Origin of the sequence: Arthrobacter humicola, assembly GCF_022803015.1 — a bacterium.
In the GTDB taxonomy this organism is placed as follows: Bacteria; Actinomycetota; Actinomycetes; order Actinomycetales; family Micrococcaceae; genus Arthrobacter; species Arthrobacter humicola_A.
In genome coordinates this window covers 115,344-171,503 of the sequence record NZ_JAFKON010000001.1, presented here as the reverse complement: position 1 = coordinate 171,503, position 56,160 = coordinate 115,344, and the positions used below count along the sequence as shown (strand labels likewise).

57 protein-coding genes, 2 tRNA genes and 1 other RNA gene (1 of these 60 cut by a window edge) are annotated in these 56,160 nt (G+C 67.3%); 24 read left to right on the top strand and 36 right to left on the bottom strand.

Translation table 11 applies throughout. The features are described 5' to 3' along the window. The first annotated feature begins 20 nt into the window (after nt 1-20). Nucleotides 21-536, top strand: a complete 516-nt coding sequence (locus ARTB_RS00750) for a LapA family protein (RefSeq protein WP_243177207.1) — start codon at nt 21-23, stop codon at nt 534-536. 31 nt (nt 537-567) lie between these two features. After that, complete coding sequence (locus tag ARTB_RS00745; protein WP_243177206.1) at nt 568-1,245, top strand: GNAT family N-acetyltransferase; 678 nt, start codon at nt 568-570, stop codon at nt 1,243-1,245. Here the strand turns inward: ARTB_RS00745 and map are convergent. After that, nucleotides 1,242-2,009, bottom strand: a complete 768-nt coding sequence (map, locus tag ARTB_RS00740; RefSeq protein ID WP_243177205.1) for a type I methionyl aminopeptidase — start codon at nt 2,007-2,009, stop codon at nt 1,242-1,244. The two genes, ARTB_RS00745 and map, sit on opposite strands and share 4 nt — an antisense overlap. A gap of 78 nt (nt 2,010-2,087) precedes the next feature. Between map and ARTB_RS00735 the strand changes: the two genes are divergently transcribed. Further along, nucleotides 2,088-2,771 (top strand): DNA alkylation repair protein, encoded by a 684-nt coding sequence (locus tag ARTB_RS00735; protein ID WP_243177204.1) that lies wholly within the window; start codon nt 2,088-2,090, stop codon nt 2,769-2,771. 12 nt (nt 2,772-2,783) lie between these two features. On the opposite strand, the gene mptB is transcribed toward ARTB_RS00735, so the two are convergent. Then, nucleotides 2,784-4,409, bottom strand: coding sequence for a polyprenol phosphomannose-dependent alpha 1,6 mannosyltransferase MptB (gene mptB, locus ARTB_RS00730; RefSeq protein ID WP_243177203.1), 1,626 nt, complete (start codon nt 4,407-4,409; stop codon nt 2,784-2,786). 168 nt (nt 4,410-4,577) lie between these two features. On the opposite strand from mptB, the gene orn reads away from it, so the two are divergent. The 4 genes from orn (at nt 4,578) to def (ending at nt 7,345) form a co-directional block, all read left to right on the top strand. After that, on the top strand, nt 4,578-5,210 hold the full coding sequence (gene orn, locus ARTB_RS00725) for an oligoribonuclease (protein WP_308197202.1): 633 nt from the start codon (nt 4,578-4,580) through the stop codon (nt 5,208-5,210). A gap of 201 nt (nt 5,211-5,411) precedes the next feature. Next, nucleotides 5,412-5,484 (top strand) — tRNA-His (locus tag ARTB_RS00720). A gap of 93 nt (nt 5,485-5,577) precedes the next feature. Beyond that, the gene (locus ARTB_RS00715; RefSeq protein WP_243177202.1) at nt 5,578-6,732 is read left to right on the top strand and encodes an acyl-CoA dehydrogenase family protein; all 1,155 of its coding nucleotides are present in this window, start codon (nt 5,578-5,580) and stop codon (nt 6,730-6,732) included. A 40-nt stretch (nt 6,733-6,772) separates the two neighbouring features. Continuing rightward, entirely contained in the window at nt 6,773-7,345 is a 573-nt protein-coding gene (gene def, locus ARTB_RS00710) for a peptide deformylase (RefSeq protein ID WP_243177201.1), read from the top strand. Nucleotides 7,346-7,507: 162 nt separating this feature from the next. On the opposite strand, the gene ARTB_RS00705 is transcribed toward def, so the two are convergent. From ARTB_RS00705 to ARTB_RS21705, 7 genes are all read right to left on the bottom strand, one after another. Next, on the bottom strand, nt 7,508-8,209 hold the full coding sequence (locus ARTB_RS00705; protein WP_243177200.1) for an alpha/beta fold hydrolase: 702 nt from the start codon (nt 8,207-8,209) through the stop codon (nt 7,508-7,510). A gap of 9 nt (nt 8,210-8,218) precedes the next feature. After that, on the bottom strand, nt 8,219-8,677 hold the full coding sequence (locus tag ARTB_RS00700; RefSeq protein ID WP_243177199.1) for a DUF1579 family protein: 459 nt from the start codon (nt 8,675-8,677) through the stop codon (nt 8,219-8,221). 30 nt (nt 8,678-8,707) lie between these two features. Continuing rightward, nucleotides 8,708-9,580, bottom strand: coding sequence for a polyphosphate kinase 2 (gene ppk2 / locus ARTB_RS00695; RefSeq protein ID WP_243177198.1), 873 nt, complete (start codon nt 9,578-9,580; stop codon nt 8,708-8,710). A 109-nt stretch (nt 9,581-9,689) separates the two neighbouring features. Next, nucleotides 9,690-10,487, bottom strand: a complete 798-nt coding sequence (locus ARTB_RS00690; protein WP_243177197.1) for an HNH endonuclease family protein — start codon at nt 10,485-10,487, stop codon at nt 9,690-9,692. 109 nt (nt 10,488-10,596) lie between these two features. Next, complete coding sequence (locus ARTB_RS00685; protein WP_018773403.1) at nt 10,597-10,806, bottom strand: hypothetical protein; 210 nt, start codon at nt 10,804-10,806, stop codon at nt 10,597-10,599. Nucleotides 10,807-10,894: 88 nt separating this feature from the next. Then, nucleotides 10,895-12,385, bottom strand: a complete 1,491-nt coding sequence (locus ARTB_RS00680) for a glyceraldehyde-3-phosphate dehydrogenase (protein ID WP_308197201.1) — start codon at nt 12,383-12,385, stop codon at nt 10,895-10,897. 229 nt (nt 12,386-12,614) lie between these two features. Next, a complete protein-coding gene (locus tag ARTB_RS21705; RefSeq protein WP_243177195.1) occupies nt 12,615-14,282 on the bottom strand; it encodes a GMC family oxidoreductase in 1,668 nt (555 codons plus the stop codon). Between the two features lie 357 nt (nt 14,283-14,639). On the opposite strand from ARTB_RS21705, the gene ARTB_RS00670 reads away from it, so the two are divergent. After that, a complete protein-coding gene (locus ARTB_RS00670) occupies nt 14,640-15,644 on the top strand; it encodes a hypothetical protein (RefSeq protein WP_243177194.1) in 1,005 nt (334 codons plus the stop codon). Nucleotides 15,645-15,690: 46 nt separating this feature from the next. Here ARTB_RS00670 and rnpB read toward each other — a convergent pair. Next, nucleotides 15,691-16,084, bottom strand: an RNA gene (gene rnpB, locus ARTB_RS00665) — RNase P RNA component class A. Between the two features lie 112 nt (nt 16,085-16,196). On the opposite strand from rnpB, the gene ARTB_RS00660 reads away from it, so the two are divergent. The 3 genes from ARTB_RS00660 to ARTB_RS00650 all read left to right on the top strand — a co-directional run bounded on the left by ARTB_RS00660 (nt 16,197) and on the right by ARTB_RS00650 (nt 18,798). Then, complete coding sequence (locus ARTB_RS00660; RefSeq protein WP_243177193.1) at nt 16,197-17,042, top strand: slipin family protein; 846 nt, start codon at nt 16,197-16,199, stop codon at nt 17,040-17,042. Nucleotides 17,043-17,068: 26 nt separating this feature from the next. Further along, entirely contained in the window at nt 17,069-17,971 is a 903-nt protein-coding gene (locus tag ARTB_RS00655; protein ID WP_243177192.1) for an alpha/beta hydrolase, read from the top strand. 62 nt (nt 17,972-18,033) lie between these two features. Next, entirely contained in the window at nt 18,034-18,798 is a 765-nt protein-coding gene (locus tag ARTB_RS00650) for a YaaA family protein (RefSeq protein ID WP_243177191.1), read from the top strand. Nucleotides 18,799-18,813: 15 nt separating this feature from the next. On the opposite strand, the gene ARTB_RS00645 is transcribed toward ARTB_RS00650, so the two are convergent. Both ARTB_RS00645 and ARTB_RS00640 read right to left on the bottom strand, forming a co-directional pair. Further along, nucleotides 18,814-19,551: a zinc ribbon domain-containing protein gene (locus tag ARTB_RS00645; RefSeq protein ID WP_243177190.1), complete on the bottom strand. Its 738-nt coding sequence runs from the start codon at nt 19,549-19,551 to the stop codon at nt 18,814-18,816. A gap of 123 nt (nt 19,552-19,674) precedes the next feature. Further along, nucleotides 19,675-20,598 (bottom strand): Nif3-like dinuclear metal center hexameric protein, encoded by a 924-nt coding sequence (locus ARTB_RS00640; RefSeq protein ID WP_243177189.1) that lies wholly within the window; start codon nt 20,596-20,598, stop codon nt 19,675-19,677. Between the two features lie 99 nt (nt 20,599-20,697). Here ARTB_RS00640 and msrA point away from each other — a divergent pair, with 99 nt between their 5' ends. The 3 genes from msrA (at nt 20,698) to epsC (ending at nt 22,842) form a co-directional block, all read left to right on the top strand. Next, complete coding sequence (gene msrA, locus ARTB_RS00635) at nt 20,698-21,222, top strand: peptide-methionine (S)-S-oxide reductase MsrA (protein ID WP_243177188.1); 525 nt, start codon at nt 20,698-20,700, stop codon at nt 21,220-21,222. Nucleotides 21,223-21,287: 65 nt separating this feature from the next. Then, nucleotides 21,288-22,223, top strand: coding sequence for a cysteine synthase A (cysK, locus tag ARTB_RS00630; protein ID WP_243177187.1), 936 nt, complete (start codon nt 21,288-21,290; stop codon nt 22,221-22,223). A gap of 34 nt (nt 22,224-22,257) precedes the next feature. Further along, nucleotides 22,258-22,842, top strand: coding sequence for a serine O-acetyltransferase EpsC (gene epsC, locus ARTB_RS00625; RefSeq protein WP_018773413.1), 585 nt, complete (start codon nt 22,258-22,260; stop codon nt 22,840-22,842). Between the two features lie 37 nt (nt 22,843-22,879). Here the strand turns inward: epsC and ARTB_RS00620 are convergent, their stop codons facing one another. Together ARTB_RS00620 and gndA are read right to left on the bottom strand one after the other, a co-directional pair. Then, nucleotides 22,880-23,722 (bottom strand): oxidoreductase, encoded by an 843-nt coding sequence (locus tag ARTB_RS00620; protein WP_243177186.1) that lies wholly within the window; start codon nt 23,720-23,722, stop codon nt 22,880-22,882. Between the two features lie 115 nt (nt 23,723-23,837). Then, complete coding sequence (gene gndA / locus ARTB_RS00615) at nt 23,838-25,274, bottom strand: NADP-dependent phosphogluconate dehydrogenase (protein WP_018773415.1); 1,437 nt, start codon at nt 25,272-25,274, stop codon at nt 23,838-23,840. A 276-nt stretch (nt 25,275-25,550) separates the two neighbouring features. On the opposite strand from gndA, the gene ARTB_RS00610 reads away from it, so the two are divergent. After that, on the top strand, nt 25,551-26,279 hold the full coding sequence (locus ARTB_RS00610) for a FadR/GntR family transcriptional regulator (RefSeq protein WP_028277812.1): 729 nt from the start codon (nt 25,551-25,553) through the stop codon (nt 26,277-26,279). A 38-nt stretch (nt 26,280-26,317) separates the two neighbouring features. Here the strand turns inward: ARTB_RS00610 and ARTB_RS00605 are convergent, their stop codons facing one another. From ARTB_RS00605 to ARTB_RS00595, 3 genes are read right to left on the bottom strand one after another with little or no spacing between them, the layout of a single operon-like run. Further along, nucleotides 26,318-27,382, bottom strand: a complete 1,065-nt coding sequence (locus ARTB_RS00605) for an L-idonate 5-dehydrogenase (RefSeq protein WP_243177185.1) — start codon at nt 27,380-27,382, stop codon at nt 26,318-26,320. Further along, nucleotides 27,382-28,152, bottom strand: a complete 771-nt coding sequence (locus ARTB_RS00600; protein ID WP_079554757.1) for an SDR family oxidoreductase — start codon at nt 28,150-28,152, stop codon at nt 27,382-27,384. Before ARTB_RS00600 ends, ARTB_RS00605 begins: the two co-directional genes overlap by 1 nt. A gap of 13 nt (nt 28,153-28,165) precedes the next feature. Next, nucleotides 28,166-29,119, bottom strand: a complete 954-nt coding sequence (locus tag ARTB_RS00595; protein ID WP_243177184.1) for an NAD(P)-dependent oxidoreductase — start codon at nt 29,117-29,119, stop codon at nt 28,166-28,168. Between the two features lie 65 nt (nt 29,120-29,184). Between ARTB_RS00595 and ARTB_RS00590 the strand changes: the two genes are divergently transcribed. Further along, nucleotides 29,185-30,249 (top strand): D-2-hydroxyacid dehydrogenase, encoded by a 1,065-nt coding sequence (locus tag ARTB_RS00590; RefSeq protein ID WP_308197200.1) that lies wholly within the window; start codon nt 29,185-29,187, stop codon nt 30,247-30,249. 203 nt (nt 30,250-30,452) lie between these two features. Here ARTB_RS00590 and ARTB_RS00585 read toward each other — a convergent pair whose 3' ends face one another. The 8 genes from ARTB_RS00585 to ARTB_RS00550 all read right to left on the bottom strand — a co-directional run bounded on the left by ARTB_RS00585 (nt 30,453) and on the right by ARTB_RS00550 (nt 36,448). After that, nucleotides 30,453-31,802 (bottom strand): MFS transporter, encoded by a 1,350-nt coding sequence (locus tag ARTB_RS00585; protein ID WP_155855730.1) that lies wholly within the window; start codon nt 31,800-31,802, stop codon nt 30,453-30,455. Nucleotides 31,803-31,965: 163 nt separating this feature from the next. Next, on the bottom strand, nt 31,966-32,763 hold the full coding sequence (locus tag ARTB_RS00580; protein WP_028277808.1) for an IclR family transcriptional regulator: 798 nt from the start codon (nt 32,761-32,763) through the stop codon (nt 31,966-31,968). A gap of 167 nt (nt 32,764-32,930) precedes the next feature. Beyond that, on the bottom strand, nt 32,931-33,761 hold the full coding sequence (locus tag ARTB_RS00575; protein ID WP_243177182.1) for a fumarylacetoacetate hydrolase family protein: 831 nt from the start codon (nt 33,759-33,761) through the stop codon (nt 32,931-32,933). Between the two features lie 247 nt (nt 33,762-34,008). Further along, nucleotides 34,009-34,287 carry a hypothetical protein gene (locus tag ARTB_RS00570; RefSeq protein ID WP_243177181.1) on the bottom strand — a complete coding sequence of 93 codons (279 nt, stop codon included), beginning with the start codon at nt 34,285-34,287 and terminating at the stop codon, nt 34,009-34,011. A 126-nt stretch (nt 34,288-34,413) separates the two neighbouring features. Then, nucleotides 34,414-34,489 (bottom strand) — tRNA-Val (locus ARTB_RS00565). A 90-nt stretch (nt 34,490-34,579) separates the two neighbouring features. Next, entirely contained in the window at nt 34,580-35,512 is a 933-nt protein-coding gene (locus ARTB_RS00560; protein ID WP_243177180.1) for an NAD-dependent protein deacetylase, read from the bottom strand. Between the two features lie 4 nt (nt 35,513-35,516). Beyond that, nucleotides 35,517-36,032 (bottom strand): peroxiredoxin, encoded by a 516-nt coding sequence (locus ARTB_RS00555; RefSeq protein ID WP_439954070.1) that lies wholly within the window; start codon nt 36,030-36,032, stop codon nt 35,517-35,519. Next, nucleotides 36,029-36,448 (bottom strand): DUF3052 domain-containing protein, encoded by a 420-nt coding sequence (locus ARTB_RS00550; RefSeq protein ID WP_018773429.1) that lies wholly within the window; start codon nt 36,446-36,448, stop codon nt 36,029-36,031. The genes ARTB_RS00555 and ARTB_RS00550 overlap by 4 nt, the downstream gene beginning before the upstream one ends. 438 nt (nt 36,449-36,886) lie before the next feature. Here ARTB_RS00550 and aceE point away from each other — a divergent pair, with 438 nt between their 5' ends. From aceE to fabF, 6 genes are all read left to right on the top strand, one after another. After that, nucleotides 36,887-39,655: a pyruvate dehydrogenase (acetyl-transferring), homodimeric type gene (aceE, locus tag ARTB_RS00545; RefSeq protein WP_243177179.1), complete on the top strand. Its 2,769-nt coding sequence runs from the start codon at nt 36,887-36,889 to the stop codon at nt 39,653-39,655. Nucleotides 39,656-39,858: 203 nt separating this feature from the next. Further along, nucleotides 39,859-41,103, top strand: a complete 1,245-nt coding sequence (locus tag ARTB_RS00540; protein WP_279293836.1) for a PucR family transcriptional regulator — start codon at nt 39,859-39,861, stop codon at nt 41,101-41,103. An 87-nt stretch (nt 41,104-41,190) separates the two neighbouring features. After that, complete coding sequence (locus tag ARTB_RS00535) at nt 41,191-42,120, top strand: ACP S-malonyltransferase (protein ID WP_028275209.1); 930 nt, start codon at nt 41,191-41,193, stop codon at nt 42,118-42,120. Beyond that, on the top strand, nt 42,117-43,178 hold the full coding sequence (locus tag ARTB_RS00530; RefSeq protein WP_243177178.1) for a beta-ketoacyl-ACP synthase III: 1,062 nt from the start codon (nt 42,117-42,119) through the stop codon (nt 43,176-43,178). The genes ARTB_RS00535 and ARTB_RS00530 overlap by 4 nt, the downstream gene beginning before the upstream one ends. Before the next feature lie 202 nt (nt 43,179-43,380). Next, entirely contained in the window at nt 43,381-43,626 is a 246-nt protein-coding gene (locus ARTB_RS00525; protein ID WP_243177177.1) for an acyl carrier protein, read from the top strand. Between the two features lie 175 nt (nt 43,627-43,801). Continuing rightward, nucleotides 43,802-45,037, top strand: a complete 1,236-nt coding sequence (gene fabF, locus ARTB_RS00520; protein ID WP_028275211.1) for a beta-ketoacyl-ACP synthase II — start codon at nt 43,802-43,804, stop codon at nt 45,035-45,037. Between the two features lie 132 nt (nt 45,038-45,169). On the opposite strand, the gene ARTB_RS00515 is transcribed toward fabF, so the two are convergent. The 5 genes from ARTB_RS00515 to ARTB_RS00495 all read right to left on the bottom strand — a co-directional run bounded on the left by ARTB_RS00515 (nt 45,170) and on the right by ARTB_RS00495 (nt 50,220). Next, a complete protein-coding gene (locus ARTB_RS00515; protein WP_026266435.1) occupies nt 45,170-45,673 on the bottom strand; it encodes a DUF3145 domain-containing protein in 504 nt (167 codons plus the stop codon). A gap of 380 nt (nt 45,674-46,053) precedes the next feature. Beyond that, a complete protein-coding gene (locus ARTB_RS00510; protein WP_439954069.1) occupies nt 46,054-47,004 on the bottom strand; it encodes a tyrosine recombinase XerC in 951 nt (316 codons plus the stop codon). A gap of 78 nt (nt 47,005-47,082) precedes the next feature. After that, nucleotides 47,083-48,270 carry a DNA-processing protein DprA gene (dprA, locus tag ARTB_RS00505; RefSeq protein WP_243177176.1) on the bottom strand — a complete coding sequence of 396 codons (1,188 nt, stop codon included), beginning with the start codon at nt 48,268-48,270 and terminating at the stop codon, nt 47,083-47,085. 45 nt (nt 48,271-48,315) lie between these two features. Further along, entirely contained in the window at nt 48,316-49,863 is a 1,548-nt protein-coding gene (locus tag ARTB_RS00500) for a YifB family Mg chelatase-like AAA ATPase (RefSeq protein ID WP_243177175.1), read from the bottom strand. Next, nucleotides 49,864-50,220 carry a YraN family protein gene (locus tag ARTB_RS00495; protein ID WP_028275215.1) on the bottom strand — a complete coding sequence of 119 codons (357 nt, stop codon included), beginning with the start codon at nt 50,218-50,220 and terminating at the stop codon, nt 49,864-49,866. A gap of 171 nt (nt 50,221-50,391) precedes the next feature. Here ARTB_RS00495 and ARTB_RS00490 point away from each other — a divergent pair, with 171 nt between their 5' ends. Both ARTB_RS00490 and ARTB_RS00485 read left to right on the top strand, forming a co-directional pair. Continuing rightward, complete coding sequence (locus ARTB_RS00490; RefSeq protein WP_243177174.1) at nt 50,392-50,814, top strand: HAD domain-containing protein; 423 nt, start codon at nt 50,392-50,394, stop codon at nt 50,812-50,814. A gap of 496 nt (nt 50,815-51,310) precedes the next feature. Continuing rightward, a complete protein-coding gene (locus tag ARTB_RS00485) occupies nt 51,311-52,162 on the top strand; it encodes a transglycosylase domain-containing protein (RefSeq protein WP_243177173.1) in 852 nt (283 codons plus the stop codon). A gap of 26 nt (nt 52,163-52,188) precedes the next feature. On the opposite strand, the gene ARTB_RS00480 is transcribed toward ARTB_RS00485, so the two are convergent. The 6 genes from ARTB_RS00480 to trmD form a co-directional block, all read right to left on the bottom strand. Beyond that, nucleotides 52,189-52,515, bottom strand: a complete 327-nt coding sequence (locus ARTB_RS00480) for a DUF2469 domain-containing protein (protein ID WP_018773443.1) — start codon at nt 52,513-52,515, stop codon at nt 52,189-52,191. A gap of 68 nt (nt 52,516-52,583) precedes the next feature. Beyond that, nucleotides 52,584-53,249, bottom strand: a complete 666-nt coding sequence (locus ARTB_RS00475) for a ribonuclease HII (protein ID WP_243177172.1) — start codon at nt 53,247-53,249, stop codon at nt 52,584-52,586. 10 nt (nt 53,250-53,259) lie between these two features. Then, entirely contained in the window at nt 53,260-54,297 is a 1,038-nt protein-coding gene (lepB, locus tag ARTB_RS00470) for a signal peptidase I (RefSeq protein ID WP_243177171.1), read from the bottom strand. Continuing rightward, the gene (lepB, locus tag ARTB_RS00465) at nt 54,298-54,978 is read right to left on the bottom strand and encodes a signal peptidase I (RefSeq protein ID WP_028276855.1); all 681 of its coding nucleotides are present in this window, start codon (nt 54,976-54,978) and stop codon (nt 54,298-54,300) included. It abuts the gene before it with no gap. A 130-nt stretch (nt 54,979-55,108) separates the two neighbouring features. Further along, the gene (gene rplS, locus ARTB_RS00460) at nt 55,109-55,468 is read right to left on the bottom strand and encodes a 50S ribosomal protein L19 (protein WP_018773447.1); all 360 of its coding nucleotides are present in this window, start codon (nt 55,466-55,468) and stop codon (nt 55,109-55,111) included. 235 nt (nt 55,469-55,703) lie between these two features. Further along, nucleotides 55,704-56,160, bottom strand: partial view of a tRNA (guanosine(37)-N1)-methyltransferase TrmD gene (gene trmD, locus ARTB_RS00455; RefSeq protein ID WP_243177170.1) — the 3' portion only. Its footprint extends 389 nt past the window's final position; only the last 457 of its 846 coding nucleotides appear in the window; the start codon falls outside the window, past its right edge — the gene reads right to left on this strand; it ends in the stop codon at nt 55,704-55,706.

The window sequence follows — 56,160 nt, the reverse complement described above, 5'->3', positions numbered from 1 at the left end:
AATCGAAAGGTACGGCCGCCATGACCGAGACACCCCGCAGATTCGACCCCACCAATCCAGACGACGCCCCCACCTCCCCGTACGCGGGGTCCGGTGACGCCACACCCGCGCCCGCGTCCGCGCCCGCCGAGCAGAGCCCCGGCATGGATGTGGCCGCGACCAGCACGGATGTGGCCGCCACGACGGCGGGGCGCGCCGAAACCACCCAGCCCGAGGAACCCACGGCTCAGGCTCCCGCGCCGGCGCCCGCTCCGGACACGCGCCAGGTCACCCGTGCGGGAATGGTCTGGGCCGCGGTTGCCTGCGCGCTCGTGGTGCTGATCCTGCTGATCGCTTTCATCCTGCAGAACCAGGAATACGTGCAGGTGAAGTTCTTTGGCCTCGAAGGCTCGGTCCCGCTCGGCATCGCCTTGTTCATCGCGGCCGTCGGAGGCGGCGTCCTGGTCGCCATCGCCGGAGCCGCCCGCATCATCCAGCTCCGGCTCGCCGCGCACCGCGTCCGCCGCCAGGCCAGCCCGGGCACGCGCACGCGCTGACGCTGAAGCCGCCAGGCGCTACCCTCTTTCCATGCGCGACGCAGAACCCCGGGCCCAGGCAGCCATCACCACCGCCGCGGCGGACTGGCCCGACGTCGAGCGTCTCTTTGGCGTGCGCGGCGAACCCTCACGATGCTGGTGCCGGTTCTTTGCCTGGACCGGCCCGCAGTGGTCCGCGTCCACCCCGGAGGAGCGGAAGAACCAGTTGCGGGACAAGTTCGACGGCGGCCAGCCGGCGCCCGGGGTCCTGGCCTTCCGCGACGGGAATCCGGTGGGCTGGTGCGCCGTCGAGCCCCGCGGGTGCTACCCAAGGATCCTGCGCTCGAACGTGCTGGCGTCGGCCCCTGACGCCGCCCGGGATCCCGGCGTGGACCAAGTGTGGTCCGTCAGTTGCTTTGTAGTCTCCCCTGACCACCGACGCACCGGCGTGGCGGGGGCGTTGCTTGCCGCCGCCGTCGAACACGCCTCCGCCCACGGCGCAACGGTGGTAGAGGGTTATCCGGTCGACCCCGCGCAACGGCCCAAGGCCGGCCCGGCAGACCTCTACCACGGCACGCTGGGACTCTTTTTGGCGGCCGGCTTCACGGCGGCCGGCTTCACGGCGGCCGGCTTCACGGTGGTCAGCGGCACAGTGGTCAGCGGCGCAGTGCCGGGACGCGCCGTCGTCCGCCTGACGGTGCCCCGGGCCGGCAGGGACCGAGGGCGCTAGGGCAGGGTCAGGATCACCGGCCCGTCGGCGGTGATGGCCACGGTGTGTTCGCTGTGCGCGGCGCGGCGGCCGTTCGCTGAGCGGAGGGTCCATTCGTCGTCGTCATGGTAGTAGTCGTCCTTGCGGCCGAGAATCAGCATTGGCTCGATGGCGATGACCAGGCCCTCGGTCAATTTGATGCCGCGACCGGGACGCCCGTCGTTGGGCACGTGCGGCTCGGCGTGCATGGTCCGGCCGATCCCGTGGCCGCCGTGGTCGGCGAGCAGCCCGTAGCCTGCCCGGCGCGCTGCCCCGCCGATCGCGTAGGCGAGATCCCCCATCTTGTTCCCGATCCTTGCCGCTTCGATCCCCCTCGCCAGGGCGGCGTCCGTGGCGTCGATGAGGGCCTGGTCCACCGGGTCCACGGTCCCCACGATGAAACTGACGGCCGCATCGCCGCACCACCCGGCCAGGAAGGCGCCGCAATCCACGCTCAGGAGGTCCCCGTCCTGGAGCCGGTACTCGTTGGGGATGCCGTGCACGACGGCGTCGTTGACGGACGTGCAGATGACCCCCGGGAACGGCACGGACGCCCACCGCGGCCGGTAGTTCAGGAACGCCGGGGTGGCTCCCGCGTCGGCGATTGATGCCGCGGCGACATCGTCCAGTTCCTTGAGCGAAACGCCGACGGCGGCCGCCTCCCGGACCCGGGCGAGGGCGGTGGCGACCACCCGGCCGGCCTCGCGCATCAGTGCGATCTCTTCGGGACTCTTGATCATGGACATGGCTTTCCCTTCCGACGCGGAGCCGCGGCTTGCTGGCTTCAACTCTAAAGCCCGCCGCGGCGTGTCTACAGTGGCCTCATGACCACCACGGAACTGATTGACGCGATCCGCGGCAGCCTCCAGGCTGCTGCCGATCCTGGCCGCGCCGCGGGGGCCCAGGCCTACATGAAATCGCAGATGCCATCCCTGGGCGTGCGGGTTCCCGAGGTTCGCAGCATTGTCCGGGCCGCGGCCGCGGACCACCCGCCGGGCACCCTGGCGGAGCTGCAGTCCGCCGTGCTTGTGCTGTGGCGCAACGCCGGCCACCGTGAGGAACGCTATGCTGCGATCGAGCTCACGGGGCTCAAGCCGGCAGCCGGGGAACTGGGCATGCTGGCCCTCTATGAGGAAATCATCCGCACCGGAGCGTGGTGGGACCTGGTGGACGGGGTGGCCCACCGGCTGGGCGCCCTGTTGCAGGCCCACCGGGCAGAACTGACGCCGGTGCTCGAACGCTGGAGCCGGGACGAGGACTTCTGGGTCCGGCGGGCCGCGATCACCGCACAGCTGGGGGCGAAGGACGCCACGGACACGGAGCTCCTGGCCGCTGTGATCGAGGCCAACCTCGAGGACCGGGAGTTCTTCATCCGCAAGGCGATCGGGTGGGCGCTGCGCCAGTACGGCAGGACGGATCCGGCCTGGGTGAAAGCGTTTGTGCGGCGGCATGCGGACCGGCTCAGTCCGCTCTCGCGCAAGGAAGCGCTCAGGAACTTGGCGGCCTAGCCAGAACCAGCCCTAGATGATCGGCCGCGTGGTGACCGGCTCGTCCGACTTGGTGAACAGCAGCTTCGTCTTCGGGTCAAGGAAGATCAGGTACAGCGCAAACAGCAACGCAATGATCGCCGCGGCGTTGCGGGCCAGCGCCAGGGCCAGGCCCAGATCCGCGGTCTGCAGGTACGGGAAGACGTCGAGCTGGTCCGAGATCGCGTACACCATGAAGAAGGACACGATGAAGTAGAGCGCCTTGACCTGCCAGTCGTCGCGGATGCCCGTGACGGCGAAGAGCGGGATGAGCCAGACGATGTACCAGGACTGGATCATCGGGGACAGCAGCACGACGGCGGCGAACGCCAGGGTGAGCCGGCGCATCAGCCGGTCGTAGTCGCCGCGGAAGATCTGCCAGGCGACGATGCCGACGGCGAGCAGCTTGCCGGCGTCGAACGCCCACTTGGCCAGTCCCCAGCCGTCGAGCCCGAAGGCGTTGGAGATGGAGGCCACGATCAGGCCCACCAGGCCAACAGGCGCGTACCAGATCCAGATGCTGCCCGGGGCGGACAGCCCGTTGATCCAGCCGAAGCCGAAGCCATTGACCCGGCTCATGAGATACAGCAAGGCCACGCTGATGCCGGCCGTGAGGGCCCAGAAGACGAACTTGCGCGGCCAGCTGGCGCCCTTGCCCGCCCAGAGCAGGCCGATGAACGGCAGGAAGACCACCGTGATGGGCTTGACCGAGATGGAGAGCGTGACCAGCACGATTCCGAGGATGACCCGGCGCGTGGCGCAGTAATAAAGGCCCGCCAGGGCCAGGCCGATCATGAGGGCATCGTTGTGGACGCTGGCGATGAAGTTGGTGAGGAACAGCGGGTTGGCCGCCGTCAGCCACAGGGCCCGGTTCGGGTTCACTCCGTGCAGTTCGGCCAGTTTCGGCACGTAGATCACGCAGAGGACCACGCCCACCAGGGCCGCGATCCGGAACAGCATGATGCTGCCTTCAGGGTGCACGTTGGTGGCCCAGACCACGAACTGTTCGATCCACAGGAACAGCTGCCCGTAGGGGACGGGAGCTTCGGTCCACATTCTGTCGGCGCCCAGCTGGAAGTAGTTGGACAGCGCCGAAATGCCGTTTTCGTAGGGGTTGAAGCCCTCCACCATGAGCCGGCCCTGGCCGATGTACGCGTAGACGTCGCGGCTGAACAGCGGCACAGAGAACATCAGCGGCAGCCCCCACGCCACCGTCGCCTGGAGCGTGGCCTTGCGGGCCCCGGCCCCCCAGACCCGGACGCGCTGGCCGAGCCGCAGCCAGGCGCGGACAAGCAGCATGCCGCCGAAGGCCAGCAGGACAATGCAGAGGGCGACGCCGAGGGCCTCGGTGCGCATCCAGATGAACAGCGGGACTCGGCGAAGTTCGGATGCGGGGGCAAGCCAGCCGACGCCGATCGAACCGATAGTCATGAACAGCGAGCCCAGGAACCCGGCAAGGATCGGGGACCGCGGGGTATCGACGTCGCCGACGGCCCCTTCCCCCTCAGGGGAGGCCGCAGCCGGGGTGAGCGCGGTCCGGCCGGCCGCAGAAGGGCGGGACGTGGACGGGCGGGACGTACCGGCAGCCGTTTCCCCCGCCGCAGGCACAGGCGCCGTCATGTCAGGATCGTCCAATCTGTTGTGGGCCACAATTCCGCCCACAGCCGGCCGCAGTGTCCGGCCCGGGGCGCCGCGTCGAAGAAATAAGTGCCGAAATAATTCGGCGGCCGCGTATTCGAAATCCTAGCACCGGACGGCTCTGTGGCGTCGGAACGGTAGGCTGGGCGGGTGCCTATTACTAACGAACGCATCGTCTGGATCGACTGCGAAATGACCGGCCTGGACACCAAGAATGACGCCCTTATCGAGGTGGCCGCCCTGGTGACCGATTCGGAGCTCAACATCCTGGGGGACGGCGTCGACGTCGTGATCAAGCCCGACGACGCCGCGCTGGCCCAGATGAACGACTTTGTCCGCGACATGCACACACGGTCCGGCCTGCTGGCGGAGCTTCCGCACGGCAAGACGATGGCCGAAGCGCAGGCAGCCGTGCTCGCCTACATCAAGAAATGGGTGCCGGATCCCCGGAAGGCCCCGCTCGGCGGCAACTCGGTGGGCACCGACCGCGTGTTCCTTGTCCGCGACATGCCCGACGTGGTGGAGCACCTGCACTACCGGGTCATCGATGTGAGCACCATCAAGGAACTCTCCCGCCGCTGGTTTGCCCGGGCCTACTTCCAGTCCCCGGCCAAGCTGGGCGGCCACCGGGCGCTCGGCGACATCAAGGACTCCATCGACGAACTCCGGTATTACCGCGAGGCCGTATTTGTCCCCGCGCCGGGCCCGGACAGTGCCACGGCGCAGCGGATCGCCAAGCGCGTCATGGGCGGCGAAGCAGCCGAGCCCACCCCGGCGGAGTAGCGCCCGCACACCTCCCCTCCGCGCAGCAGAGCCTATGAAACGTCGCCGGGGACGTGGCGCGGAAAAGTAATCTGCGCCACGTTTCGCGGAAATTTCGGCGAAAATCGCAAAAGTGGCAAAACCACCCCCAAACAGCAGGTAAGCTATTTGTCGTTGCCTTTCCAGTCAGCCGGTTCGCCGGAGGGCGTGATATGGCACATGGTGGGCGTAGCTCAGTTGGCAGAGCGCCTGGTTGTGGTCCAGGAGGTCGCGGGTTCAACCCCCGTCGCTCACCCTCATGAAGGACGGCAGTGATTGTCCGACCTTTTCCAAAGGCCGCACCGGTTATCCGGTGCGGCCTTTGTTGTCTGTATTGGAAGGAATCGCAGTGAAGCGCAAGCTGTTTGAAGAAGACCACGAGATGTTCCGTGAGATGGCCGCCGAGTTCAACGCGCGTGCGGTCGCTCCCCACTACACCCAGTGGGACGAGGACCACATGATGCCCCGGGAACTGTGGTCCGCTGCCGGCGAGCAGGGCCTGCTGGGCCTGGCCGTGCCGGAAGAGTTCGGCGGCATGGGGATGTCCGACTACCGATTCCGGACAGTGCTGGACGAAGAATTCGCCAAGAGCAACCACCTCGCGGTCGGCCTGGCGTTCCACCTGCACGATGACATGGTCCTCCCCCACCTGCTGGCCTACGGCTCCGATGACCTCAAGGCCTGCTGGCTCCCGGGCATGGTCTCGGGCGAAAAGATCACCTCGGTCGCCTGGACCGAACCGGGGGCCGGCTCCGACCTGCGCGGCATCCGCACCAAGGCAGTCCGCGACGGCGACGACTGGCTGATCACTGGCCAGAAAACGTTTATCGGCAACGGCATCTCCGGCGACGCCTCCCTCGTCCTGGCCCGCACTGACGGCGGCACCGGACGCGGAAACCGCGACTCGTTCTCGCTCTTCATGGTCCAGAAGGGTGAGGGCTACAACACCGGCAAGCAACTGGACAAGATGGGCCTCAAGGCCTCCGACACGGCCGAGCTGTTCTTCGACAACGTCCGCGTCCCGCACGCGGACCTCGTCGGCGAGGAAGGCAAGGGCCTGCAGTACGCGGCCGAACAGCTCCCCCAGGGCCGGCTGGCGATCGCTGTGGCAAGCTCCGCCGTCGTGCGCGCCACCTACGAGGCGACTGTCCGCTACACGAAGGACCGCAACGCGTTCGGCGAGCGAATCATCGATTTCCAGAACAGCCGCTTCGAACTCGCCGACCTCCTCACGGAGGTCGAGGTCACCGAAGCGTACGTGGACCAGGCCATCCTGGCGTTCAACGCCGGAGAGCTCGACGCCGCAGGCGCTGCCCGTGCCAAACTGTGGGCGTCCGAGCGCGCCAAGTCCGTCACGGACCGTTGCCTGCAGCTGCACGGCGGGTACGGCTACATCATGGAATACCCGGTGGCCCAGGCCTACCTCGCCGCCCGGCTGCTGACGATCTTCGGCGGCACCAACGAAATCATGCGCGACGTCGTCGGCCGCACCATCGCCGGCTGAGACGCCGCGACTCCACCTGCATCCGAGGAACTTTCCTGATATGACCGTCCTGCCCATCACGATCTGGGGCGAGCCCGTGCTGCACCGCCGGGCCGCGGAAGTCGAAGTCTTCGACGACGAGCTCCGCACCCTGATCACCGACATGTTCGAGACCAACGACGCCGCCAACGGCGTCGGGCTGGCGGCCCCCCAGGTGGGGGTCGGCAAGCGGCTCTTCGTGTACAAGTACGACAACGACGACGGCGCCCCGGCCACCGGCGTCGTGGTCAATCCTGTCCTGACACTTTCGAAGATTTCCGGCGCGCTGCCGGACCCCGACGAGGAAGAGGAAGGCTGCCTGTCCTTCCCCGGCGGACAGTATCCGCTCAAGCGGGCCGAATGGGCGAGGGTCCAGGGCTTCGACGGTGACGGGAAGCCGGTGGAATTCGAGGCGACCGGCTGGTTCGCCCGGGTCATCCAGCACGAGTACGACCACCTCGACGGCAAGCTCTACGTCAACCGGCTCATTGACCGCTATGCCCGCCGGGCCATGAAGCAGGCCAAGCGCAGCGGCTGGGGCGTTCCCGGCCTGACCTGGATGCCGGGAGTAGACCCGGACCCGTTCGGCCACTGACGGCGGCAGTTAGGCGCTGCTGCACGCGGACTTTCCCCACGTTTGACGCCGACGCGCAGGAAATCGCCGGCGGTTTGGCGGGACGAGCCGGCGGCGGGTCCCAAAGGTGGGGAATTTCGGCGGGATTTCCCGGGTCAGCAGTGACCCGGCCGGCCAGTTCTTTTAGGTCCGGTCGACGGCGGCCAGGATCGCGGCTCCGAGCTCTGCCGGCCTGGTGAACTGCGGCCAGTGTCCTGTAGGCAGGTCCACGTAGTCGACCTGGCGGATCCGTCCGAGCTCCGCCACATACGGGTGGCCGCCGGCAACCATTTCCGTCAGCATCGAGGACGGGAATTCGCAGGCGATGACGGTGACCGGAACCTCGAAGCGGCGTTCATCCGAGAGCTGCTGCCGGTCCTGGGCCACGCCGCGGGGCTGCGGGATGGCACGGGCACGGAACATGGCGCGCAGCTCGTCGGTCAGGTCGGTGAGGTCCGCGTCCTCGAAAAGCTCCCACGGCGGCAGCGGCACCTCGTCGCCGTCGGCCGGGAGTTCGTCATTGATGACCCCGCCCTCCCCCAGCGGTCCGCTGTCCACGTAGACAGCCCGGGCCACCCGGTCCGGGCGGGCATCGACGGCGCCATGGATGATGGCCCCGCCGCCGGAGTGGCCCACCAGGACCACCGGCGCGTCGAAGGAATCGATCTTCGCCACCACGGCGTCGATGTGGGTGCGCAGGCCGATCCCGGCGCGCGGCGCATCGGCCGACTCCAGGCCCGGCAGCGTCAACGGGTGGACCTTGTGCCCGGCCGCGGTCAGCGGCGGGGTGACGTCAGCCCACGACGAGGCGTCCAACCAGAATCCGGGTACGAGGATGATGTCCATGCCGGTACCCTACCGGTCGAGTACCAGCTCCACCACCTGATACGGGTCCTCGCCCGGGACCAGGTTGTGCATGGTGATGCGTCCGCCCGGGCCGTCCGCCGGGTGCAGGTGGATCTGCCAGCCCCAGTCCGGGCCGGTCGGCGCCGCATAGGAGCCGTTGAGCCGGAGGACGCCGTCGCCGCCCACGGTCCCGGAAAACTGCATCAGCGCCCTGCCCGTGTGCCAGGAGTCCAGCCACACAGCGGTGGCGGGATCCGCGCCGGACGCGCCGCCGGCCAGGATCAGGAGGCCTTCCTGCTGGCTCTCACCGTCTGACCAGGTGTAGGCGACACTCGCGAAGTGTGCGGCGGTCACCGTCACCGTGGCGGTGGCCGCCGAAGCCTTGTAGTCGTCCGTGGGCATGAGCCGCAAGCGGTTTTGTCCATGCCAGGTGCCAAGGAACGGTGTCACGTATTTCACAATGTCCATGCGGCAGTCTACTGAACCAACCGATCCTGCTCAGTCCGCGGCCGGCTTTTCGAATCTCGCCGCGAAGTCCGGGACATAGCGGAACAGTTCCCGCGGCGGGCGCGTGTAGTTGACGGCCTTCGGCCGTTCCGGAAGGGTCACCGGCTCGGTCCGTACTTCGGTGTAGTCGATGCTGGAGAGCAGGTGGGCGATGAGGTTGATCCGTGCCCGGCGTTTGTCTTCGGCTTCCACCACGTACCAGGGTGAATCCGCGGTGTCTGTCTGCACGAACATGTCGTCCTTGGCCCGCGAGTAGTCTTCCCAGCGCAGGATTGCCTCCCGGTCCATCGGCGAGAGCTTCCATTGCCGCATGGGATCATCCAGCCGGGATTTGAACCGCCGCTCCTGTTCCCCATGGCTGATCGAGAACCAGTACTTGAAGACCAGGATGCCGTCCTGGATGAGGAGCCGTTCAAAAACCGGGCACTGGGCCATGAAGCGTTTGTGCTCCGCCGGGGTGCAAAAGCCCATCACGTGTTCGACGCCGGCGCGGTTGTACCAGGAGCGGTCCATCAGGACGATTTCCCCGGCGGCGGGCAGATGCGCCACATAGCGCTGGAAGTACCATTCACCGCGTTCGCGCTCCGTCGGCGCCGGCAACGCGACTATCCGGGCAAACCGCGGATTCAGGTACTCGGTGACCCGCTTGATAGCACTCCCCTTACCGGCTGCATCCCGACCCTCGAAGATGATGAGGACCCGCGCCCCGGTGCTCCGGACCCACTCCTGGAGGGCAACCAGTTCTGCCTGGAGCCGCAGAAGTTCGGCCTTGTAGAGTCCGGCGTCGAGCCGGGCCGGCCGCCGTGCGGAGCCCTTCTTGTGGCCGGCGTGCCCCTTGCCTGAATTGTGCGTGCGATGTGCCATGGCTTCCGTTCCAGCATTTGGGGCGCGCGGTTTGTCCCACCGCGCCCATTGTCGCCGGGCAGCAGAACGGCTGCAAGGGTCCTCCAGCCCGGAAACTGCGAAGGGCGCGTCAGCGCGGCACGATCGTCTGTTGCCCTGGGCACGAGGCCAGGATCCGTTTCATCGCCTCCTTCTCTGCCGCCGTGACCCACAGCCGGTAGGCCGCCTTGACCGAAATTTGGCGGGCGACGTAGTGGCAGCGGAAAGCCTTGTTTGGCGGCAGCCAGGTGGCGGCGTCGGAGGCACTCTTGTCCTGGTTGGCGGGACCGTCGACGGCGATCAGGTTGAGGGGATCGTTGGCCAGGTGTTCGCGCTGCTGCGCGGTGAGCTGCTGGGCGCCTTTTTGCCACGCGTCTCCCAGCGCCACGACGTGGTCGATCTGCACCGCAGCACTGGTTTCGGCGCCGCGCCGGAAAACGATCGTGCGGCCGGTGTACGGTTCCTGGAACGTGCCGCCGGCCACCTGGCAGCGGGAGCCGCTGACGAATTCGGCGGCCGCCAGGTCGCGGTGGAGGATATCGTTGCGCGTATCGCAGCCGTTGCGGTCGACGTCGAGCCATGCCTGGCCGAAGGCACCCCGGTCATAGTTGTTCTTTGCCGACCGTCCCTTGACCGCGAGGGTGTCGAGCAGTGCGGCAGCGTTTCCCTGCGGCACTGCCCGGACGGCGTCCACCGCGTTCATCCACCCTCGGGCAATGACGGGGGCCTCGCGGGGGCCGGCGATTTGCGGCTCCGCAGCGGAAAACTGGCCGGCCGTGAAGAACCAGACCAGGCCGCCCAGGACGGCCAGGCCGGCTGCGGCAAGGAGGATCCAGGCCTGGCGGGAGTGGCGGCGGGCGCGGCGGAAATCCATCCAGGTGGCGCTCATGTGGGCGGCCGCTCGCGGCGTTTTGGCTGCACGCCCTGAGCCTATGCGGACGCCACGCCACTCGGGCGGTTGTCCACAGTGTTGGGGACCGGTGGCGGAACGCGGGGGCCTATTGCTCCCGTGTGACCCGTTTCAGGTCTTCGTTGGCCAGATCCAGCAGGCCCTGGAGCTGGGTCACCCGGTCGTCGTTGACTTCACCGGACTGGCGTTTGACGAGGGCGTCGTCCAGCAGCCGCTTCGCTTCTTTCGCGTTGCTCCGCGCGACGTCCAGCGCGTGTTCCAGGGTGGTCTCGTGTTCAACAGCCGGGTTCGGTTCCATGGCTCCATTGTGGTTCCCTTTCCCGGCCGATTCCAGTGCATCGGCCGGGAAAGGAGGAACATGTCCCGGTCAGGGACATTCGCCCTGGCTAGACCTCGACGGGCAGCCCTGCGGCCTCGAGGATGGACGCAGCATCCTTGGCGGGGAAGGACGGCGGGTTGACCCCGGCCATTTCCTCCATGACGCGGACCACCTGGCAGCTGTAGCCGAACTCGTTGTCGTACCAGACGTACAGGACGAGGTTCTTGTCGTTGGAGATCGTGGCCAGGCCGTCGACGATGCCTGCCCGGCGTGAGCCGACGAAGTCCGTGGAGACAACCTCGGGCGAATCGATGTAGTCGATCTGCTTGCGCAGCTCGGAGTGCAGCGACATTTCCCGCAGATAGTCGTTGACCTCATCCTTGGTGGTGCCGTTCTCCAGGTTCAGGTTCAGGATGGCCAGCGAGACGTCCGGGGTGGGGACGCGGATGGAGCTGCCCGTGAGCTTGCCGAGCAGTTCCGGCAGGGCCTTGGCCACGGCCTTGGCGGCACCGGTCTCGGTGATTACCATGTTCAGCGCGGCAGAGCGTCCACGGCGGTCGCCCTTGTGGAAGTTGTCGATCAGGTTCTGGTCGTTCGTGAAGGAGTGGACCGTCTCCACGTGGCCGTGCACCACGCCGTAGCGGTCGTTGATCGCCTTGAGCACAGGGGTGATGGCGTTCGTGGTGCAGGACGCCGCCGAGACGATCGTGTCCGAGTCGTCGATGGTGCCGTGGTTGATGCCGTGCACGATGTTCTTCAACTCGCCCTTGCCCGGTGCGGTGAGGAGAACGCGGGCAACACCCTTGCTCAACAGGTGCTGGGAAAGGCCCTCGGCGTCGCGCCAGCGGCCCGTGTTGTCGACGACGAGCGCGTCGTGGATGCCGTAGGCGGTGTAGTCCACCGTGGAGGGGTTGTCCGAGTAGATGACCTGGATCTGGACGCCGTTGGCCGTGATGGTGTTGTTTTCGAGGTCAACCTTGATGGTGCCTTCGAAGGAGCCATGGACGGAGTCGCGGCGCAGCAGGCTCGCGCGCTTGGCAAGGTCGTTGTCTGAACCGCGGCGGACCACGATGGCACGCAGGCGCAGGCCGTGGCCGCCGCCTGCCTTTTCGATCAGGAGCCGGGCCAGGAGCCGGCCGATGCGGCCGAAGCCGTAGAGGACGACGTCGGTGCTGGTGCGGTCGTCGCCGCCGCGCTTGCCGACAACCTCGGCGAGTTCGGCGCGGAGGAACTCATCCAGGCTGGCGCCGTCGCCCTCGGCGCGGTATTTCTCGGTGAGGCGGGCAATGTCGATCGCCGCGGCGCCGAGGTCCAGCTTGGTCAGGGCCTCCAGCAGCGGGGCTGTCTCCTCGAGGCGCAGTTCTTCCTTGCTCATCCTGCGGGCGAAGCGGTGGGCCTTGAGGATATTCATGGTGGACTTGTTGATCAGGCTGCGTCCGTGGATGGAGGTCACCACGTTGTTCTCGCGGTACAGCCGGCCGATCACGGGGATCATGGCCTCGGCGAGTGCCTCACGGCCCATCCACGTATCAAGACAAGAATCTGACGTCTGGCTCACAGAACTACCTTCCTAGAATCCACCCCCTACGTCCTCGTAGGGGGAAGTCGGCCGCCGGAGGGTGTCCGGTACCGGGCACCGGCGGGGATTCGGTCCACCCCGGGCGCCTCATCGAGCGCAAAGAAAAACCGCCGGCTGCGAACGCAGACCCGGCGGCAGAACTTCTACGTTCACCATCAATTCTACGGGCGGCCAGGCAGGGTGGGGTGCCTGTTGCGCGTGAATTGACTCACACACTGTCTGGGGCCACGTCGAAGTCGGCAAAACCATCCGCGCCGGGCGTAAGCCCCTCTGCGTCCTCAAGGATCATGTCGACGGCCTTTTCCGCGATCATGATGGTGGGTGCCTGGGTGTTGGCACTGACCAGCCGGGGCATGATCGAGGAGTCAACGACCCGCAATCCCTCCAGCCCGTGGACCTTCAGCCGCGGGGAGACAACGGAATCGTCGGTGGTACCCATGGCGCAAGTGCCGACCGGGTGGTACGAGGTCCGTCCGTAGGACCGCACGAAATTCACGTACTCGTCGCGGGTTGCCACCCGGGAGCCGTCGCCGATGTGCTCCTTCTGGATGAACGCCGCCATCGATGACTGTTCCATGATTTGCCGGCTCTGCTGCACGCCTGCGATCGTCATCTCCAGATCGTAGTCATCTGCCAGGAAATTCGGATCGATGATCGGTGTCATTGTGGGATCTGAGGACGCGACGCGAACTGTCCCCCGGCTGCGGGGGCGCAGGAAGTACGAGTTGAGCGTCGCCCCGAATCCGGGCCGCAGCGACGCAATGCCCGGCTCCGACCTCGCCGCGGGCAGGAAGTGGAACTGCAGGTCCGGGGTCTTCTCATCTGTGTTGGCGTAGCTGAAGCCGCCGGCCTCGACGAGGTTGGACGCGAACGGTCCCGTGCGGAAGGCCAGATACTCGAGGCCCGCCAGGACTGTCGCCGGGCGCACCCGATTGAACCGGTCCAGGCTGTGGTCATCGGTGAGCTCGTAGATGATGTCCAGGTCAAGGTGGTCCTGCAGGTTCTTCCCGACCCCTGGCAGGGCGTGGAGCACGTCGATGCCGGCGGCGGCAAGGTCTGCCGGGTCGCCGATGCCTGAAAGCTGCAGCAACTTGGGCGAGCCAAACGCGCCGCTGGCGATCAGCACCTCGCGCCGGGCCCCGTAGGTTCGCGCGACTCCGCCTTCAATCGTCTGGATGCCGACGGCGCGGCCATTCTTGATGACCACCTTGGAGACGGTCACATTGACGCGGACAGTGAGATTGGGCCGCCTGCGCGCGGGTTTCAGATAGGCGACGGCTGCGCTGCACCGGCGCCCATTCCTGGTGGTGGTCTGATAGAAGCCAACGCCGAGCTGCTTCGCCCCGTTAAAATCGTTGTTGTAGGGCAGCCCGAACTCCTGGCCCGCCTGCACGAATGCCGCCGAGAGCGTGTGCGGACGCCGGAGATCAGAGACGCCGAGCGGCCCTGTGGTTCCATGGTGGGGTCCTGAGAGCCTGGTGTTTGACTCCGAGCGAATGAAATACTTGGACACCTCGACGGCGGACCAGCCCTCGCATCCGTAGTCCCCGGCCCACCCGTCGTAGTCCCCAGCCACGCCGCGGGTGAAGACCTGGGAGTTGATGGACCCGCCGCCGCCAAGCCCGCGGCCTTGAGGGAGCGGGATGCTGCGGCCGTTGCTGTGCTTTTGCGGAACACTGCTATACGCCCACTGATACGGGCCCCCCTTCAGTCTCGGGAAGCCCGCGGGCATGTGGATGAAGGGATGGCGGTCGGACCTGCCCGCCTCGAGCAGAAGCACACGGACTGAGGGGTCTTCACTCAATCTGCCAGCCAGAACGCTGCCGCCGGTACCACCCCCGGCGATCACATAGTCGTACTCAGCATCGTCCGGCACTATGACTCCTCAACCATCGCCGAAGCTACCGCTCCTTGAAGCGTTGATTGAAGTGTGTTAGTTCCGCGGCCATGATGTCAAGCATCCGGGCTGGCGTGCACCGCCGCACGTAGGCGGCACACGGCGGAACGGACGGGGCGGCCGTGTGCCGCCTTGAGAAATGAGGCCGACAGGAGGCCTGAGCAAATTTGTGCGCGACTCATGGAGCCGTGGGGCCAGTCAGACTTCCGGAGACCATAGACGGCTGGGGACCTCAAGAGTACCTTACGTCTTATGACGGGCTCTGAAATGAGGCCATCGCCCCGAGGAACTCCATTCAGCGCAGCGCAGTGGCTGATCTTGACACGGCGGGCCTGGTTGGCAACCGCGCTGGCAGCCGTGGCCGCAGCCTTGAACAACTCCGCAGCGGCGGCACAAATCGGCGCGGCCGCCGACCCCACCGTCCCTGGGGCCGCCGACCGTGGCACGCTCCAGATGACCCAGGACCCCCTCGCCCTGCTCGACAGCGTGGCGCTCCTCTGCGAGTTCCCCGTCCGGGAAAACGGTGAAACAACATGGCCGCAAGGCGTGTCCATCAACGAGGGCGCACAGGAAATCTACGTGTCAAACCAGAATGGCACCGAATTGCGAATTGACGTCCGAACCCTCCCCGCAGGGATCAGGAGGTCGTCGAGAATCGTCACAACCGAAGATCTGTGCTGGACGGAAGCATTGCCCTGGTTCTACAACGAAAGAGGGCAGCTTTGCTTCATCATCAGGGCAACCGGTGGGGCGCGGGCGAATGCGTCCACCTATGCTGTCTACAACTACACCACCGGCACCAAGGGTGCCAACATTCCAATCAACGGTATCTGGCGCGCGGACGTGTCCGGCAGATACATGGCAACAACTGACGCCGGCACCACTTCGGTGAGCAGCTTTTACGTCTACGACTGGGCCAGCGTTCAAGCCGGCAATCCCGCTCTGATAGCAACCATCCCCGCCCAGGCCGGTGCGCGGACCGCCGGTAAGAACCAGGGCCTGGCATGGGTCGGCAACTATTTCTACCTGATCCAGGGCAGTCAGTCGGAGAGCCCGACCTTCCAGGCCTGGGACTCCAACGGCAAACTGTCGATCTCCAGCAAATACACGCGCGCCGACTTCATGGATTTGGTCAACAAACTCAAGCCCGGATATCTCACGAACGCGAACTACACCTACGAGGCAGAGGGCGCATTCAACCACGAAGGCAAACTCGTCTCGGTACAGATTGTGAACAACAACCCTTCAGTGGCCACAGACGGGCGGGTCCTGGTACTCCAGCACAACCGCACCGACGGGGTGCGGGGCAAAATGCAGCCGGCGGATGTGGCAGGTCAATGACGTCGGCCGGATCCGGCAAACCTCATCGAAGATTGTCGGCGTTGGGTGGATGGGTTGACCGATACGCCGGGTTCTGTGTTCCCGCGCTGTTACCGGCGCGGGAGTAGCGGCCATCCATCTACGGACGCCGTTGCCGACGCCCTCCAGCGGCCTACCCGAACACTCGGGCGAGCAGCCCTCAAACGTGTCCTGTCTGGCCTTGCTCCGGGTGGGGTTTACCTAGCCTTCCCGGTCACCCGGGAAGCTGGTGGTCTCTTACACCACCGTTTCACCCTTACCTGCCCTGCGGTCTGTGCAAGCACACGCCGCACGCAGGCGGTCTGTTCTCTGTGGCACTGGCCTGCGGGTTACCCCGAGTGGGCGTTACCCACCACCCTGCTCTGCGGAGCCCGGACGTTCCTCGAGCCACTTGCGTGACGCGCGGCCGCCTGGTCAACCCATCCGCTGTTCATTCTACGTTCTCCCGGCCGGCGCAGCCGCACCACGGACTTTCGGGGCTGCCGGTGGGAGAATTTAAGCAGGGTTCCTGCTAGTCAAGAAAGAGTGATCCCGATGAACTGGACCGCCATCATCATCTGGCTGTTGGCCATCGTCCTGGTGGCTATTCTCGCCAAGATGTCGATCAAGATTGTGCGCCAGTACGAACAGGGCGTCCTGTTCCGTCTGGGCCGGGTGGTCGCGGTACGGATGCCCGGCCTGCGGTTCATCATCCCGGTGGTGGACCGGCTTCAGCTGGTGAGCCTGCGGATCGTGACAATGCCGATCCAGTCACAGGGCATCATCACCCAGGACAACGTCAGCGTCGATATCTCGGCAGTGGCGTACTACCGGGTGATCGACTCCGTGAAGTCCGTCGTGGCGATCGAAGACGTGGCCGCGGCCATCAACCAGATCGCCCAGACCACCCTGCGGAAAGTGGTCGGCCGCCACAGCCTGGACCAGACGCTGTCGGAGACTGAGCGCATCAACAGCGACATTCGGATAATCCTGGACGCGATGACCCTGGAATGGGGTGTCGAAGTGACGCTCGTCGAACTCAAGGACATCCAGCTCCCGGAGAGCATGAAGCGGGCGATGGCCCGGCAGGCGGAGGCCGAGCGGGAGAAGCGGGCCAAGATCATTTCGGCCGAAGGAGAGGCGATCGCCGCCGTGGCCCTCGGCGCGGCATCTGACACGATGATGGCCCACCCGGTCGCCCTGCAGTTGCGGAATCTTCAGTCCCTTGTGGAGATCGGGGTGGACAAGAACTCAACCGTCGTCTTCCCGGCGCCTCTGATGAGCACCATCGCCGAACTGGCCGCTTTCCTGGCACGCGAGGACCATGTGGCCAAGACGGCGATCTCGGCGACGGCGACGCCAGAGGCACCGACAACGACGCCACCGATCAAAGCGGCGTAGCGTCCCCCCGGGCCTATTATCGAGGGATGGACAAATCTGCCCTGACCCGGCGCCGGCTGCTTGAGCTGGCAGGAATCGGCCTTGGCGCGTCCGCGCTCTCTGCCTGCACAGAGGGCATCGCGCATCCCGAGACGTCTCCGCCCGCGCCAGCGAGCCCAGCCAGCCCGACGGCGTCAGGGCCGCGGGCGGGCGCCGGCGCGCTGACGGTCCGGACCAGCACGGGTTCGTTCGTCTCGGCTTTCCGCCCCGGCATCGCCAGCCATTGGTCGCTGGCCGCACCCGAATTGCCGCCCGGCGGCGCGCGGCCCGAATTGCCCGTGGCTGTCTTTCTTCACGGACTCCACGGCAGCCACAAGGCACTGTTCGAGGGCTTGTCGGCGCATAAGGCCCTCCAACGGCACCTCGACGCCGGCGGCGCGCCCTTCGCGATCGCCGCGGTGGACGGCGGAAACACCTGGTGGCACCCCCGCGCCGACGGCAGCGACACCCAGTCGATGCTGGTGAAGGAGTTTGTCCCGTTCCTGGGCAAGCGGGGCTACGACCTTGGCAGGATCGGCCTCTTCGGTCTCTCCATGGGAGGCTTCGGTTCGCTCCTGCTGGCCTCCCAGGGCCGGCTGCCCGGAATTCGCGCCGTCGCCGCCATGAGTCCGGCGGTCTGGGACAACTACGACGCACGCATGGACACAGCATTCGACAGCCCGGCTGACTTCGCGGCCCATGACGTGTTCGCGCTCCGGTCCCGGCTCGCGGCGGTGCCCAAGCGGATCGATTGCGGCACAGGGGACGCGCTTGCCGCCACGGTTCGTGCCTACCGTGCAGGGCTGAAGGGCGACGTGGAGGGTGGTTTCCGGCCCGGCGGCCACGACTACAGCTACTGGCGGACCGTGCTGCCCGAGGTGTTCTCATTCCTGGGCCACAACCTCGCCTGAACCCGCCACCGCCGGCCGCGTACTGCGGCGCCCGCGGAACGCGCCGCCGGTAGGATCGTACGGTGCTAATTCTGTTGCCGCCCTCCGAGGGCAAGACTCCCGCTGTGCGCGGGGACGCCGCCGACTGGGGCGCCTTGAGCTTTCCCGCCCTCAACAGCTCCCGCGCCAAGGTCCTGGAGGCGCTCGGCACCGTCAGCGCCCACGAGGACGCGCTGGCGCTGCTGGGCGTCGGCGCCTCCCTGAGCGCCGACGTCGAACGCAATACGCGGCTGCACGCGGAACCTGCCGCCCCGGCCCACCAGGTGTATTCCGGGGTGCTCTTTGACGCCCTCGGCTACAACACGCTGACCCCGGCGCAGCGGAGGAAGGCCGACGAATCGGTGCTGGTGGTCTCCGCCCTGTGGGGAGCCATCCGCTTCGCCGACCGCGTGCCCGCCTACCGGCTGTCGATGGGGACTTCGCTGCCCGACGTCGGACGGCTCGCCTCATTCTGGAAGCCGCAACTGAACGACGCCCTGGCGGCGGCCACTACGGGTGAGCTGTTAGTGGATTGCCGGTCGAGCACCTACGCCGCGGCGTGGACTCCCCCGCCGGTACAGACGGTGGCCGTGAACGTCTTCACCGAGACCGCGGGCGTGCGCAAGGTGGTCAGCCACTTTGCCAAGCACACCCGGGGCGAACTGGCACGGCATTTGCTCAGCCGCCGGGGCAAGGCGCCCCAAACCCCCGCACAGTTGCAGAAGGCGGCGGCGGAGAAGTGGGTTGCCGAACTCGTTGAGGGCACGGACCGGAAGCCGCACACCCTGAACATTATCCTGCCGAGCTGAGGCGCAGGCGGGTGCTTAGGCCCACTCGGACGAGCGCACCAGGATGCAGCCGGAGTCCGGGCAGAACACGATGTCGTCCTCGGCCGCGGCCTTGATCTCGGCCAGGTCGCCCGGGCTCAGGTGCATGCCGGAGCCTTCCGAGGTGCCGTGGAAGAGCCGGGCAGCGCCGACGCCGCGCTTGGCCAGGGTCTTCTCGTAGACGGCGAGCATTCCGGCGTCGAGTCCGGCGGCGAACTCGGCACGCTGCCCGCGCACCACCGTGGCTTCGGCGGCGATCTCGGCCAGCTGCTCGTCCAGCTCCGCACGGATGGAGCCGAAGGAGCCCTGGATGTCGTCCACAATCTGCTGCTGGGCCGCCTGGCGGGCGCGGAGCGAGTCGAGCCGTTCAAGGACTTCGAGCTCCACGTCCTCGAGGTCCGAGCGGCGCTTGTTCAGCGATACGAGGTCCCGCTGCAGGGCGACGAGGTCCTTGGACAGCCCCGTGCCGCTGTTGAGCCTGGCCTCGTCGCGTTCGATCCGGGAGGCGACTTGCTCGACGTCGGCCTCTGAGCGCTTGAGCTCCAGTTCAGCATCGTGGACGGCCACCTTCGCGGCACCGAGCTCACCGTTGGCCACGCTGAGGGCGGCTTCCAGGTCCGTGATGCGGGAATCGCTTTCAAGGCTTCGCCGGCGGTTGGACAAGGACTTGAGCTTGGCATCGAGCCCCTGCAATTCGAGCAACTTCAACTGTTCCGCCGGTGCTGCCTTGGCCACTATTTACCTCCGCTAAATCCAATCCGGCCGAAGCCGGGCACCGTCCCGGCGCTCCTTAGACTCTAGCGCCTAGCGTACTCCCCGGCCTCGCTACGCTCACCCGGGGCCCCTCGCACGCCAGGCTTAGCCCGGAGTCAGAATGAAGTCCCACGGGTCGCTGTTGGTGCTGCTGACCCGGATCTCGACGTCGTGGCCCTGGTCGGTGAGCACATTGCCCAGCGCTTCGGCGGCCGCGGGCAGCCACAGCCATTCACTGGCGAAGTGGGAAACGTCGATCAGGTACGGCCGGTCGTTGACCGCCGCCTCCCGGGCTTCCGATGCCGGGTGGTGCCGCAGGTCCGCCGTGACGTAGACGTCCGCGTTGCTCGCCCGCACCTCGCCGAAGAGCGAATCGCCGGCGCCGCCGCAGACAGCCACCCGCCGGATCAGCCCGTCCCGGTCCCCCGAGACACGCACACCGCCGGCCACCGAGGGCAGGATGCCGTACACGCGGGCCGCGAAATCACCCAGCGTCAGGACCTCGTCGAGGTCGCCGACGCGGCCAATGCCTTCCTCGGGGAGCCCGTTCGCGGCCGGCGTCAGCGGGGCCACGTTCTGCAGGCCCAGCGCGTCCGCCAGGACGTCGGAAACGCCCCCGACGGCGGAGTCACCGTTGGTGTGCACGGTCAGCAGCGCGGTCCCGGACTCGATTAGGCGGTGCACGGCCTTGCCCTTGGCCGTATTCGCGGCCACGGACGTCACGCCCTTGAGCAGCAGCGGATGGTGCGTGATGAGCAGCTCGGCACCGAAGTCGATCGCTTCCTCGATCACGTCAATTGTCGGATCGACCGCGAACATGACCCGGTGCACCTCGGCGTTCGGGTGGCCGGCCACCAGACCCACCTCGTCCCAGTCCTCCGCCAGGGATTCGGGCCAGAGCTCCTCCACCGCCAGCTGGATCAGGCCCAGCGTCGCGGCGCCGGTGTCCTCCCCGGTGCCGGTACCGGCGTCGACGGCGGCAGCAGGGCGGTCGGATTCCGCTGAAACATCGGTGTTCACAGGTTCCATACCCCCATTTTTACCCTATCCGCGGGCGGCCCGGTCACTCGTAACACTCTCGTAAGGTGGGTGGGGAATCATCGGGGCCCTCGAACCATTGAAGAGATCATGAGAACTTTTGTCCTCGGCGGAGGCTGCTTCTGGTGCCTCGACGCCGTCTACCAGAAAACCAAGGGCGTCAGCTCAGTCGTGTCGGGCTACACCGGAGGCCATGACCGCAGCCCCGACTACTACTCTGTGTGTTCCGGGACCACAGGCCACGCCGAGGTGGTGGCAGTGACATTCGACGAGGACGTCATTCCCGCCGAGGTCATCCTGGACATGTTCTTCGCCCTCCACGACCCCACCACGCTGAACCGGCAGGGCTACGACGTCGGGACACAGTACCGTTCCTCAATGTTCTACGAGACCACCGAGGAAAAGATCCTGTTCGAGGAGGCGATCGAGCGGAACCAGTCCCTGTGGCGGCACCCGATCGTCACCGAGGTCAGCCGGCTGCCCCAGTTCCATGTGGCCGAGGAAATCCACCAGGACTACTTCGCCAAATACCCGGAGCAGGGCTACTGCCAGGTCATCATTAACCCCAAGCTGGCCAAGGCGAGGAAATATTACTCTGCATGGCTTAATGCTTAGCTAGGGCCTGTAGGCGCTCGTTAGGCTGACCTCAGTCAACCCTCTTCAAAGACAGGCATACATACATGGCACCGATCTATGACGATGTAACCCAGCTGGTAGGCGGAACTCCGCTGGTCCGGCTGAACCGGCTGACCGAAGGCCTTGACGCCACCGTGGCCGTCAAGCTGGAGTTCTACAACCCGGCCAACAGCGTCAAGGACCGGATCGGCGTCGCGATCGTTGACGCTGCCGAGAAGTCCGGTGCCCTCAAGCCCGGCGGCACCATCGTCGAAGGCACGTCCGGCAACACCGGAATCGCCCTGGCCATGGTGGGCGCGGCCCGCGGCTACAGGGTCATCCTGACCATGCCCGAGACCATGTCCACCGAGCGCCGGGTCATGCTGCGCGCGTACGGCGCCGAGATTGTCCTGACCCCCGGTTCCGAGGGCATGCGCGGCGCCGTGGAGAAAGCCCAGGAGATCGTGGCCAACACGGAGAACTCCATCTGGGCCCAGCAGTTCGCCAACGAGGCCAACCCGGAGATCCACCGCCGCACGACGGCCGAGGAAGTCTGGGCCGACACCAACGGCAAGGTGGACATCTTCGTCGCCGGCGTCGGCACCGGCGGCACCGTCACCGGCGTCGGACAGGTCCTGAAGGAACGCAAGCCGGAGGTCCAGATCGTGGCCGTCGAGCCGAAGGACTCCGCCATCCTCAACGGCGGCGCCCCCGGCCCGCACAAAATCCAGGGCCTCGGCGCGAACTTCGTCCCCGACATCCTGGACACCAACGTCTATGACGAGGTCATCGACGCCACGCTGGAAGATTCCGTCCGGGTGGCGCGCGAACTCGGCATCAAGGAAGGCATCCTGGGCGGCATCTCCTCCGGCGCCATCGTCTGGGCGGCCCTGGAGCTCGCCAAGCGCCCGGAGAACGCCGGTAAACTCATTGTTGCTGTGGTTTGCGACTTTGGTGAGCGCTACATCTCCACCGTGCTGTACGACGACATCCGCGGCTAAGTCCGCTGACCCACGATTGCCCAGAAAGGTCTTTGTGAGCTTCTTCGCAAGACTGAAGGAAGACCTCGACGCCGCCCGGTCCCACGACCCGGCGGCTCGAGGTTCTTTTGAGAACTTCTTCGCCTATTCCGGCCTGCACGCGATCTGGTTCCACCGCCTGACGCACCGGCTGTGGCAAAACCCGGCACTGCGGTTCCCGGCGCGGCTGATCTCCCAGCTCGCCCGGTTCCTGACCGGCATCGAGATCCATCCCGGCGCGACCATCGGCCGGCGCTTCTTCATCGACCACGGCATGGGTGTCGTCATCGGCGAGACGGCCGAGATCGGCGAGGACGTCATGATCTACCACGGCGTGACCCTCGGCGGCCGTTCGCTCGCCAAGATCAAACGCCACCCCACCATCGAGGACCGTGTGGTGATCGGCGCGGGCGCCAAGATCCTGGGCCCCATCACGATCGGCCGGGACAGCGCCGTCGGCGCCAACGCCGTGGTGGTCAAGGACGCCCCGGCCGAATCAATCGTCACCGGCGTGCCGGCCACCTGGCGCCACCGCGACGCGCAGCGCGAGACCAAGCCCGCCGTCGACCCTGCCGAATACCTGATCGAATACCGGATCTAGACCGGGCTCTGGACCGGCTCCCGACTGAACCGGGTACCTAGGCAGCCTTACGCGGGAACCTGTTGTAGATGTTCCACAGGACGGCGTCGAACGCCCGGTCCGGCAGCAGGTGGCGCAGCAGCAGGATCCCGCGGGCGCTGGCACCCACCGGGTAGCGGGTCCTGGGCCGCTGGGCGGTCGCGGCGTGCAGGATCGCCTCGGCAGCGAGCTCGGGCCGCGACGACGTTGCGGGGTTGTCCGTGGTGCCCAGCGCCGCCGCCACCACCTTGGCCTGGGCCGCATAAGGGCCGTTTCCGGAGCTGGCCAGCAGCCCCTGCGCCGCAATGGCGCCCCACTCGGACTGCGTCCCGGCCGGCTCGATGACGGCCACATCAATACCGTGCGGCTTGAGCTCGAGCCGCAGCGAATCGCTCAGGCCCTCCACGGCGAACTTGGTCGCATGATACCAGGCACCCAGCGGCTCGTACATTTTGCCGCCGATCGATGAGATGTTGATGATCCTGCCGGCACGGGCGGCCCGCATGGCGGGGATCACGAGCTGCGTCATGCGCGCCAGGCCGAAGACGTTCACGTCGAACTGCCGGCGGCCCTCAGCCAGTTCGACCTCCTCGAGCGACCCGTACGTCCCGTAGCCGGCGTTGTTGACCAGGACGTCGATCCGGCCGTGCGCGGCCAGCACGTCCCCGACGACGGCGCTCATCGACGCCTCATCGGTCACGTCCAGCGCCACCACCTTGACCCCGGATGCCTTCAGCGGCTCCATCAGCTCCACACGGCGGGCCCCGGCATAAACGGTGAAGCCGGCCGAGGCAAGCTTTTTCGCGGTTTCGAAGCCGATGCCGGTGGAGGCACCGGTGACAAACGCTACGGGCTGGGGCATGAGTTGAACTCCTTGGGCGCTGAACTCCTGGGGCAGGAGCGGTGCGGAAACACGGACGGCCGGCGCCTCCCAGCGTATCTGGAAAGTACCGGCCGTCGCGTTGGAACGGGGTGGGTCAGTGGGTGTCGACTGCCTCGATCTCGGACTTGTCCTCGCCCCAGAGGGTGTGGAAAGTGCCCTCGGCGTCAACGCGGCCGTAGGTGTGCGCCCCGAAGAGGTCACGCTGGCCCTGGATGACGGCGGCCGGCAGGCGCTTGCGGCGCAGGCCGTCGTAGTAGGCCAGCGAGGAGGAGAACACCGGCACCGGGATGCCGAGCTGCACCGCGGTGGACACCACCCGGCGCCAGGCCGGAAGGACTTCGGCGATCGCCTTGGTGAACGCCGGGGCGAAGAGCAGGTTGGCCGGCTTCTCCGCAGCGGCGTAGGCCTTGGTGATCTCCTTGAGCAGTTCCGCGCGGATGATGCAGCCGCCGCGCCACAGCGAGGCGATTTCATCCAGCTTCAGGTCCCAGCCGTATTCCTTGGCCGCGGAGGTGAGCATGTCCAGTCCCTGGGCGTAGGAGACCAGCTTGGAGGCGTAGAGCGCCTGGCGGACGTCCTCGACGAAGCTCTCGGGGACCTCGACGGCGGCCTCGCCGCCAGCCAGCAGCTCCTGTGCCAGCACGCGCTGCTCGGCCTGGGAGGACAGGGCCCGGGCGAAGACGGACTCGGCGATGCCCGACGTCGGGGAGCCGAGCTCAAGGGCGGAGATGACCGTCCAGCGGCCCGTGCCCTTCTGGCCGGCGGCATCCACCACGACGTCGACGAACGGCTTACCGGTCTTCGCATCGACGTGGCCGAGGACCTCGGCGGAGATTTCAATCAGGAAGGAGGCGAGGTCACCCTTGTTCCACTCTTCGAAGATCTTGGCCTGCTCGGCCGGTTCGATCCCGGCGCCGGAGCGCAGGAGGTCGAAGGCCTCTCCAATGACCTGCATGTCGGCGTATTCGATGCCGTTGTGGACCATCTTGACGAAGTGGCCGGCGCCGTCGGTGCCGATCCAGGCGCAGCAGGGCTGACCGTCGACGTGCGCGGCGATCTTTTCCAGCAGCGGGCCGAGGGCGTCGTAGGACTCCTTGGAACCGCCCGGCATGATTGAGGGGCCGTTGAGGGCACCCTCCTCGCCACCGGAGACACCGATGCCGACGAAGTGCAGGTCCTTCTTGGCGAGCGCAGCCTCGCGGCGGCGGGTGTCCTCGTAGTGCGAGTTGCCGGCGTCGATGATGATGTCGCCCGCTTCCAGCAGCGGCTCGAGCTGTTCGATCACGGAGTCCACCGGCTTGCCGGCCTTGACCATGATCAGGACGCGGCGCGGCTTCTCCAGCGAATCAACGAGTTCCTGGAGGGTCTCGGTGCGGACGAAGTCGCCCTCATCGCCGTATTTGGCGAGAAGGGTGTCTGTCTTTTCCACGGACCGGTTGTGCAGGGCAACGGTGAAGCCGTTCCGGGCCAGGTTGCGTGCGAGGTTGGCCCCCATCACCGCGAGGCCGGTAACACCGATGTGTGCTGACATCAAAAACTCCAATTCATTTTTGTACACGGTGATTTCTGTAGACCACGTGTACGGCGATTCGTCTCAGACGTTCATCTAGGACTCGGCAGGTCGCGCCGCGGAGGGCGGAACCCACTCTTGAGGATTGTGGCTGTCCTTAAACCATATGTATTTCCGCGGGCCGCGGGAAAGCCGCGCCCACGGAGCGGAATGCTGCGCGTCATAAACAGTCTATGATCACCGGCGCCCGCCACTCCGGTCGGCCCGGACCAGGCCCACCGCATTATGCTTACGACTATGTCAACCAGCCTCCACCACCGCGCCATTGAGCACCTCGGGACCCGGATCGTGGCCGGCGAGCTTCCGGCCGGGCACGTCATGCTTGCCGAGCACCTTGAGGACGAACTCAAGGTCTCCCGCTCGGTGGTCCGGGAGGCGGTCCGGGTCCTCCAGTCCCTGGGCCTGGTGGAGACCATCAAACGCGTCGGCATCCGGGTGCTGCCCTCGAACCGGTGGAACCCCTTCGACCCGCTCGTGATCCGCTGGCGGCTGGCCGGCGAGGGCCGCGGCGCCCAGCTGCGCTCCCTGGCCGAGCTCCGCACCGCCGTCGAGCCGGTGGCCGCCGAGCTGGCCGCGGCCAACGCCCCCGAGGAACTCCGCCGCGAACTCGTGGAGATCTCGCACGCCATGCGCGACGCCGGGCAGGCCGGGGACGTGCCCCGGTTCCTCGAGCTGGACATCCTGTTCCATTCCCTGCTGCTGACCGGCTCGGGCAACGAGATGTTCGCCAACATGGTGGGCCAGGTGACTGAGACGCTGACCGGCCGCACCATCCACGGCTTGATGCCGGACCACCCGCGCGAGACGGCGCTGCGCTGGCACGTGGAGGTCGCCGAGGCCATTGCCGCCGGGGATGCCGCCGCCGCCCGCGAGGCCTCGAACCGGATCATGCGCGAGACCATCTCGGAGATGGAGCCGAGCTGGAAGAACCAGCCGCGGGTGTTTGTCCCGGTCGAGCGCCACTAACCCGCCACTGGCCCTCCCGGCCCCGACGGCGGCGCTCCTCACGCCGGCGCCCGCCTGAAGTCCAGCAGCACCTTCCCCGAAACAGCCGCGTTCCTGGCGACCTCGAACGCTTCCAGTCCGCGGTCCAGGCCAAAGGTGTGGGTTACCACGGGGTCCACCCGCAGGGAGCCGTCGGCGAGCGCCGCTATGACGTCGTCGATTTCGTCATTGAAGCGGAAGGAGCCCACCAGCTCCAGCTCGCGGGTAATGGCCAGGGAGATCAGGACCGGCTGCGGGCCGGAAGGCAGCAGCCCCACCATCACCACCCTGCCGCCACGGACCGCGCCCGTGATCGCCGAGGCCAGGCCCCGGTGGCTGCCCGAGGACTCGATGACGACGTCCGCCTCAACCGCGGCGATCGCCCCGGCGTCGTCCCCCTTGAGGACCGCGTCGGCCCCCACGGCACGGGCTATCTCCAGCGGCCGCTCGTGCATGTCCACGGCCACGATCCGGCCGGCGCCGGCGCGTTTGAGCACGGCCACGGCCAGGGCCCCGATGGGACCGCTGCCGATCACCAGCGCCGTCTTTCCCGCCACGTCCCCGGCGCGCGCCACGGCGTGCCAGGCGACGCTGGCCGGTTCCGCCAGGGCCGCGGTCTGCAGGTCCAGCCCCGCCGGCAGCGGCCGGAGCATCCGGGCCGGCAGGTTCACATACCGGCTGAACGCGCCGTCGGTGTGCGGAAACCGCGCGGCGCTGCCCAGGTAGGTGCAGCCCGGCGACAGATTCGGACGCTCCGCCGGGTACAGGGCGCCGCCAGGGCCCGGCGTGGCGGGATGCACCGCGACGGCCGTGCCGGGCCCGGGCCCCGAGCCGTCAGCGGCGGCGCGGATCACGGTCCCCACGATCTCGTGGCCCAGGACCATGGGAGCCTTGAGGACGGATTCGCCCGCGGCGCCGTGCAGCCAGTAGTGCAGGTCGGAGCCGCAGATGCCGCCGAAGGCGACGTCGATGACGGCTTCATCGGGCGCCGGCGCGGGCACGGGGATGTCCTCGATCCGCAGATCGCCCGCCGCGTGGGCCACCACCGCCGCGGCCGTGGCCGGAAGTGCTGCCACGCCGCCCATCAGACCACCACCGTCATTCCGCCGTCGATGAAGATGGTCTGGCCATTGACGAAGTCGGATCCGTCGGAGGCCAGCCACACGGCGGGTCCGGCCAGGTCCTGCACGGTCCCCCAGCGGTGCGCGGGGGTCCGGCCCAGGATCCAGGCGTTGAACTGCTCATCGTCAACAAGGTTTTGGGTCATCTCGGTGTGGATGTAGCCCGGCGCGATCCCGTTGATCTGCAGGCCCGAGGCGGCCCATTCCGCGGTCATGGCCCGGGTCAGGTTCCGCAGGCCGCCCTTCGCCGCGATGTAGGGCGCGATGGTGGGCCGGGCGAGGTCGGTCTGGACCGAGCAGATGTTGATGATCTTGCCCCGGCCCCGCGGGATCATGTGCCGGGCCGCTTCCCGCCCCACCAGGAACGCGCTGGTCAGGTCCGTGGAGATGACCCGTTCCCAGTCGGCCACGTCGAGCTCGAGCATCGGGACCCGGTGCTGGATGCCGGCGTTGTTGACCAGGATGTCCAGCGGGCCCACGTTCTCCTCCACCCAGGCGATGCCCCGGGCGGCCCCGGTGTCGCTGGTGACGTCGAAGGCGCAGCTGTGCACCCGGCCCGGCGCGTAGTCCGCGGCCATCGCGGCCTCGGCGGCCTTGAGCCGCTCGGGGTTGATGCCGTTGAGCACCACGGTGGCGCCGGCGTCGGCCAGGGCCCGGGCCAGGGCGTTGCCGATTCCCCGGCTCGAACCGGTCACCAGGGCCACGCGCCCGGTCAGGTCAAAAAGTCCGCTCATGGTTCACTGATCCTCATTTGGTCTTTGCTGCTGTGTTGGCTGTTGGCTTGTCGCTGGGGTTGTCACGCGCGTTGTCGCTGAGGTTGGAAATGGCCTGCCGCACGACGGCGAGGTCCCGGTCCCCCAGCCCCTGGCGCTTGAGTTCCGCGTAGAGCTCGGCGCCGGCGGCCGCCATCGGTACTGCGGCACCCGCGGCTGCGGCGCTCTCGAGCACGAAGGAGAGGTCCTTGTGCATGAACTTGGCAGGCCCGGTGGGCTCGTAGTCCCTGGCGGCGAGTCGTGGGCCCACGATGTCCAGGACCCGGCTGCCCGCGAGTCCGCCGGCGAGCACCTCGTAAAGGGCGGGCACCTCCATGCCGGAGCGTTCGGCGAGCTCCGCGGCCTCGGCGAGCGCCGCCGTCGTGGTTCCCACGATCAGCTGGTTGCACGCCTTGGCGAGCGACCCCGATCCCAGCGGTCCCAGCCGCCGCACGGTGCTGCCCATCGCGCCGAAGAGCGGCAGGAGCCGGCGGAAGTCGCCGTCGGTGGCGCCCGCCATGATGGCGAGGGTGCCGTCCGCCGCGCCTTTGGTGCCGCCGCTGACGGGCGCATCGACGACGACGGCGTTGCCCCCGCTCGCCTCGGCGACCCGTGCCCCGAAGTCCCGCACGCCGGACGGCGACACGCTGCTCATCACCACGACGGCGGTTCCGGGCGCGGGCGGGCTGGCGGCCCAGCCGGCCAGGAGCGCGGCACTCGCATCCTCAATGTCGGACAGATCCGGCAGCATGAAGACAATGACGGGCTGGTCGCGAAGCGTCTCGACCCTGGCCACGCGCGAGCCGCCCAGGGCCTCGAAGGCGTCCAGCGCCGCCGGCGAACGGTTCCAGGCGGTGACGGTCCATCCTGCCGCGAGGAGGTTGGCGGCCATCGGCGCGCCCATCAGGCCGAGGCCGACAAACCCGGCCTCCCTGCGGTCAATCTCCATGCGTTGCCCTCGATTCGTCGTGGTTAATCTTGAGATTCTGTTCAGCATCCTAGCCTCCATTCAGTATGATGAACACTATGACGCCCAAAACCACCGTCGCGATCGCCGTCCCGCTCGAAGCAGAGCTGGTGGACCGCATCCGCGCCGTAGATCCGTCCGTGACCGTCCTCTACGACCCCGAGCTCTTGCCGCCGGAACGTTTTCCCGCCGACCATGCGGGTGACCCGGACTTCCGCCGGACGCCGGAGCAGGAAGAGCGCTACTGGGACATGCTCAACAAGGCCCAGGTCCTGTACGGGCTCCCCAACGAAAGCCCGGCAGGCCTCGCCCGGATCGCCGGCAGCAATCCCCGGCTTGAGTGGATCCATGCCATGGCGGCCGGCGCCGGCGGTGCCGTGAAGGCATCGGGGCTGGACGCCGCGACGCTGCAGAAGTTCAGGGTCACCACCTCGGCCGGGGTGCACGCCCTGCCGCTCGCCGAGTTCGCCGCCCTGGGCATCCTCAACGGCTTCAAGCGCAGCGCCGAGCTGGCCCAGGACCAGGCGGCCAAGGTTTGGCCCGAGCTCCGCATCCCCACCCGCCTGGTCAACGGCTCCCGCCTGGTGGTCACCGGGCTCGGCGAGATCGGGCTCGAGACCGCCCGGATCGCCCGCGCCCTGGGCATGAGCGTCAGCGGGACCAAGCGGACCGTGGAGGCCATCGACGGGATCGAGACGGTCACGGACAACGACCGCCTCGCCGGCCTGCTGGGCACTGCAGACGCCGTCGTCAATACCCTGCCCGGCACGCCGTACACCGAGAAGCTCTTCAGCCGCGACGTCTTCGCCGCCATGAAGCCCGGAACGGTCTTCGTCAACGTGGGCCGCGGCACCGTGGTGGATGAAGAGGCGCTTCTGGAGGCCCTGGGCAACGGCCAGGTCTCCTATGCCTGCCTCGATGTCTTCGCCGTGGAGCCGCTGCCGCAGGACAGCCCGCTGTGGAACCACCCCAGGGTGATGGTGTCCCCGCACACCTCGGCGCTCAGTGCCGCCGAAAACCGGCTGATCACCGAACGCTTCTGCAGCAACCTGCGGACCTACCTCGACGGCGGCGAACTCCCACACCTGGTGGACACGGTGCACTTCTACTGAGTCCGTTCTTCCGCACTGCACAGCGCCGCAGCGCACACAGGGCGGCCCACCGGAAACGGTTGGGCCGCCCTTTGCGTTGGGCGAGGCCGGTTCCGCCCGGCGACGCGGGTATTCGGGTCGCGCAGAAACGGCCGTGGCCCCTTCCTGGGTGGAAGGGGCCACGGCCTGTGCTGCTCGGACGGAGCGTCTGCTGCCCGGACCGCCTAGTGCGCATCCTCCGTCAGGAGAAGGTCGCGTCCCACCGTCTCGGGTGTGAAGAAGGTGGTGACGAAAGAGATCAGCGCCAGGACCAGCGAGTAGATGGCGAGCACCAGCCAGGAATGGTCCGTGGCGGCCAGCAGCGCGGCGCCGACCAGCGGGACCAGGCCGCCGGCCAGGACGGCGGAGAGCTCCCGGCTCATGGCCACGCCGGTGAAGCGGTACTGCGAGCCGAAGAGTTCAGGCAGCAGCGGGCACTGCGGGCCGAGCATGGACTGAACGCCGAGGGCGATGCCCACCACCATGACAATCCAGACCAGCGTGACATTGCCCAGCGTCACCAGGTAGAACGCCGGAAGCGCGATGAGCGCCTGGAACAGTGCACCGTAGCGGTAGACCGGCACCCGGCCGAACCTGTCGGACAGCGCACCGAAAGTGATCACCATGACGGCCGCGAAGCCCGCGGCGATGAGCAGGCCGACCGGACCGATGAACTTGTCGCCGGGAAAAACGCCGTCCTTGGCCGCCAGGAACGCGATGAGCAGGGCGGAGTAGATCGAGGAATTGCCGTTTTCGCCCATCCGCAGGCCGATGCCGATCAGCACGTTCTTCTTCGAGTGCTTCCACAGCTGGCCGATGGGGTTCTTGACTACATTCTTGTGCTTTTCCAGTTCCTGGAAGACGGGCGTTTCCTTCAGCCGGAGCCGGATGAAGATGGCCACCACAACCAGGAGCACGCTGGCCAGGAAGGGCACCCGCCACAGCCAGCCCTCCAGGACGGCCTTGTCTGCCATGGCAATGAGCGCGAACGTTCCGGCGCCGAGCAGGGTTCCCAGCTGGATGCCGACGAACGGGAGCGAAGCGAAGAAGCCACGACGGCGGCGCGGCGCGACTTCGGAAATCAGCGTGGTGGCGCCGGCCTGTTCAGCGCCGGCACCCAGTCCCTGCAGGATGCGCAGCGTCACCAGAAGAACGGCGCCGAGCATGCCGGCCTGTTCGTACGTCGGCAGCAGGCCGATGGCGAAGCTGGCGGTCCCCATCAGGCCGATGGTGAGGATCAGGACCATCTTGCGGCCGAACCGGTCGCCGATGTAGCCGAAGACCATCCCGCCGAAGGGCCGGGCCGCGAAGCCCACACCGTACGTGGCGAAGGATGCAATCAGGGCCCCGTCCTCGCCGAGCGGCTTGAAGAACAGCGGGCCAAAGATCAGGGCGGAGGCCAGCCCGTAGATGTAGAAGTCGTAGTACTCCAGCGCGGAGCCCACAGAGCTGGCAAGCGTTGCCCGTCGCAGCTGTTCCGGATCGACGACGGCGCCGTCCGCTTCAGCGAGCGGTGTATTAGTACTAGTTGTCACAAGCACTCCCTCAAGAACACTCCAGACCCCCGTTGGTCTGGTGGGTGTGAGCAACCCCAAGGAGTCGATCACTATGCTGAACAGAGTACAGCATAGTGATCGCCTAGCCAATGAATAATCAGATTTATTCCGGACGTCCCGAAACGCTCAGCAGCGCTGGCCCCTAGCCCATGGGATTGCCGAGGGACCGGGCGAGGTCCTGGAGTTCCTTCACCATCATGGCGCCCTGCTCCTGCGAGTAAGTCGCCTTCAGCGCGGTGACCGAAAGGCCGAGGCTGGGCCCGTGTGCGCCCCGGGTCGGGACGGCGACGGCCAGGCACACGACGCCGGTGGTGGATTCCTCGTCCTCGAACGCATACCCCTGCTCCCGGATGAGCGTGAGCTGCGCCTTGAGCTCGGCACCCGTGCGCAGCGACTTCGGCGTCAGGACCGGAAGAGTCGCGTCGTCGGGAAACATCTCGTCGACGTCGTGATCATGCAGCCGCGCGATCAGGGCCTTGCCCACGGCACAGAGGGACACAGGCATCTTGTCGCCGATATTGGACGTCAGGCGCACCGCCGGGTGCCCTTCGTAGCGGGCGAGGTAGATGACATTTGTTCCGTCCAGCATGGCGATCCGGACCGTCTCTCCCGAGAGTGTCGGGGCCTGTTCACAGAAGCGGTAGAACTCCTGGACCTCGTCGAGGCGGCTGAGGTAGGCAGCACCCAGCTCAACCAGCTTCCGGCCGAGGGTGAACTCCGCGCCCTGGCGGCTGATAAGCCTCGCCTCCTCGAGCGCGAGCAGGAGGTTGGAGGTGGAGGACTTAGGGATTCCCAGTTCCCGGGACAGGTCACTGAGCGTGAGGCGTCCGGTCGCGGATGCCGCCAGGGCTTCCAGCACGGCGGCGGCGCGGGTGACAGCCGGTGCGGGTGACGCGCTCCCCAATCCGTCGGAGGGTCGGGAAACTCGGGAATCGGCCATGATTCTCCTTCAGGTATCGCGCGCAAGTCGCCGCGTCACTCGTTCGAATGCCGTCCAGTCAGCTGAACACTAACCATCATAATGTCTGGCGCCTCGAACCGGGACCGGCAAAGCCCGTGCATCCATTGCTCCCCTGTCGGCGGGCCTCGTCGGGGACCGCCGGCCCCTTAGGCGGCAGACACCACGGGGTTCGTCAGCTCGCCGATGCCGGCAATGTGGCACGTGACGGTGTCGCCGGGGACGATCGGCGCACACTCGGCGGGGAATCCCGTCAGCACCAGGTCACCCGGGTGAAGAGTCATGAAGGAAGTGAGATAGGTGAGGATTTCCTCCACCTTCCAGCCAAGGTCGGCGGAGCTGGCTGCCTGGAGTTCCCGACCGTTGTGTTTGATGCCGATCGCCAGGTCGTCACCGTTCAGGTCCGTGACGATCCAGGGCCCCACGGGCGTGAACGTGTCCTGGCTCTTGGCGCTGATCCACAGCTCATCGGATTCCTGCAGATTCCTGGCGGAGACGTCATTTCCTATGGTGTAGCCCAGGACCGCGCCCATGGCGTTGCCGGGCGTCAGTCCGCGGGCCCTGCTCCCGATGACGAGGGTCAGTTCGGCCTCCGGCTCGACGCGCCCCACGCCCGGCCGGAGTTCAACCGCGTCCCCCGGGCCGACCACGCTGGTGGACGCCTTGTGGAAGGCCTGCGGCGGAAGCCCGCGACCGGCGGCACCGGTATTGTGCGCCATGCCCAGGACGTTGGCCGGGACACAGGGCGCGAGGAACGTGAACGACGCTTCCTCCACCGTCGCGCCGGCCCCCCAACCGCTGCGGGGCAGGCTGCCGGCATTGGCGGCAGAACCCGGGAACGGAGAGGGTGTCACCGTCCACGCCCTGCCCGCCGCACTGCCAAAGTCCGCTGCGTCGTTGGCGACGAAGAAGTATTCGTCCGCGGCAGCCGGGGAAAGCGGGCGGACTCTGGCGATTCGGCGGGCACTCGTAGCGGTCATGAAAACATCCTAGGCGGCGGACTCCCGGGGCCCGCGATTAGGCCATCGAGTGGCGTAATTCCGGCGCGCAGAAACCCCGCCGGTGTTTCACATTTCCAAGCGTTCACGGTATATTCATTACAAGCCTTCCACCGCGGCATCCCCCAATAGTCGCGGTGGAAGGCTTTTCCAATGCCCGGGTGATACCAGGGTCCGGGGTCCCCATTTTTGCTGGCCGGGCCGGGCGATTGTTGCCCGCGCAGGCAGCCTACGCGGCGTCCGCAACGGCCCCCCGCAGCCGCCAGCCCCCACCGAGGCCGTCCCGGATCAGTTCCATGGTGGTCAGGGCAGATCCGCGGTTGCGGCCGAGCTTCGCCTGGACCTGCCAGACTTCGACGTCCACGCGGCTCAGGCCCTTGGGCATCCGGCGCTCGGCCTCCCACCAGCTGACCCGCTCGAACCAACGCACGGGCTCGGCCCCGATCAACCATTCCCTGCCCCCGCGCACTACTGCCAGGGGCCGCCCGTCCGGGCCTGTTTTCACCATCACGTGTTCCATGCCCGTCACAGTAGGGCGGAGCCCTGACATTTTCGGGGCGCACAGCATCCCCCGCCGGAACGCACAAAACCCCGCCCTTCCGGACCGCGTGGTCCGGAAAAGCGGGGTTTTCTGTGGTGGGTCCTACCGGGATCGAACCGATGACATCCACGGTGTAAACGTGGCGCTCTACCAGCTGAGCTAAAGACCCAAACCGCGGCATCCGCGCCTCAGCGCTTCAACCAACGAACAGCTACTGTACCGGATGTCACCGGCCAAGCGCCAATCGGCCCGGCCGTCGCTACAGGGGCGGCAGCTCGGCGGCGAGCCAGGTCAAGGCCCCGCTGACGCCTGCCTCCAGCTTGATGGTGGCGAGGCCGTCCCCGCGGGTCGGTCCCCTGTTGATGATGACCACGGCTTTGCCCTGCTTCGCCGCATGGCGGACAAAACGCAGGCCGCTCATCACGGTGAGCGACGAGCCGGCCACCAGGAGCGCCCGGGCGGCGTCGACCATGGCGTACGAGCGCTCCACCCGGTCCTTGGGCACGTTTTCCCCGAAGTACACGAAGTCCGGTTTTAGGGTGCCGCCGCAGGCCGGACAACGGGCGACGATGAACGATCCAATCAGTTCGGTGTCCTCGACGGCGGCATCGGCGTCCGGCGCCATTTCAACCACCCCGGCCGCCTGTGCCCGTTCCAGGAACCCGGGGTTGAGTTCTTCCAGGACTCCGGCCAGCATCCGGCGGCTGAACCGCCGGTGGCAGTCCAGGCACACCACCTGGTCGAACCGGCCGTGCAGGTCCACGACGTTGACGCTGCCGGCGTCCTCGTGGAGCCGGTCCACGTTTTGTGTGATGAGGCCGGTGAGAAGCCCCCGTTGCTCCAGCCGGGCTACAGCGGCATGGCCATCGTTCGGATCCGCCCTGCGCAGATGTGACCAGCCGATGTGGTTGCGGGCCCAGTAGCGCTGCCGGTTTCCCGGCTCGCCGATGAATTCCTGGTAGGTCATGGGGGTCCGCGGTGCGGCGCCGGGCCCGCGGTAGTCGGGGATGCCTGAATCCGTACTCAGGCCGGCGCCTGTCAGCACGGCGAACTGCTCCCCGGACAGGAGTCCGTGGATGTCTTGCAGGGCCTCCAATTCGGTGCGCTGGAGTTCCGCGGCGCTCCCGGCGGCCGTAACCGGCGGGAGGCTGGCAAACCCGGTCATGCCGATTCCTGGCCGCCGCTGCCTCACCGGATCAGCTCCCGCCGAGTCCTGTGAGGGCCGCCCGGTATTCGGCGAAGTCGCGGGCCTGGCCGCGCGGATTCACCACGACGTAGCGGACGATTCCCGCAGCGTCGATGATGAAGGTGCCGCGCAGCGCCATGCCGCTGTCAGGGTCGAACACACCGTAAGCCGAGGCCACGGCGCCGTGCGGCCAGAAGTCGGCCAGCAGATCGAAGCCGTAGCCTTCCTTTTCGGCATAGGCACGCTGGGCGAATTTGCTGTCCACCGAGACTGCCAGCACGACGGCGTCGGCATCCTCGAACAGTGCCAGGTTGTCCCGGATTTCGCAGAGTTCCCCGGTGCAGATCCCGGAGAAGGCAAACGGGTAGAAGACTATGGCGACGTTGCGGCCGCGGAAGTCCGAGAGGCGCACCGGTTCGCCGAATTGATTGGCGAGCTCGAAATCCGGTGCGGGATCGCCGACGCCGGGAACGGGACTCACGGCGGAGCCCGGCCCGGAGGCCTCGCGCTGGACCGCTTGGGTCACTTGTTCTTCCGCGTGACCAACCGGGTGGCGCTCCAGTCCTTCGAGACGCCGGCGGAGGTGGTGTAGTGGAGCCCTGCGGTGGGCGCGGCGTCCTGGATGTCCGCGGGCGAGACGTAGCCGTCCCGGCCGGACTTGGGAGTCAGGACCCAGACAACGCCGCCCTCGGTGAGAGTGGTCAGCGAGTCGACCAGCGTGTCCACAAGGTCTCCGTCACCTGCCCGCCACCAGAGAATGGCGGCATCGACCACCTCGTGATCGTCCTCATCGAGAAGCTCAGAGCCCGTGAGATCTTCGATATCGTCCCGCAAGTCGAAGTCGACATCGTCGTCATAACCGAATTCCTGAATCAGGTCCCCGTCTTTGAAACCCAGTTTCTCCGCCACATTTACCGAAGTGGCGGCGTCGGCCTCGCTCACGTGTTGCTCCTATGCTTTTTGAATTGCTTCATGTTTTCAATGGCACTAGTGATTTCCATTACTCCAAGCCAACACCCTTTGAGCTCTCGCTTCAAGCTGTTGGCACCGCGATCCGCCATATTCTGCGTCACACAGGCCGATCCGGAGGCTGCCGGGCAGCGCTTCGTCACACAACCAGTATGCCCGTGAAATACGGGGACGGGTCCATAGGGCGGCTACGCATCCATCAGCCCGCACGGCTAGAGTGGCTGATGACGACTACGCCTGCGCGGGCAACCGCCCGGCTAATACACAGGCAGGCGTACCGTGATTGGACCTTGCCCGGCGCATACGACCGGGCTGATGTAACCGATATGTCGCACACGTCGCGTTCACGCCAGGCAGTCACCCTGCCCGGAGCTGAGGGTGCCGATAGATGCGCTCAAAGAGAGGTTGGACGTGGCTGCAGGAGAAGATACCTCCCATATCCTCAGCGGGTTGACAAACCAGCTGCCTGATCGTGATCCGGAAGAGACCGCCGAGTGGCTGGAGTCCCTGGATACCCTGATTCAGGAACAAGGCACCGAACGTGCCCAGTACATTATGCGAAGCCTGCTCCAGCGGGCCGGCGCGCAGTCCGTGGGTGTTCCGATGGTCACCACCACGGACTACGTCAACACCATCCCGGTCGATCAGGAAGCCCCGTTCCCCGGGGATGAGGAGATCGAACGCAAATACCGTGCCTGGCTGCGCTGGAATGCCGCTGTGATGGTGCACCGGGCTCAGCGCGCGGATATCGGCGTCGGCGGCCACATCTCCACCTACGCCGGTGCCGCGACCCTGTACGAGGTCGGCTTCAACCACTTCTTCCGCGGCAAGGACCACCCCGGCGGCGGCGACCAGGTTTTCTTCCAGGGCCACGCCTCGCCCGGCATGTACGCCCGTGCCTTCATGGAAGGCCGGCTCTCCGAGGAGGACCTGGACGGGTTCCGGCAGGAGAAGTCCAAGGAAGGGCACGCCCTGTCCTCCTATCCGCACCCGCGCCTGATGCCGGAGTTCTGGGAATTCCCCACCGTCTCGATGGGCATCGGCCCGATGAACGCCATCTACCAGGCCCAGTCCAACCGGTACCTGCACAACCGCGGCATCAAGGACACCTCGGACCAGCAGGTCTGGGCGTTCCTGGGCGACGGCGAAATGGACGAGCCCGAGTCCCGCGGCCTGCTGCAGCTGGCGGCCAACGACAAGCTCGATAACCTCAACTTCGTGATCAACTGCAACCTCCAGCGCCTCGACGGTCCCGTCCGCGGCAACGGCAAGATCATGCAGGAACTAGAAGCGTTCTTCCGCGGTGCCGGCTGGAACGTCATCAAGGTCGTCTGGGGCCGGGAGTGGGATGACCTGCTGGCCAAGGACGAGGACGGCTCGCTCGTGAAGATCATGAACGAGACCGTCGACGGGGACTACCAGACGTACAAGGCCGAGTCCGGCGCGTTCGTCCGCGAGCATTTCTTCGGCAAGACCCCGCAGACCAAGGAAATGGTCCAGGACCTGACCGACGACCAGATCTGGAACCTCAAGCGCGGCGGGCACGACTACAACAAGGTCTACGCCGCCTACAAGGCCGCGACCGAGTTCAAGGGCAAACCCACGGTCATCCTGGCGCACACGGTCAAGGGCTACGGCCTGGGCACCCACTTCGAGGGCCGCAACGCGACCCACCAGATGAAGAAGCTCACCCTCGCGGACCTCAAGGCCTTCCGCGACCACCTGCGCATCCCGATCACGGACGACCAGCTCGAAGCGGACCTCTACCGGCCGCCGTACTACCACCCCGGCATGGACTCCCCCGAGATCCAGTACCTGATGGACCGCCGCAAGCAACTCGGCGGCTTCGTCCCCGAGCGGCGCTCCAAGCACGCCGACGTCACGCTCCCGGACGAGAAGGTCTACGAAGTCGCCAACCGCGGCTCCGGCAAGCAGCACGCCGCCACCACCATGGCCTTTGTCCGCCTGCTCAAGGACCTCATGCGGGACAAGGAGTTCGGCAAGCGGATCGTGCCGATCATCCCCGATGAGGCTCGCACCTTCGGCATGGACGCGTTCTTCCCGACGGCGAAGATCTACAACCCGAACGGCCAGAACTACCTCTCCGTGGACCGCGAGCTCGTCCTGGCGTACAAGGAGTCCATCTCCGGCCAGATCGTGCACGCCGGCATCAACGAGGCCGGGTCCGTGGCGGCCTTCACCGCCGCCGGCACGTCCTACGCCACCCACGGCGAACCGCTCATCCCGGTCTACGTCTTCTACTCGATGTTCGGCTTCCAGCGCACCGGCGATTCCTTCTGGGCCGCCGCCGACCAGATGACCCGCGGGTTCATCATCGGCGCCACCGCCGGACGCACCACGCTGACCGGCGAAGGCCTGCAGCACGCCGACGGCCACTCCCCCATGCTGGCGGCAACCAACCCGGCCGTCATCACCTACGACCCGGCATACGGCTACGAAATGGGCGTCATCATGCGTGACGGCCTCAACCGGATGTATGGGCCCGGCGAAGCCGGGAAAGAAATTGCCGCCAACGATCCGTCGCGGAACGTGATGTACTACATCACTGTCTACAACGAGCCGATCGTGCAGCCGCCCGCACCGGCGGAACTCGATGTGGAGGGCATCATCAAGGGCATCTACCTGCTGGCGCCGGCCAAGATTGACGGCCCGCGCACGCAGATCCTGGCCTCCGGCGTGTCCGTTCCCTGGGCCCTCGAAGCCCAGCGGATCCTCGCCGAGGACTGGGGCGTCTCCGCCGATGTCTGGTCCGTGACCTCCTGGACCGAACTGCGCCGCGACGCCATGGCCGCCGAGGAGGACTCCTTCCTCAACCCCGGCCAGCCCGCCCGCGTCCCGTTCGTGACCCAGCAGCTCGCCGGTGCCACCGGTCCGATCGTGGCGGTCACCGACTACATGAAGGCCGTGCCGGACCAGATCCGCCAGTTCCTGCCGAACGAGTTTGCCTCACTCGGCGCGGACGGCTTCGGCTTCTCCGACACCCGCGCCGCGGCACGCCGTTTCTTCAAGAACGACATCCACTCGGTTGTGGTCCGTTCCCTTCAGATGCTGGCCCGCCGGGGCGAAGTGGATGCCCAGGCACCTGCCCAGGCCATCGAGAAGTACCGCCTGCACAACGTGAACGCCGGCACCACCGGCAACGCGGGCGGCGACTCCTAACCGCGCTTCAGCGCAAGAGCGAACGTACGACGGCGGCTCCCACCGAAAGGTGGGGGCCGCCGTCGGGCGTTAACCGCCCCACCCCCTCCTGCCTCCCTCCGGGGGGCGCTCTGGACTGCCGCGGGCCGCTGTGATGCAGGACAAGGGCAGTTGTAGCCTTCGCACAAATGGAGCTTGGGCGGCCCGCACCGTATGCTCAATGCATGGCAGAGCCGATCACCACTCCCGAAAAACGCAATCCGAGCTCGAGGGCGATGACTCCGGAGAAAGCCGAAACCCTTAAGAAGCTCCGGGCCAGCGTGGGCCAGCTGTCGACGACGACGCTGCGCCAGTTGGAGAAGTCCCTGCCGTGGTACGGCCGGCTGAACTCGGATGAACGTTCCGCCCTGGGCATGGTGGCCCAGAACGGCATCGCGGCATTCGTCACCTGGTACGAACGGCCGAGTTCGCCGTCGTGGATCCTCTCCGACGTCTTCGGTACCGCGCCCACCGAGCTGACCCGCTCCATCAGCCTGCAGAAGGCGCTCCAGCTGATCCGGATCGTCGTGGAAGTCGTCGAGGACCAGGTCCCGGTGATCGCCCCGGAAGCGGACCAGGGGGCCCTCCGGGAGGCCGTGCTGCGCTACTCGCGGGAGGTCGCGTTCGCGGCCGCCGACGTCTATGCCCGCGCCGCGGAATCCCGCGGCTCCTGGGATACCCGGCTGGAAGCCCTGATTGTCGATGCCATCCTCCGCGGCGAAAACACCGACGCGCTGCGGTCCAGGATCGCGGCCCTGGGCTGGAAAGCACAGGAGCGCTTCACCGTCATGGTAGGGAATTCCCCGTCCGAACCAAGCGCCAGCTACGTCAGCGAACTGCGGCGCACAGCGGGGCGCTTCGCCGAGGACGCCCTTGTGGGGATCCAGGGCGACCGCCTCATCCTGATCCTGGGCGGGGTCCACGACCGGGAGACCGCGTACCTGAAACTCAGCGAACTCTTTGCCCCCGGCCCGGTGGTCTACGGCCCGGAGGCCGGGTCCCTCCTCGAGGCCAGCGGCTCTGCCCAGTCGGCCTTTGCCGGCCTCACCGCGGCCCGCGCGTGGCCTTCCGCGCCACGCCCGGTGGCGGCCGATGACCTGCTCCCGGAGCGGGTGATCTCCGGCGACGACGCCGCCCGCCGCTCGCTGGTCAAGAACATCTACCGCCCGCTGCTGGCCGCCTCCAACGGGCTGGTGGAGACCCTCGGCACGTACCTCGAACTGGGCCATTCACTCGAGGCCACGGCCCGGGAACTCTTCGTCCATGCCAACACAGTGCGCTACCGGCTCAAGCGCGTCTGCGACGTCACGGGCTGGGATCCGCTGCTGCCGCGGGAGGCGTTCGTGCTCCAGACCGCCCTCGTCGTGGGCCGGCTTTCTGCCCCGCCGAAGGCCCCCACGGAGCGGCAACCTCCCCGCAACGGCTCCTGAACCGTTGTAGACTTCCTACAAACTGACCCAGTGAGCTTGGTGCATGAAAACACGAATGTTCACGCGGTAATTTGGAAAGCTGGTTACGTGCTTGCAATCGTTTGCCCTGGACAGGGCTCCCAGACCCCTGGTTTTCTGGCCCCTTGGCTGGAACTGCCACCCGTCGCAGGCCTCCTGGCCTCCCTCAGCGAGATAGCAGGCATCGACCTCACCGCCCATGGCACCACCTCCGATGAGGAGACCATCAAGGACACCGCAGTCGCGCAGCCCCTGATCGTCGCTGCGGGCCTGGTGACGGCAAAGTCGCTGTTCGACGTCGAACTCGGCACGCTTCCCGTCATCCTTGCCGGCCACTCCGTCGGCGAAATCACCGCGGCTTCCCTCGCCGGTGTCCTGTCGGAATCCGAAGCCATGACGTTTGTCCGCGAACGCGCCAACAGTATGGCAGCCGCTGCTGCCGCCACCCCGACCGGCATGAGTGCCGTCGTGGGCGGCGACCCCGCGGAGGTCCTGGCAGCCATTGCTGCCGCCGGGGCCACGGCCGCCAACGTCAACGGGGCCGGCCAGACCGTCGCCGCTGGCACCCTGGAGCAGCTCAAGGCCCTGGCGGAGAACCCGCCGGCCAAGGCCCGGGTTATCCCGCTGAAGGTCGCGGGCGCGTTCCACACCTCGCACATGGCCCCCGCGGGCGCGGCCCTGCAGGCCCTGCGTCCGTCGCTGCACCCGAAGGACCCGCAGGTGCCGTTGCTGTCCAACTTCGACGGCGCGGAAGTCACCGACGGCGCCGCCGCCGTCGACAGCCTGATCGCCCAGGTCTCCCGTCCGGTCCGCTGGGACCAGTGCATGGAGACGATGGTGCAGCGCGGGGTGACCGGCGTGATCGAGCTGGCTCCCGCCGGAACACTGGCGGGCCTGGCCAAGCGCGGCATGCCCGGCGTCAAGACAGTCACCGTCAAGACCCCGGACGATCTTTCCGCGGCCCTGGCCCTATTTGCAGAACTGGAGGGAGGGGCATGAGCGTTCCCACTCTGAAGCAGGCACCGGTGCAGGCAAACACCCGCATCATGGGTGTCGGCGCCTACCGGCCCAGCGTGATCGTGACCAACGAGGACGTGTGCCAGTGGATCGACTCCTCGGATGAGTGGATCCGCCAGCGCACGGGCATCATCACCCGGCACCGCGCGCCCGCCGATGTCAGCGTGATTGACATGGCCGAGGGCGCCGCACGTGAAGCACTGCAAAGGGCCGGCATCGAGGCCTCCCAGCTCGGCGCCGTGATCGTCTCCACGGTCACCCACCCGTATGCGACCCCGTCCGCCGCAGCGAGCCTCGCCGACCGACTCGGCGCGACGCCGGCCCCGGCCTTCGACATCTCCGCGGCCTGCGCCGGCTACTGCTACGGCATCGCCCAGGGCGACGCCCTGGTGCGCTCCGGCGCGGCCTCCTACGTCCTGGTGGTCGGTGCCGAGAAGCTCTCCGACGTCATCGACAACACGGAACGGACCATCTCCTTCCTGCTTGGCGACGGCGCGGGCGCCGTCGTGATCGGCCCCTCCGACACGCCCGGCATCGGCCCCTCGGTGTGGGGTTCGGACGGCAGCAAGTGGGATGCCATCGGCATGACCCACTCCATGCTCGACATCCGCGAGCTCGCGCTGACCGGCAAGCACGGCGCCGCCGTCAGCGATGAGGAAGCGGCAGTGACCGACGCATCCCTGTGGCCGACCCTGCGCCAGGACGGCCAGACTGTCTTCCGCTGGGCCGTGTGGGAGATGGCCAAGGTGGCCCAGCAGGCCCTGGACGCCGCCGGCATCCGGTCCGAGGACCTCGCCGCGTTCATCCCGCACCAGGCCAACATGCGCATCATCGACGAGATGGCCAAGAAGCTGCACCTGCCCGCGACCGTCAAGATCGCCCGCGACATCGCCGACGCCGGAAATACGTCGGCGGCGTCCATCCCCCTGGCCACCCACCGCCTGCTTGAGGAAAACCCCGAGCTCAGCGGCGGGCTGGCGCTGCAGATCGGCTTCGGAGCCGGTCTGGTCTTCGGCGCCCAGGTGGTCGTGCTTCCTTAGGCAGCCACCGCTTTTTCGAACTAAATACGTTCCACCCGTTTCACCCTTGCACCGCATGTCCTTCAATTTCAGGGCCCGCCCCGCATGCTGTGCTCGCAAGCATTCCCGCACCAAGCCGAACCCTCGGTTTGAATCATTTCCGCCCCTAGGCTGCCGGCATTCCACCGGCAGCCGAGGGCAACAACCAGAAAAGGAGCCATCAATGGCTAGCAACGAAGAAATCCTGGCCGGCCTGGCTGAAATCGTCAACGAAGAGACCGGCCTGGCCGCGGAGGCTGTCGAAATGGACAAGTCCTTCACCGAGGACCTGGACATCGACTCCATCTCGATGATGACGATCGTGGTCAACGCCGAAGAGAAGTTCGGCGTCCGCATCCCGGACGAAGAGGTTAAGAACCTCAAGACCGTCGGCGACGCTGTCAGCTTCATCGCCAACGCCCAGGCCTAGTCTGGCTTCCGCCAGCATCGGCGGACCCCGGTGCCCGGTCCGGGCGCTGCAGCAGCGCCCGGACCGGACCACCAGCACCACCACGAAATGCACCACCCCAAAGTTCCCCTCGCAGGCCCCGGCCATCCCATTCGCGGTTCCGGATACGGCAGGCGCACCGACAGAGAGTGATCCCATGGCACGCAAAGTAGTCATTACCGGTCTGGGTGCCACCACACCCATCGGCGGCGATGTCCCCACAATGTGGAAGAACGCGCTCAAGGGCGTCTCCGGCGCGCACACGCTTGAGGACGACTGGGTGGCCAAGTACGAACTGCCCGTCCACTTCGCCGCACGCGCCTCCACCCCTGCCTTGGACGTCCTGACCCGGGTCGAGGCCAAGCGCATGGACCCGTCCACCCAGTTCGCCGTGGTCGCATCCCGCGAGGCGTGGGCCGACTCCGGCATCACCGAAATCGACCACGACCGTCTGGCGGTGGCCTTCGCGACCGGCATCGGCGGCGTCTGGACCCTCCTGGATGCCTGGGACACCCTGCGCGAAAAGGGTCCCCGCCGCGTCCTGCCCATGACCGTACCCATGCTGATGCCCAACGGCCCGGCCGCCGCGGTAAGCCTGGACCTGGGTGCCCGCGCCGGCGCCCACACCCCCGTTTCCGCCTGCGCGTCCGGCACCGAGGCCGTGCACGTGGGCCTGGACCTGATCCGAGCCGGCAAGGCCGACGTCGTCGTGTGCGGCGGCGCCGAAGCCGCCATTCACCCGATGCCGATCGCCGCCTTTGCCTCCATGCAGGCCCTCTCACGCCGCAACGACGATCCCGAGCACGCCTCACGCCCCTACGACCGTGACCGCGACGGCTTCGTCATGGGCGAGGGCGCCGGTGCCCTGGTGCTTGAGGCCGAGGAACACGCCCTGGCCCGCGGCGCCCGGATCTACGCCGAACTGGCGGGCACCTCGGTCACCGCCGACGCCTACCACATCACCGCCCCGGACCCCCAGGGCCTGGGCGCCACCCGCGCGCTGAAGGCTGCGATGTTCGATGGCCGCATCCAACCTGAAGACATCGTGCACGTCAACGCGCACGCCACCTCCACTCCGGTCGGAGACAAGCCCGAGTACGCGGCCCTCAAGGCCGCCCTGGGCAAGCACGTGGACTCGGTAGCGGTCTCGGCCACCAAGTCCCAGATGGGGCACCTGCTCGGCGCCTCCGGTGCCGTAGAGGCCGTGCTGACCGTCATGGCCATCTATGACCGCAAGGCGCCGGTGACTATCAACCTCGAGAACCAGGATCCCGAAATCCCGCTCGACGTCGTCACGACCGCCCGCGACCTGCCGGCCGGCAGCATCGCCGCACTGAGCAACTCGTTCGGCTTCGGCGGCCACAACGCCGTGATCGCGGTACGCAGCGTGTAGCTGCACGACCAGCAGCACGCCCGCAGCACGCCGGGACGGCAGATGGCGGCAATGTTCTTCGTGAACATTGCCGCCATCTGCTTTTTTGGCGCCTAGCTATGGAATTACTGCGGTGGTGCGCCCGGTGAGGCCCTAGCCGACCTGGTGGAGCCAGCGGACGGGGGCGCCTTCGGCGGCGTGCCGGAACGGCTCGAGTTCCTCGTCCCAGGCCTCGCCCAGGGCGAGGGAGAGCTCGTGGTAGACGGCCGAGGGGTCGCCGGCGCCGGATTCGTAGGCGTAACGGATGCGGTCCTCGGACACCATGATGTTGCCGTGGACGTCAGTGGTGGCGTGGAAGATCCCGAGCTCCGGGGTGTGCGACCAACGGCCGCCGTCCACCCCCTGGCTCGGCTCCTCAGTGACTTCATAGCGCAGGTGCGCCCAGCCTCGCAGAGCGGACGCCAATTGAGCCCCCGTGCCCGGCGTTCCGGTCCACGACAGCTCAGCCCGGAACATTCCGGGCGCGGCAGGCTGAGCGGTCCACTCCAAGTCCGTCCGCTTGTCCACGACAGACCCTATGGCCCACTCGACGTGGGGGCACAAGGCAGTCGGGGCCGAGTGAACGAACAACACACCTCGGGTCAGTGCAACAGACATTCCATCCTCCATAGCTGTAGGTACGTCTTCCCCAACGACCTGTGCCTGGATGTCTGTCTGTTGCGCGGATCCGAATTTATGCCGGCGGTCCCTGCCAGACTACTAATATACAACCGGGTTCAAAGCTGGGACGTAGTGCATTCCAGCTTCAAGTTCAACTTGAAACTTCCCGGGCGTGAGTTTTATTCTGCCCTACCCCTCCTCATTACGCCAGTGCGATTCGGCGCGTCTTTTCCGGCGCGCCGTGCACGGTTCGGCAGTCCCGCAGGTGGACCCTGGTCCGCTTGGGCCTGGGCGGGTATTCGGGCGGAATCCCGGGCAGGAATCCGGGCCGACTTGTGCGCCTTTCCGGCCGGCCGGACGCGACCGGCCGGCGATCCTCAGGCCCGGGGGTGCGCCTGCTGGTAGCTCTGCCGGAGCCTCTCGACGGACACGTGGGTATAGATCTGGGTGGTGGCAAGGCTGCTGTGCCCGAGGATTTCCTGCACGGCGCGCAGATCGGCCCCGCCGTCGAGCAGGTGGGTCGCTGCAGAGTGCCGCAGAGCGTGCGGCCCGGTGGCGGCGGTGTCTCCCAGCCGTTCCAGCATCTCCTTGACCACGCTGCGGATCTGGCGCTGGTCCACCCGTCCGCCGCGCGCGCCCAGGAAGAGCGCCGGGCCGCTGGTCCCGGTAGCGAGGGCCGGCCGGCCGCGGCGGAGCCAGTCGTCGACGGCGAGCGCCGCCGGCAGCCCGTAGGGCACCGTGCGTTCCTTGTTGCCCTTGCCGAGCACCCGGAGGGTTCTGCGGTCCGGGTCGAGGTCGTCAACGTCCATACCGGCCAGCTCGCCAACCCGGACACCGGTGGCGTAGAGCAGCTCCACCATGGCACGGTTGCGCAAGGCCAGCGGATCCCCCTCGGCCGAGGCGGATTCGGCGTCGTCCACGAGCCGCCGGACCTGTTGCTGGTGCAAGACGCCGGGCAGGGATTTCTCCCGCTTTGGCGCCTTGAGCCGCAGGGCCGGGTCGGCTTCGATCAGCTCCTCACGGACAGCCCAGGCGGTGAAGGCCCTGGCGGTGGCGGCGCGGCGGGCCAGGGTGGCGCGGGACTTCCCGGACTCGCTCTGGGCGCCAAGCCAGCGCCGCAGGGTCCCGAGCTCCAGCCCAGCAAGGTCGTGGACGCCCTCGGTTGCGGCGTGCGCGAGCAGGCTTTCGACATCGGAGAGATAGGCCCGCACGGTATGGGCGGACCTGCCCCGTTCCGCTTCCAGGTAACGGCCGAAGCGGGCGGCGGCGAGCTGGATATCGCCGTCGGGCGCGGCGGGCGGGGCAGCGGGGGGATCCTGCGTAGACACCCTCTTACTCTGGCAGTATTCCCCCGGCATTCAAGGAGCCGGTCGGCGAGCCGCTTCTTCCCGGTGAAGCAAGCCATCTCAGTCCGCCTTCCCGGAGCGTTTCCAGCCGCCATGCCGGGATTCGGCCAGCCCCAGCAGCCCGAGCCGGCCAAGACCCGCGCGGACCGAGTCCGGGCTCAGCCCGGCCACCGCGGCCAGCTTCTCGACCGAGGTGGTGGTCCGCAGCGGCAGGGCATCGAGCAGGATCAGGTCCTCCAGGGTCAGGCCATCGTGGGCCTCAGACCGGCCTGCCTTGTCCGGGGGCATCGCCTCGCCGCTCGGGGAGGCGAGCTCGGCGATCTCCCCGGCATCCGTGACGCATACCGCGCCGCCTTCACGGAGAAGCCGGTGGCAGCCGGCGGAGTTGGCGCTGTGGATGGAACCGGGCACGGCGCCCACGGCCCTGCCCAGGCCTTCGGCATGGTGGGCCGTGTTGAGGGCGCCGGAGCGCCACCGGGCCTCGACCACGACCGTGACGGAGGCCAACGCCGCAATGAGCCGGTTCCGCTGAAGGAACCGGTAACGGGTGGGAGCGGACCCGGGCGGAACCTCGGCCAGGACCGCGCCGCGGTTCGCCACGGTCCGCAGCAGGTCCTCATTGCCGGCGGGGTAGAAGCGGTCCACTCCCCCGGCCATGACGGCAATGGTGGGCACACCGCCCGCGCTTCCGGCCAGGGCCGCCCTGTGGGCGTGGGCATCAATCCCGTAGGCCCCGCCGGAGACGATCGTGAAGCCGCGCTGGGCCAGCGAGTAGGCGAGGTCGCCCGTCACCGATGCTCCATAGCTGGTGCTGTCCCGGGAACCCACTAGGGCTACGATCCGGGCCGCCGGGGGCAGCTCCTGTTCCACGCCGCGCCACCACAGGCACAGGGGCTCCTGCAGTCCGAGGTCCGCCAACTGCCGCGGCCACAAGTCATCCCTGGGAATGATGAGGCGTCCGCCGAGCCGGTGCATGGTGGCCAGGTCGCGCTCCGGGGCGAGGTCGGGCACGCGCGGGGCCCAACGCTTCAGCGCCTCGCTAAGCCCGGACCAGCCGCTGCCGGACCCGCTGTCCGCCAGGATTCCAGTGATCTCCTGTTCGAGCCCGGGACCGGCGGCCAGCACGCCGCTGGCAATCCGCAGGGCGTCCTGCGCCCCCACGGCCTGGACCAGCGCCAGGCCCGCCGCGTCCTGCGGCTCGAACAGGCGGGCCAGAGCGGCGCGGGCTATTCGTTCGTCATCAATCATGGTGGTTCCTTTCGCACGGCTGGGGTGGGCTTCGTGCCGGCAGGCTCAGGGTGAGACCGCGGCGGCCTGCCGGAGGCCCAGCGCCTGCCCGACGTCGTCTGCGTCCGGGACGTCGTGCCGGGACAGGTCCGCAAGGGTCCACGCGAGGCGCAGCACGCGGTCGTAGCCGCGGGCGGTCAGCACTCCGCGCTCCAGTGCGTAGTCCAGGATGCGGGTGGTGGGGGCATCGAGCCGAAAGGACCCGCGCAGCAGCCGCCCCGGCACCTGCGCGTTGGTTTCCATCCCGAATGGCAGCAGCCGGTCCAGCTGGCGGGCCCGGGCCGCCCGGACCCTTTCCGCGATGCTGGCCGTTCCTTCCTCGGCCGCAGGTTGGCCGAAGCCGGCGAGCGAGACCCGCTCGACTTCGAGCTGGATGTCGACCCTGTCCAGCAGCGGCCCTGACATCCGGGCCTGGTACCGGCGGCGCATGATGGGCGTGCAGATGCAGTCCACTCCTTTGCCCGTTGCCTTGCCGCAGGGACAGGGGTTGGCTGCAAGGACCAGCTGGAACCGGGCGGGATAGGCCGCGGACCCGGCCGAGCGGTGGATGACCAGCTCTCCGCTTTCCAGCGGCTGCCGCAGGGCGTCCAGAACGCCGCGGTCGTACTCCGGGGCCTCGTCCAGGAAGAGCACCCCGCGGTGCGCACGGGATGCCGCCCCGGGCCGCGGCAGCCCGGACCCGCCACCGATGATGGCCACCGCCGTCGCGGTGTGGTGCGGGTTCTCGTAGGGCGGGCGGCGCAGCAGCTGCACGGAGCCCGACGGCAGCGAACACAGCGAGTGGATTGCGGTCACCTCCATGGCCTCGGTGTCGCCCAGGTCCGGCAGCAGCCCGGGCAGCCGCTCGGCGAGCATGGTCTTCCCGGCACCCGGCGGCCCGGTCAGCAGCAGGTGGTGGGCACCGGCGGCGGCTACTTCCAATGCACGCCGCGCCGCCGCCTGGCCGGAGACATCGCACATGTCCGGCGCCAGGGCGGGACCGTTGCCGGGTTCGGGGTGGCCGGAGTCCTCGGTATCGGGTTCGAAGTCGAGGACGAGGTCCTGCGGGTCCGCGCCGCAGTCAAACGCGAGCCGGGCCAGTGTGGCATAGCCCCGGACCTGCGCGCCGGGGACCAACTCGGCCTCCGCCACGTTGGCCCGGGCCACGACGACCTCCGGGTAGCCGGCCCGGACCGCGGCCATCACGGCAGGAAGGATGCCGCGCACGGGCCGCAGCCGGCCGTCCAGGCCGAGCTCGGCCATGAAGACCGTGCGGCCCGTTGGCCGGATGTCGTTCGCCGCCAGCAGCACGGCCATGGCGATGGCGAGGTCGAATCCCGAACCGCGTTTGGGCAGGGATGCCGGGATGAGGTTGGCCGTGATCTTCCGGCGGCTCAGCGGGATCCCCGAATTCTGCGCCGCCGAGCGGATCCGTTCCTTGGCCTCGTTTAGTGAGGCGTCCGGCAGGCCCAGGATCACGAACGCCGGCAGGGTCTGGCCGATGTCGGCTTCGACCTCCACAATGTAGCCGTTGAGGCCCACGAGGGCGACGGAATACGTCCGGCCCAGGGCCATCTATCCCACCCCCTTGAGGTGCTCGACGGCGGGCTCGCCAATGCCGTCGTCGACCACCGCGATCACGTCCACGCGGCACAGCGGCATCCACAGCCCCTGGGCACGGCACCACGCCGCTGCCAGCCGGTGTAGTCTTGCCAGCTTGTCCGCGCCGACAGCCTCGAAGGGATGCCCGAAGGCCAGGGATTTCCGGGTTTTCACCTCGGCGATGACCAGCGCGTCGCCGTCGAGCGCGACAATGTCGATCTCACCCTCCGGGCAGCGCCAGTTCCGCTCCACGATCCGCATGCCGTGGGCCTGCAGGAAGTCGGCCGCGAGGTCCTCCCCGCGCCGGCCCAGCACATCCTTAGCTCTCATGCCTCCAGCGTGAAGCGCCGCCACTTACGACGACAGAGCCCACCTCGGCTATGTGGAAAACGTCGCCGTGCTGCAAGAGCACATGCGTGATGAGAAAAGTATCCGCAGCCCGTTCAGCACTGCTGATCGCATAATCAAGGCAGAACGAAAGAACTGCAGGAGGAACAAGGAATGAAGGTACTTTTCCTCGATATTGACGGTGTCGTCAACCGCGTTGGTACAAGACAGAGCTTTCGCGGCTTCATGGGCATCGATCCTTTCCTGGCGTCCAAGGTCTGCAAGATCATCTTCGACACGGACGCAGCCGTTGTTCTAACGTCCACATGGCGGCATATCCCCGGCGGCCGTGAAGAAGTCGACCGACACGTTTACAAGACCTTTGACGTTACTCCGACAGCGGACACAGGTTTTCGTGGCGAGGAAGTGAAGATGTGGCTGGACCGGCATCCGGAAGTGACGCGGTATGCCATTGTCGACGACGATACTGACTTCTATGCCGATCAGCCCTTTTTCAAAACGAGCTGGCAAACGGGAATCTCCGACGAGGTTGCGCAGCAGGTAACCGAATTTCTCAACAGTGGAGATACCCCCTGAGTGCACATCTACCAACGTTGGGAAACTTCGCCGAAGCGCCTGCCGACGGCCCGGGATCCAGGCGGATCCCGGGCGGCCACTTCCGGCGATCAACTCCGTGGCGGCATTGACAGGACGTGTTGATGCGATTGTCAGACAACGAAACGTAGCCAATGCCTGCAAGGCCCACCTAGGCTTTTCCCACCCCCTCGAATTCCGCGGGGCGTCCGTAGTCTCTCCTGAGGATCGGCCGAAGGATCGGCGTATGGAATATCGAGCGGCCCAGCCGCTGGGAACGCAGCAGCTTACGGAACCGGGTCCGCCCGGCGGGCAGGCAGGCCCCAGCTGGCCCCCACCACCACCGCCTGAGCCCGAGACCTGGCCCCCACCACCGCGGCTTGCGCCAGCAAGGCCTGAGCCCGGGAGCTGGCCCCCGCCAGTGCGGTCAGAGCCCGGCCCCGCGCCAGAGCCTGAGCCGGCAGCTCCGGCGGGAAAACGCACGCACCGGGTCCGGCGTATGCTCGCCAGGAGCTTCAAGTTCGCCCTCGCCATGGTGGTCATCACGGAGCTGGCCGCCGTCTCCTTCATCTGGTTCGCTCCCCGGCGCACTGCCTACATGCTGCAGACCGGCGGCCCGATCGCCTACCAGTACGTGTCCCTGAACCACATCAGCCGCTATGTCATCGCCGCGGCCGTCGCCCACGAGGACCAACAGCTGGGAACGCGTGTTGGCGCGTTCTCCGTTGATGATTTCCGGGACAGGGCCGTCGCCTACCTGCAGGGCGAGGATGACCCGAGCGGTTCCACGGTCCCGCAGCAGCTGGTCAAGAACATCTTCCTTTGGCCTGATGCGAATGCCCTGAGGAAGGGGCTGGAGGCCGGGCTAGCCACCGAGTTCAGCCTCACCCTGACCCCGCAACGGATCATGGAGCTGTATCTGAACTACGCGCAGTTCGGCCCTAAGCTGTACGGCATCTGCGCGGCGAGCTGGTACTACTTCGACGAACCCCCATGGAACATGTCCGAGTATCAGGCTGCGCAATTGATGGGGGTCCTGCCACTGCCCACACTCGTCACCCGGGCGGCGGGAGGCGGCATCTATCTCGGCCCGGGGGTCCACCCCAAAGTGTGGGACTACGTCAACGGTGCGGCCAACGTGTGGGTCCCCAGGCAGATCGAGGGGCTCGGCGGATGGAAGGCGGCCGTCGCAACCATCGGAATCGGCGACACAGCGTCCGACCACGCCGCCGAGCGGGGATCCGCGAACCCGGATGGCTGCGGTTCGTATCCGGAGAGTGTGCTGGACCTGCTGCGGCAGCAGGGCGTTGCCCTGGACCGCAACGGGAAACCTGCGCCACTCAGGGGCTAGGAAACCCGAAAACTAGGAAGCCAGGGTCAGTTGCCCAGGTCCTCGACCTTGGGCAGGGCGAGTTCCTCGCTGCGGGGCAGTTCCTCGACGTTGACGTCCTTGAACGTGATGACGCGGACGCTCTTGACGAACCGGGCGGAGCGGTAGACATCCCACACCCAAGCGTCCTGCAGGGTCAGGTCGAAGTAGACCTCGCCGTCGGCGCTGCGGGCCTGCAGGTCAACGTGGTTGGCAAGGTAGAAACGCCGTTCGGTCTCGACCACATAGCTGAACAGCCCGACGACGTCGCGGTATTCGCGGTAGAGCTGTAGCTCCATGTCGGTCTCATAGTTTTCAAGGTCCTCGGCACTCATGGTTCCATCTTGCACCATCCGGCGCCGGCCGCGCGCCACCGGCCGTCGCGCCCGAGCGGCCAGAACAGCTAGAGCAGCTGCCAGCTGACCCGGTGGTACGGCGTGGGACCGGAGGTCCGCAGCGCCTCCTTGTGCGCTGCGGTGCCGTAGCCCTTGTTCACGTCCCAGCCGTAGGCCGGGTACTGGGTATGCAGCTCGCACATCATCGCATCGCGCTCGACTTTCGCGATGATGCTGGCCGCGGCGACGCTGAGGCACTGCATGTCGGCTTTGACCAGTGTGTGCACCGGGGCGTCGCAGCCGGGTTCGGCGGGGGCATCGTCAAACAAGGACGGCTGCAGATCCGGCGAGAGCCAGTTGTGGCTGCCGTCCAGCAGGACAACCTCGGGCCTGATGCCGGCGGCGAGCACGGCAAACCAGGCCCGGTTCCCGGCAAGACGGAGCGCCGCGATGATCCCGAGTTCGTCGATCTCGTTCGCGGACGCATGCCCGACGGCGGAGGCGACGCTCCAGTCCCGGACCAGCGGCACCAGCCGCTCCCGGTCCGCGACCTTGAGCAGCTTGCTGTCCCGGACATCGGCCAGGAGCTTCTGTTGCTGCAGGTCCACGACGGCGATCCCCACGCTGACGGGACCGGCCAGGGCGCCGCGGCCGACCTCGTCGATGCCCGCGAGGAGCCGTGCGCCGGAGCTGCGGAAGCGGCGTTCGTAGTCGAGGGTGGGGGCTGCTGACATGACGGGCGGCTTACTTTCCGGACGGGGCGGGGACGCCGCGGAAGACGTCCGGGTAGTTGTCCAGGGCCGACATCCTGTTCAGCGGCCAGGCGATGACGGCGGCCTTGCCTTCAATGTCGGATTCGTTGACGAAGCCGCCGTTGGTGTCCATATGGGCACGGGAATCCGCGGAGTGGTTGCGGTTGTCGCCCATGACCCAGACCTTGCCCGCGGGCACGACGACGTCAAAGTCGCGGACCTGGGGAATCTCTGCGGAATTGATGTATTTCTCGTCCAGCGGCGCGCCATTGACGGTGAGCTGTCCGCCGGCGTCGCAGCAGACCACGTGGTCACCCGGGAGCCCGATGACGCGCTTGACCAGATGCTGTTCCGAGTTGTCCGGCAGCAAACCGACGAACGTCAGCCCGTCCTGCACCCAGGTGAAGGGGCCCTTGGCCTTTGGAGCCGCGGGGGCGAGCCAGCCCTGGCTGTCCCGGAACACCACCACGTCCCCGCGCTGGAGCGCCATGGGCTCGGGCACGAGCAGGTTCACGAAGATGCGGTCGTTCACATCGAGGGTGTTGACCATGGATTCGGAGGGGATGTAGAAGGCCCGGAACAGGAAGGTCTTGATCAGGAAGGACAGCACGATCGCCACGACGACCACCGTGGCAACCTCCTTCAGCCACAGGAAGAGCGGGCTGCGCCCTTCTCGGGCCTTGGCCTTCCTGGCCCGGCGGGATGTCGGATCGGCGTGGGCGGGGCCGTCGGCCCGCTCCCTCCCCGTCGGCTCAGGCGCGGTCGGCCCAGCCGCGGTCGGGGCGGGCGCGGTCGGCCCAGCCGCGGTCGGGGCAGTCTCCGACCGGGCAGTCTCGATACGGGCAGCCTGGATACGATCAGCGCGCTGCGCACCGGTGCTGTCGTCCTGCGACGCAGGAGCCGACGCCGGAGCAGGAGCCGGCGCACCAGCCGGTGGATCCGCCGGCTCGTCCGCGGGAATCGCCGAGGCGGTAACCCGGGGTCGGTCCTGGCCCTGCGGATCAGGAGTGCGCGGTTCGGTCTCGGGCATCTACTGTCCGTTCGTCGTCGTCGTTGTCGCAGCCGGTTCGGGCCGCGCTACTGCTGCAAATCTATCAAGCGGCCAGATGATCTGTACCGGCCTGCCAATGACGCGTTCCAGCGGCACCATGCCCCCGCCAGGGGCGCCCAGGAGGCTCCGGGAATCGGCGGACATCGAGCGGTGGTCCCCCATGAGCCAGAGCCGCCCGGCAGGCACCTGGACGGCGAACTTCACATCGCTCGGGGTGTCCCCCGGATACACATACGGTTCCGCAACTTGCTGGCCGTTGACTGTGAGCCGGCCGCCGGCGTCGCAGCAGACCACACGGTCGCCTGGCAGTCCGATGACGCGCTTGACATACGTGGTGTCGCTGCCCGCCAGGCCAAGCCAGCGTCCGGCTTCGGCGAGGGCATCGACCACGGGGCCGTTGCCACTGTTGAGCGGGGCAAAGGAACCGCGGCCGTCAAAGACGACGACGTCGCCCCGGCCCAAGGGCTTAGCTTGGAAGCCGGTCCGCGCCACCACGATCCGGTCCCCCGTGTGCAGGAGCGGCTCCATGGAGGCGGACGGGATGAAGAAGATGTCCACCCACAGGGAGCGGACCACGGCGCTGATGGCCACGGCGAGCACCAGGGCCAGCAACGCAAAACGCCAGCCCGGTTTCCTGGGCTGGCGTTTTGGCTGTTCCATGTTCCGTATCCCCTGGCGCTGTCGTGAACTAATGTGCGCTGTTGCGGATAGCTCCGGCGCCGCACTAGCTGACGCACCGGATACGGTCCGTGGATCCGCGGTGGAAGCCTGTCGTGGAAGACGAAAAAGCTTACTTGGCGGTCTGGAAGTCGCGCTTTTCCTTGATCTTCGCGGCCTTACCACGCAGGTTACGCATGTAGTAAAGCTTGGCGCGGCGCACGTCACCCTTGGAGACGAGCTCGACCTTGTCGATGATCGGGGAGTGCACCGGGAAGGTACGCTCTACGCCGACACCGAAGGAGACCTTGCGGACGGTGAAGGTTTCGCGGACGCCATCGCCCTGGCGTCCAAGGACGAAGCCCTGGAAGACCTGGACGCGGGAGTTCTTGCCTTCGATGATGTTCACGTGAACCTTGATGGTGTCACCCGCGCGGAACTCGGGAACATCGGTGCGCAGCGAGGCTGCATCTACGGAATCGAGGATATGCATTGATCCACTCCTGGTGAACGCCACAGGTCACTCACGTTGGGTTACGGCGGTCAGGGCCGGTGGCATGCGCCGCCCGCAAATTTCCGCCGAAAGTTTGTCAATCCGGCCCTGTCAGGAGTAGACGGGGCCGGGGTGCCGGGCTGTTGGTAGCGCTCCCCCTGTGGCAGGTTCGCAACCCAGCAGGCACAAGGACTAATTTTGCCACATTTTGTGCGGGTTAGCCCAATCCCGGCGGTTAGGCGTCGGGACGGCGCAGCAGGCGGCCGTCGACGACGTCGTACCCCAGGTCGGAGAAGGCCGTACGGTCCGCGCGGGGCAGCTTGCCGGCGTCGAACTCCACGAGGAGGTCGGGACGGCGTTCGGCGGTGCGCCGGTACTGCTCATGCCGGCGCCACTGGGCGATCTTGCCGTGGTTGCCGCTCAGCAGCACGGCCGGGACGTCCCGGTCCCGCCAGCTGGAGGGCTTGGTGTAGACGGGGTATTCGAGCAGCCCGTCCGAGTGGGATTCCTCCACGAGGGACTCGGGGTTGCCGACGACGCCGGGCAGCAGCCGGCCGATGGCCTCGACCATGGCCAGCACGGCGACCTCGCCGCCGTTGAGGACGTAGTCCCCCAGGCTCATCGGGCGCACCGTGAAGTGCTCCGCGGCCCACTCCAGGACCCGTTCATCGATGCCCTCGTACCGGCCGCAG

Coding starts and splice junctions, on each gene's coding strand:
- gndA (WP_018773415.1), bottom strand. CDS start 25,274: ATGTCAGCACACATCGGTGTTACCGGCCTCGCGGTGATGGGGGCCAAC.
- ARTB_RS00500 (WP_243177175.1), bottom strand. CDS start 49,863: ATGGCCCTGGGCCGGACGTATTCCGTCGCCCTCGTGGGCCTCAACGGC.
- ARTB_RS00575 (WP_243177182.1), bottom strand. CDS start 33,761: ATGACCGCTACGAGTGCCCGCCGAATCGCCAGAGTCCGCCCGCTTTCC.
- ARTB_RS00580 (WP_028277808.1), bottom strand. CDS start 32,763: ATGGCCGATTCCCGAGTTTCCCGACCCTCCGACGGATTGGGGAGCGCG.
- dprA (WP_243177176.1), bottom strand. CDS start 48,270: ATGATTGATGACGAACGAATAGCCCGCGCCGCTCTGGCCCGCCTGTTC.
- ARTB_RS00540 (WP_279293836.1), top strand. CDS start 39,859: ATGGCAGAGCCGATCACCACTCCCGAAAAACGCAATCCGAGCTCGAGG.
- ARTB_RS00610 (WP_028277812.1), top strand. CDS start 25,551: ATGTCAACCAGCCTCCACCACCGCGCCATTGAGCACCTCGGGACCCGG.
- ppk2 (WP_243177198.1), bottom strand. CDS start 9,580: ATGGCACATCGCACGCACAATTCAGGCAAGGGGCACGCCGGCCACAAG.
- ARTB_RS00515 (WP_026266435.1), bottom strand. CDS start 45,673: ATGTCTGTTGCACTGACCCGAGGTGTGTTGTTCGTTCACTCGGCCCCG.
- ARTB_RS00490 (WP_243177174.1), top strand. CDS start 50,392: ATGAAGGTACTTTTCCTCGATATTGACGGTGTCGTCAACCGCGTTGGT.
- ARTB_RS00750 (WP_243177207.1), top strand. CDS start 21: ATGACCGAGACACCCCGCAGATTCGACCCCACCAATCCAGACGACGCC.
- ARTB_RS00660 (WP_243177193.1), top strand. CDS start 16,197: ATGAACTGGACCGCCATCATCATCTGGCTGTTGGCCATCGTCCTGGTG.
- ARTB_RS00590 (WP_308197200.1), top strand. CDS start 29,185: ATGATGAACACTATGACGCCCAAAACCACCGTCGCGATCGCCGTCCCG.
- ARTB_RS00605 (WP_243177185.1), bottom strand. CDS start 27,382: ATGGGCGGCGTGGCAGCACTTCCGGCCACGGCCGCGGCGGTGGTGGCC.
- ARTB_RS00570 (WP_243177181.1), bottom strand. CDS start 34,287: ATGGTGAAAACAGGCCCGGACGGGCGGCCCCTGGCAGTAGTGCGCGGG.
- ARTB_RS00690 (WP_243177197.1), bottom strand. CDS start 10,487: ATGAGCGCCACCTGGATGGATTTCCGCCGCGCCCGCCGCCACTCCCGC.
- ARTB_RS00495 (WP_028275215.1), bottom strand. CDS start 50,220: ATGAGAGCTAAGGATGTGCTGGGCCGGCGCGGGGAGGACCTCGCGGCC.
- msrA (WP_243177188.1), top strand. CDS start 20,698: ATGAGAACTTTTGTCCTCGGCGGAGGCTGCTTCTGGTGCCTCGACGCC.
- lepB (WP_028276855.1), bottom strand. CDS start 54,978: ATGGAACAGCCAAAACGCCAGCCCAGGAAACCGGGCTGGCGTTTTGCG.
- mptB (WP_243177203.1), bottom strand. CDS start 4,409: ATGACGGCGCCTGTGCCTGCGGCGGGGGAAACGGCTGCCGGTACGTCC.
- ARTB_RS00595 (WP_243177184.1), bottom strand. CDS start 29,119: ATGGAGATTGACCGCAGGGAGGCCGGGTTTGTCGGCCTCGGCCTGATG.
- cysK (WP_243177187.1), top strand. CDS start 21,288: ATGGCACCGATCTATGACGATGTAACCCAGCTGGTAGGCGGAACTCCG.
- fabF (WP_028275211.1), top strand. CDS start 43,802: ATGGCACGCAAAGTAGTCATTACCGGTCTGGGTGCCACCACACCCATC.
- ARTB_RS00525 (WP_243177177.1), top strand. CDS start 43,381: ATGGCTAGCAACGAAGAAATCCTGGCCGGCCTGGCTGAAATCGTCAAC.
- ARTB_RS00530 (WP_243177178.1), top strand. CDS start 42,117: ATGAGCGTTCCCACTCTGAAGCAGGCACCGGTGCAGGCAAACACCCGC.
- ARTB_RS00600 (WP_079554757.1), bottom strand. CDS start 28,152: ATGAGCGGACTTTTTGACCTGACCGGGCGCGTGGCCCTGGTGACCGGT.
- ARTB_RS00640 (WP_243177189.1), bottom strand. CDS start 20,598: ATGGAACCTGTGAACACCGATGTTTCAGCGGAATCCGACCGCCCTGCT.
- ARTB_RS00745 (WP_243177206.1), top strand. CDS start 568: ATGCGCGACGCAGAACCCCGGGCCCAGGCAGCCATCACCACCGCCGCG.
- ARTB_RS00485 (WP_243177173.1), top strand. CDS start 51,311: ATGCTCGCCAGGAGCTTCAAGTTCGCCCTCGCCATGGTGGTCATCACG.
- ARTB_RS00475 (WP_243177172.1), bottom strand. CDS start 53,249: ATGTCAGCAGCCCCCACCCTCGACTACGAACGCCGCTTCCGCAGCTCC.
- ARTB_RS00735 (WP_243177204.1), top strand. CDS start 2,088: ATGACCACCACGGAACTGATTGACGCGATCCGCGGCAGCCTCCAGGCT.
- ARTB_RS00705 (WP_243177200.1), bottom strand. CDS start 8,209: ATGGACATCATCCTCGTACCCGGATTCTGGTTGGACGCCTCGTCGTGG.
- map (WP_243177205.1), bottom strand. CDS start 2,009: ATGTCCATGATCAAGAGTCCCGAAGAGATCGCACTGATGCGCGAGGCC.
- def (WP_243177201.1), top strand. CDS start 6,773: ATGACCGTCCTGCCCATCACGATCTGGGGCGAGCCCGTGCTGCACCGC.
- ARTB_RS00480 (WP_018773443.1), bottom strand. CDS start 52,515: ATGAGTGCCGAGGACCTTGAAAACTATGAGACCGACATGGAGCTACAG.
- ARTB_RS00700 (WP_243177199.1), bottom strand. CDS start 8,677: ATGGACATTGTGAAATACGTGACACCGTTCCTTGGCACCTGGCATGGA.
- lepB (WP_243177171.1), bottom strand. CDS start 54,297: ATGCCCGAGACCGAACCGCGCACTCCTGATCCGCAGGGCCAGGACCGA.
- ARTB_RS00685 (WP_018773403.1), bottom strand. CDS start 10,806: ATGGAACCGAACCCGGCTGTTGAACACGAGACCACCCTGGAACACGCG.
- rplS (WP_018773447.1), bottom strand. CDS start 55,468: ATGCATATCCTCGATTCCGTAGATGCAGCCTCGCTGCGCACCGATGTT.
- ARTB_RS00620 (WP_243177186.1), bottom strand. CDS start 23,722: ATGCCCCAGCCCGTAGCGTTTGTCACCGGTGCCTCCACCGGCATCGGC.
- ARTB_RS00655 (WP_243177192.1), top strand. CDS start 17,069: ATGGACAAATCTGCCCTGACCCGGCGCCGGCTGCTTGAGCTGGCAGGA.